Annotated in this window: 41 protein-coding genes, 2 tRNA genes and 1 riboswitch; of the genes, 23 read left to right on the top strand and 20 right to left on the bottom strand. The window is 64.1% G+C overall.

Features of this window, described 5'->3' with window-relative positions; genetic code table 11:
* The first annotated feature begins 56 nt into the window (after window positions 1-56).
* Window positions 57-1,466 (top strand): MATE family efflux transporter, encoded by a 1,410-nt coding sequence (locus FFS18_RS14115; protein WP_137871333.1) that lies wholly within the window; start codon window positions 57-59, stop codon window positions 1,464-1,466.
* Here the strand turns inward: FFS18_RS14115 and FFS18_RS14110 are convergent.
* Entirely contained in the window at window positions 1,429-1,911 is a 483-nt protein-coding gene (locus tag FFS18_RS14110) for a hypothetical protein (protein WP_137871332.1), read from the bottom strand. The genes FFS18_RS14115 and FFS18_RS14110 overlap by 38 nt on opposite strands.
* 139 nt (window positions 1,912-2,050) lie before the next feature.
* Here FFS18_RS14110 and groES point away from each other — a divergent pair, with 139 nt between their 5' ends.
* The 3 genes from groES (at window position 2,051) to FFS18_RS14095 (ending at window position 4,936) form a co-directional block, all read left to right on the top strand.
* A complete protein-coding gene (groES, locus tag FFS18_RS14105; RefSeq protein WP_011540765.1) occupies window positions 2,051-2,338 on the top strand; it encodes a co-chaperone GroES in 288 nt (95 codons plus the stop codon).
* Between the two features lie 63 nt (window positions 2,339-2,401).
* Window positions 2,402-4,045, top strand: a complete 1,644-nt coding sequence (gene groL / locus FFS18_RS14100) for a chaperonin GroEL (RefSeq protein WP_137871331.1) — start codon at window positions 2,402-2,404, stop codon at window positions 4,043-4,045.
* 144 nt (window positions 4,046-4,189) lie between these two features.
* Window positions 4,190-4,936, top strand: a complete 747-nt coding sequence (locus FFS18_RS14095; protein WP_137871330.1) for a glutaminyl-peptide cyclotransferase — start codon at window positions 4,190-4,192, stop codon at window positions 4,934-4,936.
* Window positions 4,937-5,077: 141 nt separating this feature from the next.
* Here FFS18_RS14095 and FFS18_RS14090 read toward each other — a convergent pair whose 3' ends face one another.
* The 4 genes from FFS18_RS14090 to FFS18_RS14075 all read right to left on the bottom strand — a co-directional run bounded on the left by FFS18_RS14090 (window position 5,078) and on the right by FFS18_RS14075 (window position 7,028).
* Window positions 5,078-5,773, bottom strand: coding sequence for a DJ-1/PfpI family protein (locus FFS18_RS14090; protein WP_171005323.1), 696 nt, complete (start codon window positions 5,771-5,773; stop codon window positions 5,078-5,080).
* A 21-nt stretch (window positions 5,774-5,794) separates the two neighbouring features.
* Window positions 5,795-5,887: riboswitch (ZMP/ZTP riboswitch) on the bottom strand.
* Between the two features lie 34 nt (window positions 5,888-5,921).
* Window positions 5,922-6,143: a hypothetical protein gene (locus FFS18_RS14085; RefSeq protein ID WP_249340413.1), complete on the bottom strand. Its 222-nt coding sequence runs from the start codon at window positions 6,141-6,143 to the stop codon at window positions 5,922-5,924.
* An 80-nt stretch (window positions 6,144-6,223) separates the two neighbouring features.
* Complete coding sequence (locus FFS18_RS14080) at window positions 6,224-6,520, bottom strand: entericidin EcnAB (protein ID WP_120215499.1); 297 nt, start codon at window positions 6,518-6,520, stop codon at window positions 6,224-6,226.
* A gap of 187 nt (window positions 6,521-6,707) precedes the next feature.
* Entirely contained in the window at window positions 6,708-7,028 is a 321-nt protein-coding gene (locus FFS18_RS14075) for a hypothetical protein (RefSeq protein ID WP_120215500.1), read from the bottom strand.
* A gap of 230 nt (window positions 7,029-7,258) precedes the next feature.
* Here FFS18_RS14075 and FFS18_RS14070 point away from each other — a divergent pair, with 230 nt between their 5' ends.
* From FFS18_RS14070 to FFS18_RS14050, 5 genes are all read left to right on the top strand, one after another.
* A complete protein-coding gene (locus FFS18_RS14070) occupies window positions 7,259-8,251 on the top strand; it encodes an ArsR/SmtB family transcription factor (RefSeq protein ID WP_137871329.1) in 993 nt (330 codons plus the stop codon).
* Entirely contained in the window at window positions 8,248-9,186 is a 939-nt protein-coding gene (gene metF / locus FFS18_RS14065) for a methylenetetrahydrofolate reductase (RefSeq protein WP_137871328.1), read from the top strand. Before FFS18_RS14070 ends, metF begins: the two co-directional genes overlap by 4 nt.
* Window positions 9,183-10,232, top strand: coding sequence for a homocysteine S-methyltransferase family protein (locus FFS18_RS14060; RefSeq protein ID WP_137871327.1), 1,050 nt, complete (start codon window positions 9,183-9,185; stop codon window positions 10,230-10,232). Before metF ends, FFS18_RS14060 begins: the two co-directional genes overlap by 4 nt.
* Window positions 10,233-10,350: 118 nt before the next feature.
* Window positions 10,351-12,975 carry a methionine synthase gene (gene metH, locus FFS18_RS14055; protein WP_137871326.1) on the top strand — a complete coding sequence of 875 codons (2,625 nt, stop codon included), beginning with the start codon at window positions 10,351-10,353 and terminating at the stop codon, window positions 12,973-12,975.
* Between the two features lie 219 nt (window positions 12,976-13,194).
* Window positions 13,195-14,148 (top strand): right-handed parallel beta-helix repeat-containing protein, encoded by a 954-nt coding sequence (locus FFS18_RS14050; RefSeq protein ID WP_137871325.1) that lies wholly within the window; start codon window positions 13,195-13,197, stop codon window positions 14,146-14,148.
* A 110-nt stretch (window positions 14,149-14,258) separates the two neighbouring features.
* Here FFS18_RS14050 and FFS18_RS14045 read toward each other — a convergent pair whose 3' ends face one another.
* The 5 genes from FFS18_RS14045 to FFS18_RS14025 all read right to left on the bottom strand — a co-directional run bounded on the left by FFS18_RS14045 (window position 14,259) and on the right by FFS18_RS14025 (window position 18,859).
* Entirely contained in the window at window positions 14,259-14,765 is a 507-nt protein-coding gene (locus FFS18_RS14045) for a type III secretion system chaperone family protein (protein WP_137871324.1), read from the bottom strand.
* A 161-nt stretch (window positions 14,766-14,926) separates the two neighbouring features.
* Entirely contained in the window at window positions 14,927-15,271 is a 345-nt protein-coding gene (locus tag FFS18_RS14040) for an accessory factor UbiK family protein (protein WP_137871323.1), read from the bottom strand.
* Window positions 15,272-15,308: 37 nt separating this feature from the next.
* Window positions 15,309-15,860, bottom strand: coding sequence for a TspO/MBR family protein (locus FFS18_RS14035; RefSeq protein ID WP_137871322.1), 552 nt, complete (start codon window positions 15,858-15,860; stop codon window positions 15,309-15,311).
* A 61-nt stretch (window positions 15,861-15,921) separates the two neighbouring features.
* Window positions 15,922-16,662: a TlyA family RNA methyltransferase gene (locus FFS18_RS14030; RefSeq protein ID WP_137871321.1), complete on the bottom strand. Its 741-nt coding sequence runs from the start codon at window positions 16,660-16,662 to the stop codon at window positions 15,922-15,924.
* A 115-nt stretch (window positions 16,663-16,777) separates the two neighbouring features.
* A complete protein-coding gene (locus tag FFS18_RS14025; RefSeq protein WP_137871320.1) occupies window positions 16,778-18,859 on the bottom strand; it encodes a thioredoxin family protein in 2,082 nt (693 codons plus the stop codon).
* 67 nt (window positions 18,860-18,926) lie between these two features.
* On the opposite strand from FFS18_RS14025, the gene FFS18_RS14020 reads away from it, so the two are divergent.
* Window positions 18,927-20,636 (top strand): alkaline phosphatase family protein, encoded by a 1,710-nt coding sequence (locus tag FFS18_RS14020; protein WP_249340411.1) that lies wholly within the window; start codon window positions 18,927-18,929, stop codon window positions 20,634-20,636.
* A 20-nt stretch (window positions 20,637-20,656) separates the two neighbouring features.
* A complete protein-coding gene (proC, locus tag FFS18_RS14015; protein WP_137871318.1) occupies window positions 20,657-21,487 on the top strand; it encodes a pyrroline-5-carboxylate reductase in 831 nt (276 codons plus the stop codon).
* A gap of 109 nt (window positions 21,488-21,596) precedes the next feature.
* On the opposite strand, the gene FFS18_RS14010 is transcribed toward proC, so the two are convergent.
* Window positions 21,597-22,109, bottom strand: a complete 513-nt coding sequence (locus tag FFS18_RS14010; RefSeq protein WP_137871317.1) for a MarR family winged helix-turn-helix transcriptional regulator — start codon at window positions 22,107-22,109, stop codon at window positions 21,597-21,599.
* A 78-nt stretch (window positions 22,110-22,187) separates the two neighbouring features.
* Here FFS18_RS14010 and FFS18_RS14005 point away from each other — a divergent pair, with 78 nt between their 5' ends.
* The 5 genes from FFS18_RS14005 (at window position 22,188) to FFS18_RS13985 (ending at window position 27,320) form a co-directional block, all read left to right on the top strand.
* Window positions 22,188-23,273 (top strand): branched-chain amino acid aminotransferase, encoded by a 1,086-nt coding sequence (locus tag FFS18_RS14005; RefSeq protein WP_137871316.1) that lies wholly within the window; start codon window positions 22,188-22,190, stop codon window positions 23,271-23,273.
* Window positions 23,274-23,329: 56 nt separating this feature from the next.
* Window positions 23,330-23,404 (top strand) — tRNA-Gln (locus FFS18_RS14000).
* A 454-nt stretch (window positions 23,405-23,858) separates the two neighbouring features.
* Entirely contained in the window at window positions 23,859-24,635 is a 777-nt protein-coding gene (locus FFS18_RS13995) for an SDR family NAD(P)-dependent oxidoreductase (protein WP_137871315.1), read from the top strand.
* Window positions 24,632-25,420, top strand: coding sequence for an enoyl-CoA hydratase/isomerase family protein (locus FFS18_RS13990; protein WP_137871314.1), 789 nt, complete (start codon window positions 24,632-24,634; stop codon window positions 25,418-25,420). Before FFS18_RS13995 ends, FFS18_RS13990 begins: the two co-directional genes overlap by 4 nt.
* 82 nt (window positions 25,421-25,502) lie before the next feature.
* The gene (locus tag FFS18_RS13985) at window positions 25,503-27,320 is read left to right on the top strand and encodes an arylsulfatase (protein ID WP_249340410.1); all 1,818 of its coding nucleotides are present in this window, start codon (window positions 25,503-25,505) and stop codon (window positions 27,318-27,320) included.
* Window positions 27,321-27,607: 287 nt separating this feature from the next.
* Here the strand turns inward: FFS18_RS13985 and FFS18_RS13980 are convergent, their stop codons facing one another.
* Window positions 27,608-28,525, bottom strand: coding sequence for a formylglycine-generating enzyme family protein (locus FFS18_RS13980; RefSeq protein ID WP_137871312.1), 918 nt, complete (start codon window positions 28,523-28,525; stop codon window positions 27,608-27,610).
* Window positions 28,522-29,148: a TetR/AcrR family transcriptional regulator gene (locus FFS18_RS13975; RefSeq protein WP_137871311.1), complete on the bottom strand. Its 627-nt coding sequence runs from the start codon at window positions 29,146-29,148 to the stop codon at window positions 28,522-28,524. Before FFS18_RS13975 ends, FFS18_RS13980 begins: the two co-directional genes overlap by 4 nt.
* Before the next feature lie 124 nt (window positions 29,149-29,272).
* Between FFS18_RS13975 and FFS18_RS13970 the strand changes: the two genes are divergently transcribed.
* Both FFS18_RS13970 and FFS18_RS13965 read left to right on the top strand, forming a co-directional pair.
* Complete coding sequence (locus FFS18_RS13970) at window positions 29,273-29,917, top strand: hypothetical protein (protein ID WP_137871310.1); 645 nt, start codon at window positions 29,273-29,275, stop codon at window positions 29,915-29,917.
* A gap of 13 nt (window positions 29,918-29,930) precedes the next feature.
* Entirely contained in the window at window positions 29,931-31,565 is a 1,635-nt protein-coding gene (locus tag FFS18_RS13965; RefSeq protein WP_137871309.1) for a sulfatase-like hydrolase/transferase, read from the top strand.
* 86 nt (window positions 31,566-31,651) lie between these two features.
* On the opposite strand, the gene FFS18_RS13960 is transcribed toward FFS18_RS13965, so the two are convergent.
* From FFS18_RS13960 to FFS18_RS13950, 3 genes are read right to left on the bottom strand one after another with little or no spacing between them, the layout of a single operon-like run.
* Entirely contained in the window at window positions 31,652-32,797 is a 1,146-nt protein-coding gene (locus FFS18_RS13960) for an oxidoreductase (protein WP_137871308.1), read from the bottom strand.
* Complete coding sequence (locus tag FFS18_RS13955; protein ID WP_137871307.1) at window positions 32,794-33,264, bottom strand: alpha/beta fold hydrolase; 471 nt, start codon at window positions 33,262-33,264, stop codon at window positions 32,794-32,796. The genes FFS18_RS13960 and FFS18_RS13955 overlap by 4 nt, the downstream gene beginning before the upstream one ends.
* A gap of 26 nt (window positions 33,265-33,290) precedes the next feature.
* Window positions 33,291-34,358, bottom strand: coding sequence for a citrate synthase/methylcitrate synthase (locus tag FFS18_RS13950; RefSeq protein WP_137871306.1), 1,068 nt, complete (start codon window positions 34,356-34,358; stop codon window positions 33,291-33,293).
* 78 nt (window positions 34,359-34,436) lie between these two features.
* Here FFS18_RS13950 and FFS18_RS13945 point away from each other — a divergent pair, with 78 nt between their 5' ends.
* Window positions 34,437-35,579: a citrate synthase gene (locus FFS18_RS13945; protein ID WP_137871305.1), complete on the top strand. Its 1,143-nt coding sequence runs from the start codon at window positions 34,437-34,439 to the stop codon at window positions 35,577-35,579.
* A 182-nt stretch (window positions 35,580-35,761) separates the two neighbouring features.
* On the opposite strand, the gene FFS18_RS13940 is transcribed toward FFS18_RS13945, so the two are convergent.
* Entirely contained in the window at window positions 35,762-38,080 is a 2,319-nt protein-coding gene (locus tag FFS18_RS13940; protein ID WP_171005321.1) for an EAL domain-containing protein, read from the bottom strand.
* 72 nt (window positions 38,081-38,152) lie between these two features.
* A complete protein-coding gene (locus FFS18_RS13935; RefSeq protein ID WP_137871303.1) occupies window positions 38,153-39,688 on the bottom strand; it encodes a FecR domain-containing protein in 1,536 nt (511 codons plus the stop codon).
* Window positions 39,689-39,861: 173 nt separating this feature from the next.
* Between FFS18_RS13935 and FFS18_RS13930 the strand changes: the two genes are divergently transcribed.
* Window positions 39,862-41,544 carry a ShlB/FhaC/HecB family hemolysin secretion/activation protein gene (locus FFS18_RS13930; RefSeq protein ID WP_137871302.1) on the top strand — a complete coding sequence of 561 codons (1,683 nt, stop codon included), beginning with the start codon at window positions 39,862-39,864 and terminating at the stop codon, window positions 41,542-41,544.
* A 251-nt stretch (window positions 41,545-41,795) separates the two neighbouring features.
* Here FFS18_RS13930 and FFS18_RS13925 read toward each other — a convergent pair whose 3' ends face one another.
* Window positions 41,796-42,005, bottom strand: coding sequence for a hypothetical protein (locus tag FFS18_RS13925; protein WP_137871301.1), 210 nt, complete (start codon window positions 42,003-42,005; stop codon window positions 41,796-41,798).
* Window positions 42,006-42,200: 195 nt separating this feature from the next.
* On the opposite strand from FFS18_RS13925, the gene FFS18_RS13920 reads away from it, so the two are divergent.
* From FFS18_RS13920 to FFS18_RS13910, 3 genes are read left to right on the top strand one after another with little or no spacing between them, the layout of a single operon-like run.
* Window positions 42,201-42,464, top strand: a complete 264-nt coding sequence (locus FFS18_RS13920; RefSeq protein WP_137871300.1) for a DUF3489 domain-containing protein — start codon at window positions 42,201-42,203, stop codon at window positions 42,462-42,464.
* Complete coding sequence (locus FFS18_RS13915) at window positions 42,464-42,901, top strand: DUF2924 domain-containing protein (protein ID WP_137871299.1); 438 nt, start codon at window positions 42,464-42,466, stop codon at window positions 42,899-42,901. The genes FFS18_RS13920 and FFS18_RS13915 overlap by 1 nt, the downstream gene beginning before the upstream one ends.
* The gene (locus tag FFS18_RS13910; RefSeq protein WP_137871298.1) at window positions 42,894-44,597 is read left to right on the top strand and encodes a recombinase family protein; all 1,704 of its coding nucleotides are present in this window, start codon (window positions 42,894-42,896) and stop codon (window positions 44,595-44,597) included. The genes FFS18_RS13915 and FFS18_RS13910 overlap by 8 nt, the downstream gene beginning before the upstream one ends.
* 189 nt (window positions 44,598-44,786) lie before the next feature.
* Here FFS18_RS13910 and FFS18_RS13905 read toward each other — a convergent pair.
* A tRNA-Leu gene (locus FFS18_RS13905) sits at window positions 44,787-44,873 on the bottom strand.
* Window positions 44,874-45,320: the final 447 nt, after the last annotated feature.

The following is a 45,320-nucleotide window of genomic DNA, read 5'->3' as shown; positions in this document are numbered from 1 at the left end:
CGCCAATCCCCACCCACGATTGCCCCGCCGCCCCGCCGCGCCTATCCGGGCCGGCTATGTTGCAGCAGGCCACGCCTTTGACCGCGCCGACGTCGCAGGGTCTTCGCGCCGAGTTTCGCGCGACGCTGGCGCTCGCGTTGCCGCTGGCGGCAGCGAACCTGCTTCAGATGCTGGTCCATGCGATCGACGTCATCTTTGTGGCGCGGCTCGGCGACGCCGCGCTCGCCGCCTCGTCGCTCGGCGTGTCGATCTTTGGCCTCTTGCTCTGGACCGGCAGTGGGCTTGTCGGCGCCGCGGCGCCGCTGATCGCTGCCGAGCTTGGCCGCCGCAAACATGCGGTGCGCGAAGTGCGGCGGACGGTGCGCATGGCGCTCTGGCTCAGCGCACTGGTGTCGCTCGTCTTCATGGGCATTTGCGCTGCGGGCGGGCCGATCATGATCGCGACCGGCCAGCCCGCCGAAACCTCGGCGCGCGCCGCCGGGTTCCTGCTCATCCTGATGTGGGGCATGTTCCCGATGATCGCCGCGACGGTGCTGCGCATCTTCGTTTCGGCGCTCGGGCGTCCGACGATCGCGACAGCGATCACCTTTGGCGCGCTGGGCGTCAACGCGCTGGGCAATTGGACGCTGGTGTTCGGCAACCTGGGCATGCCCGCGCTCGGGCTGCACGGGTCGGCGATTTCCAGCGTGCTGACGAGCGTGCTGATGCTCGCCGCCTATATCGTCGTCATCCAGTCCGACCGGCGGCTCCGCCGCTATCATCTGTTCGGCAATTGGTGGCGCACCGAATGGACGCGCTTTTTCGACATGCTGCGGATCGGCACCCCGATCAGCCTGACCATTTTGGCCGAAGCCGGGCTGTTCACCGGCGCGGCGTTCCTGATGGGCCGGATCGGCGAGGCTGAACTCGCCGGTCATACCATCGCGCTTCAGGTCGCGGCGCTGGCGTTTCAGATCCCGTTCGGGGTGGCGCAGGCGGCGACGATCCGTGTCGGCCTGGCCTATGGCGCGCGCGACCATCGCGGCATTGCGCTGGCGGGGCAGGCGTCGCTGGTCCTCGGCATCGGCTTCATGGCGTTCACCGCGCTCTTGATGTGGCTGTTCCCGACACTGGTGCTGTCGATCTATGTCGATGTCTACGCGGCGCGCAACGCGGCGCTGGTCGGCTTTGCGTTGCAGTTCCTGGTGGTCGCCGCGGCCTTCCAGTTGTTCGACGGGGCGCAGGCGGTCGCGGCGGGCGTCTTGCGCGGGCTACAGGACACCCGCACCCCGATGATCATAGCGATCTGCGGCTACTGGATCGCGGGCTATGGCACCGCCATCTACCTAGGTTTCTGGACCCCGCTTGCCGGAGTCGGCGTGTGGATCGGGCTGGCGGTCGGGCTGATCGTGGTGTCGGCGGTGCTGCTGGCGCGTTGGCGGATGCGGGCTAGGTTGGGTCTTTTGCCAGCAACCGTTGGTGGCTGAATTGCATCGCAAGACGAGTGAGCCTGCTGGTCATCGCCGTTAACTGATCGGTGGTAAGTGCTAATGGGCGACGCGCGGCGTCCGAGGCATTTTGAAATTGCATTTTGGTCTCTGCCACGCGGCCATCGAAGGTGATCGCCACCTCTAACGCAGAATGAACTACATCAGCTCTGACGGGCAGCAATTCTCGGATAGCCGCAATCCGGACGTCAAGACGCCGTGGGTTATTGAAGGTCTTTCGTTCTTTCTCCAGCGCGGTCAGTTTCTGGGATAAAGGCATCGCGGGCGTCACTTTGGCGCCGGTTAAGTGAGCGTAGAGCATTACCGCCATTTCAACTCTGGCGAAGGCGTCTAAGAAAGCTCCGCGCAGAAGTTGGGCTTCGGTCCAAATGCTCGTCAAATCTTCAGCGCCGACGCCCTTGATGATAAGGTTTTGGTATCCCATCTCGCCGCTCTACCGCGCTGCCGAAAATTTTCCCTTAATCGCCTTGACGCTGTCACACCCTCCACCCATATGCCCGTCTGTTAGCACTCGCACCTTGTGAGTGCTAAATGACATCCATTGCATTTTTGGAGGGATATCCATGCAATTTCGTCCGCTGCACGACCGCGTGCTGGTTCGCCGTATCGAAGCCGAAGAAAAGACGGCTGGCGGCATCATCATTCCCGACACCGCCAAGGAAAAGCCGCAGGAAGGCGAAGTCGTCTCGGTCGGCACCGGCGCCCGCGCCGACGACGGCAAGGTGACCCCGCTCGACGTCAAGGCGGGTGACCGCATCCTGTTCGGCAAATGGTCGGGCACCGAAGTCAAGGTCGACGGCGAAGAGCTGCTGATCATGAAGGAATCGGACATCCTCGGCGTCATCGCCTGAGCGATTTCATCGAATCGAGAGTGAAGTTGCGCAGTTTTCTGCGCCTTTGAAAGGAACAAGCACATGGCTGCTAAAGACGTCAAATTCTCGCGCGACGCGCGCGAACGCATCCTGAAGGGTGTCGACACCCTCGCCGACGCGGTGAAGGTCACCCTCGGTCCCAAGGGCCGCAACGTCGTCATCGACAAGAGCTTCGGCGCGCCCCGCATCACCAAGGACGGCGTTACCGTCGCCAAGGAAATCGAACTGAAGGACAAGTTCGAAAACATGGGCGCCCAGATGCTGCGCGAAGTCGCATCGAAGGCGAATGACAAGGCCGGCGACGGCACCACCACCGCGACCGTTCTCGCCCAGGCTATCGTCCGCGAAGGCATGAAGTCGGTTGCCGCCGGCATGAACCCGATGGACCTGAAGCGCGGCATCGACCTCGCGGTGAACAAGGTCGTCGAAACGATCAAGGCCCAGTCGAAGCCGGTCGCCGGGACCTCGGAAATCGCGCAGGTCGGCATCATTTCGGCCAACGGCGACAAGGAAGTCGGTGACAAGATCGCTGAAGCCATGGAAAAGGTCGGCAAGGAAGGCGTGATCACCGTCGAGGAAGCCAAGGGTCTCGATTTCGAGCTCGACGTCGTCGAAGGCATGCAGTTCGACCGCGGCTACCTGAGCCCCTACTTCATCACCAACCCCGAAAAGATGCTCGTCGAGCTGTCGGATCCGTACATCCTGATCTTTGAAAAGAAGCTGTCGAACCTCCAGTCGATGCTGCCCATCCTCGAAGCCGTGGTCCAGTCGGGCCGTCCGCTGCTGATCATCGCCGAGGACATCGAAGGCGAAGCGCTGGCGACGCTGGTCGTCAACCGCCTGCGCGGCGGCCTGAAGGTCGCTGCCGTCAAGGCACCGGGCTTCGGCGATCGCCGCAAGGCGATGCTGCAGGACATCGCGATCCTCACCAATGGTGAGATGATCAGCGAAGACCTGGGCATCAAGCTGGAATCGGTCACGCTGAACATGCTGGGTCAGGCGAAGCGCGTCACGATCGACAAGGACAACACCACCATCGTTGATGGCGCCGGTGCTGCCGATGCGATCAAGGGCCGCGTCGAACAGATCCGGGCGCAGATCGAAACCACGACGTCGGATTACGATCGTGAAAAGCTGCAGGAACGTCTGGCGAAGCTCGCTGGCGGCGTTGCAGTGATCAAGGTCGGCGGCGCTTCGGAAGTCGAAGTGAAGGAACGCAAGGACCGCGTCGACGACGCGCTGCACGCGACCCGCGCTGCGGTTGAAGAAGGCATCGTCCCCGGCGGCGGTACCGCGCTGCTGTATGCAACCAAGGCGCTCGACGGCATGTCGGGGGTCAACGAAGACCAGACCCGCGGCATCGACATCATCCGTCGCGCGCTGCAGGCTCCGGTCCGCCAGATCGCCGAAAACGCCGGTTTCGACGGCGGCGTCGTTGCGGGCAAGCTGTTCGACCAGAACGACACCAACTTCGGCTTCAACGCGTCGACCGACGTGTATGAAAACCTGGTTGCTGCTGGCGTCATCGACCCGACCAAGGTCGTCCGCACCGCGCTGCAGGACGCCGCCTCGGTTGCCGGTCTGCTGATCACCACCGAAGCCGGCATCGCCGAAACGCCCGAAGACAAGCCCGCCATGCCCATGGGCGGCGGCGGTATGGGCGGCATGGGCGGCATGGACTTTTAAGTCTAAACCGTTCGGCGCTCAGTCGACTGAAATTGGGCCGGAGGAGCAATCCTCCGGCCCTTTTCTATGCCTTGCCCCTGCGTAGGCGGGGGCGGCGTCGGTTCTGTCATTGCCAGTTCATTCGGCCCCGCATAGCAAGTCTGCATGATCCTGCTCGCTCTTCTTGCCGCTGCTACCGATCCGCCCCAGCCGATCGAACGCTGCGGCTATCGCATCGTCCAGACCTACCCCCACGAAGCGACCAGTTTTACCCAAGGGCTGTTCTGGGACGGCGACCATCTGTACGAAGCCACCGGCCAATATGGCCGCTCGCGCGTCGCGCGGCTCGATCTCAAGACCGGCAAGGCGGTCGCCCAGACAAAATTGCCGTCCGACCAGTTCGGCGAAGGCATCACCCGCTGGCGCGACCAGATCATCGGCGTCACCTGGCAGGGCGGGGTCGGCAACCGCTGGCGGATCAAGGATCTGAAACCCGTCGGCACCTTTTCCTATGCGGGCGAAGGATGGGGCGTCACCATGGTTGGCGACAGCCTGGTGCTGAGCGACGGCACGTCGCAGCTGCGCTTTTTTGATCCCGCGACGATGACCGAACAAAAACGCGTAACGGTGCGGTTCGGCAGCCGCCCGCTGGCGATGCTCAACGAGCTGGAGACGATCGACGGCGAGGTTTGGGCGAATGTCTGGATGACCGATATGATCGTGCGGATCGATCCTGCGAGCGGCCATATCCGGTCCTACATCGACCTGTCGGGGCTCAAGGAACAGGCGGGCGCGCTGGGGAGCGACAGCGTTCTCAACGGCATTGCGTGGGATGCGAAGCAGAAGCGGCTGTTCGTAACCGGAAAATATTGGTCGAAGCTGTACGAGATTACGCTGGCCGACTGTGGTTAGCGATCAATCCTCCCTGTCGCGCAGCGATGGGGAGGTGGCAGCGCGAAGCGCTGACGGAGGGGCGATGGCGCTACCGTCGTCGCCCCTCCACCATTCGCTTCGCGAACGGTCCCCCTCCCCATCGCTCTGCGACAGGGAGGATTAGAGCTTGCGCCCGAAGGCCTGCTCCATCCGCGCCGCCGCCGCATCATAAACCCGCGCCTTCAACCCGGCGGTGATCGCGGGCGGCGTCCGGTCGGGATGGCCGCCGACATAGGGCGGGGCGGGGTCATATTCGATCGCGAGCTGGATCGCCTGTGCCACCGCGTCGCCGTGCAGCCGCCCGATCAGGGTCAGCGCGAAATCGAGCCCCGACGTGACCCCGCCGCTGGTGACCAGATTCCTGTCCTCGACGATCCGCGCGCTCACCGGTTCGGCGCCGACCAGTGGCAGCAAATGGGCATAGGCCCAATGCGTCGTCGCGCGCTTGCCCGTCAGCAGCCCGGCGCGGCCGAGCAGGAAGGCGCCGGTGCACACGCTCGTCACCCACCGGGCGCTCGCGGCCTGGCGCGCGATGAAATCGATCGTCGCGCGATCGTTCAATGCCTCGGCAACGCCATGCCCGCCAGGGACGCAGAGAATGTCGGCTTGCGGACAGCTGGAAAAATCGTCGGTTGGCACAATCGAAAAGCCGCTGTCGGTGGCGATCGCATCGCGGCTGGCCGCGGCGCCGAACAGCCGCGCGCCGGGCATCCGGCAGAGCGCCTGCGCGGGGGCGGTGAAATCGAGCTGGGTGATCCCCGGAAACAGCAGAAAAACGACGGTGGTCGATGCAGGGGTAACGGGTGCCTCGGTCATGCGGATGTCCTTGCAGTGGCAGTGGATCACCCAGGCGCGCGGCTCGAATTGGCATATTCGCCAGCCCCGCTTCCCGATGGGTTTCCATCTTCAGCGCCAGTCGCGGGGCAGCGTCAGTTTAACCCCATGGCGCGCCGAGGGAAAGGCGCTATTCGTCCGCTGCCGCACCTGCGTCGCGTGTCGCCTCAGCATCGGCGGCGGGTGCGGGGTCGCGGCTTTCGAGCATTTCGGCGGCATCGTCGAGCGCCTTCGCCTCGCTGACCGTCACCCCGCCCGGACCGGGTTCATTGTCGGTGCGGCTGCACCCCGTGGTCAGCGCAAGGGTCGCCGCCGCGGTGATGATCATTGCCGGGCTGTTGCGACCCATCATCACATCTCCCACGAAAAAGGGCTCCATTCGCGAAGAATGGAGCCCCTCTATAGTAACACGCTCAGACGCGCGCCAACGACTTACTGCTTGTCGTTGGCTTCTGCCTTGGCGGTTTCGGCTTCGATCTTGTCGCCAGCGGCAGCGGCGGCGTCGCCAGCGGCGTTCACGGTGCCTTCGACGGCGTTGCCGGCATCGGCAGCCGCTTCGGCGGTCGCATCGGCGGCGTCAGCGGCGCCTTCGGCAACCGCGTCGCCAGCAGCAGCAGCATCGTCAGCAACGGCGGCGCCGGCTTCCGAGGTTTCTTCCTGGGCCTTTTCCGAGCAGGCGGTCAGGCTGAAGGCCGCAGCGGCCATCGAAGCGATGAGGATCTTGCGCATGGGTATTCCTTTCGAATGCAATGACCGGGTCACCGGTCATGGATGCAGAGGGTTAGCGAGGGTTCAGGGGCTTGGCAATCCATAGCTTTTGTCAGCTTTGGATGCGTCCGACCCCAAATAGACAAAGGGGCCGCCGGCGAACCGACGACCCCCGTTGTTCCACTGGCCAATCTGGCCCGCAAACAGCTTACTTCTTGGCTTCTTCCATCGCGCCCTTGGCAGCGTCGGTCGCTTCCTTGGCAGCGTCGGCAGCTTCAGCGGCCTTGTCGGTCGCGGCAGCAGCGTCGCCAGCGGCAGCGGCATCAGCAGCACCTTCGGCAGCGGCGCCGGCGGTGGCAGCAGCGTCAGCAGCGCCTTCGGCAGCTTCCATCGCGCCATCAGCGGCACCTTCGACGGTCGCTGCTGCATCTTCGGTGGCGGCGGCGGTGTCGTCGGCAGCCTTTTCACCGCAAGCGGCGAGGCCCAGCGAGGCGGCGAGAACGAGCGACATGGTGATCGATTTTTTCATTTGGGAAACCCCTCTCGGTTTGAACAGATCGACCGGCACAGGAACAGATTGATCCCGGAATATGCCAATCGCGGGCAGAATTACTCGCTCGTCAAATGGCGCGCAACGACCTTTTGCTTGCGGGTCGGGATGTTTCGACCGAACGCGGATCGGACAGGGCGCCGCGCGGCAGAAATCGAGGCCGAAGCCGCCGGTTGACCGGATATAAAGAAAGCTTTATATCTATTGCCGTGAGCGAGCTGATCGACATCTTTCGTGCCCTGGCCGATCCGACGCGCCTGCGAGTCGTGGCGCTGCTGCGCGAAATGGAGCTGGCGATCGGCGAGCTTGCGGTGGTGCTCGACCAGAGCCAGCCGCGCGTTTCCCGCCATGTCCGTATCCTGGTCGAAGCGGGGATTGTCGAGCGGCGGCGCGAAGGCAGTTGGGTGTTCCTGCGGATCGCCAAGGGCGGGCCAATCGCCGACATCATCGGACAAGCGGAAAAATGGCCGTTCTCGGCGCGCGAAGCCTTGGTCATCGCGCATGATGCGCGGCGGCTGGCGGCAGTGCGCGACGAACGCGCCGCGGTCGCCGAACGCTATTTCGCCGAACATGCCGCCGAATGGGACGCGATCCGCTCGCGCCATGTCGCCGAAAGCGAGGTCGAGGCGGCGATGCTGGCGATGATGCACAACCGCCGCTTGGGCCATCTGCTCGACATCGGCACCGGCACTGGCCGGATGGCGGAAATCTTTGCGCCCACCGCGCGGCGCATCACCGCGCTCGATCGCAGCCCCGAAATGCTCCGCATCGCGCGCGCCAAGCTGGCGGGGCAGGCGGTCCCGGTCGACCTGGTACAGGGCGATTTCCTGAACCTGCCGGTCGGCGACGCCAGCGTCGACAGCATCGTCATCCACCAGGCGCTGCATTTTGCGCACGAACCTGACCGTGTGATCGCCGAGGCTAGCCGGGTGCTGCGCGGCGGCGGCCATCTGCTGATCGTCGATTTCGCGCCGCACGAGGATGAGACGCTGCGCGACCTTGCCGCCCATGCGCGCCTCGGCTTTTCGGACGCGCAGATCCGGGGCTGGTTCGCGTCGGCGGGACTGCTCCTCGAAAACACCCAAACGCTCGAAGGCGGCGAACTGGCGGTCAAGCTCTGGCTTGGCCGCCGCCGCAGCGATGAAGATCAACCGCCGGTCGCCCATGACGGCGACGGCCAACCCAAAAGGCTCGCGGCATGACGTCGAACTTGAACTCGCTGGCCGAGGCCCGCCGCGCCGCGGCGTCGCCGCTGTTCGCCAATCTCGAGGGTGACATCGGCGTCAGCTTCGAATTTTTTCCGCCCAAAACGGAGAAGATGGAAGCGCAGCTTTGGGATACGTTCCGAACCCTCGAACCCTTGGACCCCAGCTTCGTATCGGTGACCTATGGCGCGGGCGGTTCGACGCGCGAGCGCACCCATGCCACCGTTGCGCGCATCGCCGCCGAAAGCGCGGTACCGCCCGCGGCGCACCTGACCTGCGTCGAGGCATCGCGCGCGGAAATCAACGAAGTGGCGGAAGCCTATTGGGAGGCCGGGGTACGCCATATCGTCGCGCTGCGCGGCGATGTGCCGGGCGGGGAACCGTATCGCGCACATCCCGACGGTTACGCCAATGCGGTTGAACTGGTCGCGGGGTTGAAGGCGATCGCACCGTTTGAGATCTCAGTCGCCGCCTACCCCGAAACGCACCCCGACGCCGACTGCCCGCAGGCCGACCTCGACAATCTGAAGCGCAAGCTCGACGCAGGGGCGAACCGTGCGATCACCCAGTTCTTTTTCGCGCCCGACAGCTTCCTGCGCTTCCGCGACGCGGCGGTAGCGGCGGGGATCGACGCGCCGATCATTCCCGGCATCTTGCCCGTATCGAATGTGTCGCAGACGCGGCGCATGGCCGACATGTGCGGCACCGCGATCCCGGCGTGGATGGTGTCGCTGTTCGACGGGCTCGACGACCATCCCGGTGCGCGCCAGCTGGTTGCGGCGACCGTCGCCGCCGAAATGTGCCGCCGCCTCTATGCGGGCGGGGTCCGCGATTTCCATTTCTACACCTTGAACCGCGCCGAGCTCAGCTATGCCATTTGTCATCTGCTGGGGCTGCGGCCGGTCTCGACCGCAAAGGATCAGGCAGCATGAACAGCGCTCGCGAAGCTCTCTTAGCCGCGGCGAAAGAGCGCATCCTGCTCACCGACGGGGGCTGGGGTACCCAGATCCAGACTCGCAAGCTGGTTGAGGCCGACTACGCTGGATCGCTCGGCCTTGGTCACGATCAAAAGGGCAATAACGACATATTGGCGCTGACCCGCCCCGACGTCGTGACCGCGATCGGCGAGGCCTATCTGGCGGCGGGGTCGGACATCGTGTCGACCAACACCTTCAGCGCCAACCGGATCAGCCAGGCCGATTATGGCGCCGAGCATCTTGTTGGCGACATCAACCGCGAAAGCGCACGACTGGGCCGCGAAACCGCGGTCAAATATGAAGGCATCGACGGGCGCCGCCGCTTTGTCGCGGGCGCGGTCGGGCCGACGAACAAGACGCTGTCGCTGTCGCCCGATGTGAACAATCCCGGCTTTCGCGAGATCGATTTCGACGAATTGAAGGACGTCTATCTGGAACAGGTCGTCGCGCTCGCCGAGGGCGGTGCGGATTTCATCCTGATCGAAACGATTTTCGACACGCTCAACGCCAAGGCAGGCATCGCCGCGACGCTGGAGGCCGAGGCCAAGGTCGGCCGCGAGCTGCCGCTGATGATCTCGATGACGCTGACCGACCTCAGTGGCCGCAACCTGTCGGGCCATACGGTCGAGGCCTTCTGGTATGCGGTGCGCCATGCCAAGCCGTTGACGATCGGCCTCAACTGCTCGTTCGGCGCATCGCAGCTGCGTCCGCACGTCAAGGTGCTCTCGGACATCGCCGACGCGCTGGTGATGGTTTACCCGAACGCGGGCCTGCCCAACGAGCTCGGCGAATATGACGAACTGCCCGAAACGACCGCAGAGCTGGTGCGCGAATGGGCCGATCATGGCCAGGTCAATATCCTCGGCGGCTGCTGCGGTTCGACCCCCGCGCATATCGCGGCGATGGCGAAAGCCGTCGCGGGATTGCCCGCTCGGCAGATTCCGCAAGTGCCGGTGCGGACGCGGCTGGCCGGGCTGGAGCCGTTCACGATGGCAGCATAGTCCCCCTCCCGCTTGCGGGAGGGGCTAGGGGAGGGCCTGATTGCTCCTCTACCGCCCGACAATTTGACAGACCCTCCCCCGACCCCTCCCGCAAGCGGGAGGGGAGAAGAAGACCGAAATGACCGAAACCACCGCCTCCGCCACCAATTTCGTCAACATCGGCGAACGCACCAACGTCACCGGCTCCGCGGCGTTCAAGAAGCTGATCCTCGCCGACGATTATGCCGCGGCGGTCGAAGTCGCGCGCCAGCAGGTTGAAAATGGTGCGCAGGTCATCGACGTCAACATGGACGAAGGCCTGCTCGACGCCGAATATGCGATGACGACTTTCCTGAAGCTCATCGCCGCCGAACCCGACATTGCGCGGGTGCCGGTGATGATCGACAGCTCGAAATGGAGCGTCATCGAGGCGGGCCTCAAATGCGTCCCCGGCAAGCCGATCGTCAATTCGATCAGCATGAAAGAGGGCGAGGAGCAGTTCCTCGACCATGCCCGCAAATGCATGGCCTATGGCGCCGCCGTCGTCGTCATGGCGTTCGACGAGGTCGGGCAGGCCGACACCAGAGAGCGCAAGATCGAGATTTGCGAGCGCGCCTACAAGCTGCTCATGACCATCGGCTTTCCGCCCGAGGACATCATCTTCGATCCCAATGTTTTCGCGGTCGCCACCGGGCTCGAAGAACATGACAATTATGCGGTCGATTTCATCGAGGCGGTGAAGGAAATCCGCGTCCGCTGCCCGCACGTCCATTTCTCGGGCGGCCTGTCGAACCTGTCGTTCGGCTTCCGCGGCAACGAGGTCGTGCGCCGCGCGATGCACAGCGTTTTCCTCTACTATGCGATCCCCGCCGGGCTCGACATGGCGATCGTCAATGCGGGCCAGCTCGACGTTTATGACACGATCGACCCCGAACTGCGCGAAGCCTGCGAAGATGTCGTGCTCAACCGCAAAAAGGACGGCGAGGCCGAAAGCCCGACCGAACGCCTGATCGCGCTTGCCGAACGCTACAAGGGCAGCAGCCCCGCACAGGAAAAGGCTGCCGAGGAATGGCGCGGCTGGGACGTTGCCAAGCGGCTCGAACATGCGCTGGTCAAGGGCATCGACGCCTATGTCGTCGAAGACACCGAGGAAATGCGCCTGCTGATGCCGCGCCCGATCGAGGTGATCGAAGGCCCGCTGATGGACGGGATGAACGTTGTCGGCGACCTGTTCGGGTCGGGCAAGATGTTCCTGCCGCAGGTCGTCAAATCGGCGCGTGTGATGAAAAAGGCGGTCGCGCATCTCTTGCCCTTCATCGAAGCGGCGAAGGAACCGGGCGCGAAGGGCAAGGGCAAGGTCGTGATGGCGACCGTCAAGGGCGACGTCCACGACATCGGCAAGAATATCGTCGGCGTCGTGCTCCAGTGCAACGGCTTCGAAATCATCGACCTTGGCGTGATGGTCCCTTGGTCGAAAATCCTGGAGGCGGCGAACGAGAATGACGCCGACATGATCGGCCTCAGCGGCCTGATCACCCCCTCGCTCGACGAGATGGTGACCGTGGCCGAAGAGATGCAGCGCGCCGGTATGACCATGCCGCTCCTGATCGGCGGCGCGACGACGTCGAAGGTTCACACCGCGCTGCGGATCGATCCCGCCTATCAGGGCCCGGTGCTGCACGTCCTCGACGCCAGCCGCGCGGTGGGGGTTGCGACCGCGCTGGTCAGCGACACCGGGCGCGACGCCTATGTGCAGGGGTATAAGGACGATTATGAGCATATCCGCGACGTGCGCGCGGGCAAGGGGCAGAGCGTCCTCCACACGCTCGAGGAAGCGCGCGCCAATTATTACGACGCCTATCTGAGCGACAAGCCCGCGCCGCCGCTTGAGCCTGGCCTCCACCGCTTCGACGACTGGTCGCTCGCCGATCTGCGCGAATGTATCGACTGGACGCCCTTTTTCCGCGCGTGGGAATTGCACGGCACCTATCCGTCGATCCTGACCGACGAGGTCGTCGGCGAGACCGCGGTGGCGCTCAAGGCCGACGCCGACGCGATGCTCGACCGGATCATCGCCGAAAAATGGCTGACCGCGCGCGGCGTCTGCGCCTTCTGGCCATGCGCGCGGCACGGCGATGACGTCGTCATCCACCTCGCCGAGGAAGAACGTCATGTGACGCTGCCGTTCCTGCGCCAGCAGATCAAGAAAAGCCGCGACCGCGCCAATATGTGCCTTGCCGATTTCATCGACCCCGCGGGCGACTGGATCGGCGGTTTTGCGGTCGGCATCCACGGCATCGATTCGCATTCGGAACGCTTCCGCGCCGATAAGGACGATTATTCGGACATTTTGCTCAAGGCGCTCGCCGACCGCTTTGCTGAAGCGTTCGCCGAGCGGCTGCACCAGCATGTCCGCACGACGCTGTGGGGCTATGCACCCGGCGAACAGCTGACCAATGAGGCGCTGATCAAGGAGGAATATCGCGGCATCCGTCCGGCGCCGGGCTATCCCGCCTGTCCCGACCATAGTTTGAAGCCGATCCTGTTCGACCTGCTCCAGGCGGGCGACAACGCCGGGCTGGTGTTGACCGAAAGCTTCGCGATGTTGCCGACCGCGGCGGTGAGCGGCTTTTATTTCGGCCACCCCGAAAGCCAGTATTTCGGCGTCGCGCGGATCGGCAGCGACCAGCTGGAGGATTATGCGCGCCGCCGCGGCGTCGATCTGGAAACCGCGACGCGTTGGCTGCGGCCAAATTTGGATTGAGTCCTTGCCTTATCGTCACCCTGAACTTGTTTCAGGGTCCATGGCCCGACCTGTCCCTAGCCGCCGCGTTTGTTGAGAGCGCAGGCCATGGATGCTGAAACAAGTTCAGCATGACGAAGGTCTTAATGTTCACGCGACCTTCTGTCCGACAACAGGACACGCCAAGGATTAACCAGCTTCGCCAACGACTGCCGCCGTAAAAACCGCTATGGCCCGCCCATGCTCGAGTCATTCCTCCGTCGGCCCCTGCTGCCGCTGCTCGCCTTGCCGCTCCTCCTCGCCCCGGCGCCGCTCCCCGCGCAGACCGGCGGCGCGCCCTACAGCGTCGATGGCCGCGGCTTCAATCGCCTCCAGGACGCCGTCGATGCGATTGGTGAAGGCGAGGGGACGATCCGCATCGCGCCCGGCTATCACCGCGACTGCGCGGTGCAGACCGCGGGGCGCATCGCCTTTGTCGCCGCCGAACCGGGCCGCGCGATTTTTGACGGCGTCACTTGCGAGGGCAAGGCGGCGCTGGTGCTGCGCGGCGCAGGCGCGCGGGTCGACGGGCTGGTGTTCCAGAACATGCGCGTCCCCGACGGCAATGGTGCGGGGATCCGGCTGGAGCAAAGCGATCTCGAGATCGTCAACAGCCTGTTCCGGGCCAGCGAACAGGGCATTTTGACCGCCGACGATCCCGAAGCGACATTGACGATCGACCGCTCGACCTTTTCGCGCCTCGGCCGCTGCGACCGCGGCCTCAGCTGCGCGCACAGCGTTTACACCGGCATTTACGGCAAGGTCGTCGTCACGCGGACGCGCTTCGAAAAGGGCAGCGGCGGCCATTATCTGAAAACCCGCGCGGTCACGGTCGACATCAACGACAATAGTTTCGACGACACGCAGGGGACGGCGACCAATTACATGATCGACCTGCCGTCGGGGTCGGTCGGCCGGATCGCGAACAACATGTTTGTTCAGGGCAAGGACAAGGAAAATTATTCGGCGCTGATCGCGGTCGCAGCCGAGGAGCGGAAGAACCCGTCGCGCGGGCTGTCGATTGCCGGCAACCGCGCCAGCCTGCCCGCCGGTATCGGGCGCAAGTCGGTGTTCGTTGCCGACTGGAGCGGCGAGGCGTTGGCGATCGGGGCGAATGAGCTGGGTGCGGGGCTGACGCGGTTCGAGAAACGCTGAGCCCAGACTTCCCAAACCCGTTCGTGTCGAGCGAAGTCGAGACACACGAAGGGTAGCGCGATCCCAACGTGTCTCGACTTCGCTCGACACGAACGGATCCGGGGTGAGCGTTAAGCCTCGCCCCGCGTTTCGATCAGCGAAGCCGCCAACGCCTCGGCGGGCGACTTGCCGCCCCACAGCACGAACTGGAACACCGGGTAAAAGCGCTCGCATTCGTCGATCGCGCTTTCGATCAGCGTCTCGGTCATGTCGAGCGCCAGCGAACCATCGCTGCCCAGCAACATCCCGTGCCGGAATAATATAGTCCCGCTGTTCGACCACAGCTCGAAATGCCCGAGCCACAATTGTTCGTTGATCAGCGCCAGCGCTTCGTGCGCCACGGCGCGTTTTTCCTCGACGACGCGGATGTCGGGGAAGGCGAGCAGCTGGATGACGCCATCGTCGGCGCGCCACACTGCACGCAGTTCATAGGCGGTCCAGCTGCCTTGCGCGGTCGCGACGATTTCATCCTCGCCGACCATTTCGTGCGGCCAGTCGTGCGCGGCGAAATAGGACGACAGCATATCCATCGGGGCTGCGTCCTGACCGTCGTCGTCGTCGTAAATATCTTCGCTCATCGGGGCGCTTTAGCGGGTGTTAGGGCGGGTGGCGAGTCTGGACCGCCCACCAATAAACTGTCACCCCGGCACAGGTGGACCGTCACCGCGGCAAAGGCCGGGGTCTCGCCGGTGCGTGAGGGCGCAAGGTTGAGATCCCGGCCCGCGCCGGGATGACGAAATCAGCTTTTGGGCTTTTGCGCCGGTTTCGCAGCGGCGGGCTTCGCCGCGGCCTTGGGCGCAGCAGCAGGCTTGGCCGCTGCTTTCGGCGCCGTCGCCGCAGGCTTCGCCGCGCCTTCCAGCTTGTCGAGCCGCGCCTTCAGCGCTTCGGTTTCGGCGCGCGCGGTGGCCGCCATCTGCTTCACCGCTTCAAATTCTTCGCGGCTGACGAAATCCATCCGGCCGACCCATTCCTTGGCGCGCTCGCGCATCGCGGCCTCGGCTTCGCGGCCGGCGCCCGCGACCGTACCGGCAATGCCGTTCACCATCTTGGCCAGATCGTCGAAAAAGCGGTTTTCGCTCTGCATCTTCAAATTCCTTTGTCGGACGTTCAGTCCCTTGCCGTTATCCTATCTGGGTGCTGGCGGCGGTGGGGACAAGGGTTTCGGCGTCGGGATTGCGCTGGTCGATCTGAAAATTCAGGATCGTCGCAAAGCTCAGCCACACCATGTAGGGCACGAGCAGCCACGCCGCGGCCTTGCGGATCGGGGCAAAGGCAAAAGCGGTCGCGATCGTCGTCAGCAGGATGAAGATGATCAGGTACAGCGCGCTCGTCACCTGATATTGCCCGAAAAACAGCGGCGACCAGGCGAAGTTGGCGATCAGCTGGACAAAGAACAACGTCAGCGCCAGCCCGCGTCCCTTCGCGCCGCGGGCGTGCAGGATCATCGCGAGCGCCAGCCCGAGCATGATGTAAAGAATCGGCCAGACGGTGGCAAACACCCATCCCGGCGGAGTGATCTCGGGCAGGTCGAGCGCGGCGAACCAGCGATTGCCATAACCGCTGTTCGACAGCACCCCCATCAGGCTGCCGATCAGGACGATCGCGGGGACGGTCACCATCGCCCAGCGAAGGTACGACATTCGAAGTTGTCCCGGGGTAGCGATCTCGGTCATGCACATGGTCCTTTGCGCGGGAATCGGCTGATCTAGGATGTCGCGGCGGGCGGGGCTGGCGTCAAGCGGCAGCTTTGACCGCGGCGATCAGAAATTCGACATTACCCTCCGGCCCGGTGATCGGGCTTTCGACCGTTTCAACGACCGTCCAGCCATTCTGTTCCAGCCAATCGCGCACCGCCGCACACACGCGCGCGTGGACCGCGGCATCGCGTATGACGCCCTTCTTGCCCACCTCGTGCCGTTCGGCCTCGAACTGCGGCTTGATCAAGGCGACGATGCGCGCGCCGGGCTTGGCGAACGACATCGGCACCGGCAGCACCTTGGACAGCGCGATAAAGCTCGCGTCGCAGACGATCAGGTCGACGGGTTCGGGGATGTGCGCGGCGGTCAGGATGCGCGCGCTCGTCTGTTCGTGAACGATGACGCGGTCGTCCTGTCGCAGTTTCCACGCCAGCTGGTTCGTCCCCGAATCGACCGCATAGACGCGCGCCGCACCGCGGCTCAGCAACACGTCGGTGAACCCCCCGGTCGACGACCCGACATCGATCGCCACCACGCCCGTCACATCCCAGCCGAGGTGCGTCAGCGCATGGTCAAGCTTGATCCCGCCGCGCGACACCCACGGATGGTCGCGCCCCTTGACGCTCACATCGGCGTCATCGGCGACCTGTTGCCCCGCCTTGTCGATCTTGCGGTCGCCGACGAATGCGAGCCCGGCAAGGATCAGCGCCTGCGCCCGCGTCCGGCTTTCGGCCAGCCCGCGATCGACGAGTAGTTGGTCGGCGCGGACCTTGGCCATCAGCCTAACCTCGTCATTGCGAGGAGCGAAGCGACGCGGCAATCCCCAGCTATCGTCGGCAGAGGCCGATAGCCGGAGATTGCCTCGCTTCGCTCGCAATGACGACCAGGGGCGATCACTTCGCCTTGACCTTGTCCGTAAGCATCCCCGGCGTCAAAATCTGCGGCAGGATCTCGGGCTGCGCCGTCCCCGGCGCGTACCACAGATACAGCGGCACGCTGTTGCGGCCATGTTCGGCCAGCGTCCGCGTGATGACCGGATCGCCATTGGTCCAGTCGCCGACCAGCGTGACGACGCCCGCCTTGTCGAACGCCGTCTGCACCGCCGCGCGGTTGATCGCGCCCGCCTCGTTCGCCTTGCACGACAGGCACCAGTCGGCGGTGAAATAGACGAACACCGGTTTGCCGGTGGCGCGCGCTTTGGCGAGAGCATTGGGGGAGAAGGTTGAGGCACTTGTCAGCTTACGCTGTGTCGAAGTCGAAATGGCGTTTGGCGCAGTCGCATAGATGACGAAGGACATAGACAAAGCCATCGCTCCGATAGCAACCCCCCAACCATTCCGCTTTCGCTTCTGCCAAGCGCCGTAATTGTAGAGCGTTACAACTGCCAGCAAGATGGTGCCTATCACGAGAAGCGAACCGGTATCTGTGCTCGCGCCGCCTTGCCGCCACAGCAACCAGCCAAGCGCCAGCGCGGTCAGTCCCATCGGCAGCGCCATCCATTTGCGGAACCGATCCATCCACGGCCCCGGCTTGGGCAGCCGGTTGCGCAGCGCCGGAATGAAACCGACGGCAAGAAAGGGCAGGGCAAGGCCGAGTCCAAGGCCACCGAAAATCGGGAGCGCTGCCCATGCGGGCAGCACCAATGTTGCACCCAGCGCCGCGCCGAGCAGCGGCCCGCTGCACGGCGTCGCGACAAAGGCGGCAAGCGCCCCGGTCCAGAAGCCGCCCGCTGCGCCCTCCTTGCCCGCCAGCGCCTGCCCGCCGCCGAACGACGGCAGCTCATAGGTGCCCAGCAGGTTGAGCGTGATCGCAATCGCGAGGATCAGCAGTGCCAGCACGCTGACCGGATGCTGCAACTGGAACGCCCAGCCGACCTGCTCGCCTGCCGCACGCAGCGCGACCAGCGCGGCGCCGAGCAGCAGCGCGGTGACGATCGCCCCTGCGGTATAGGCGAGCGCCTCGACCTGAGCCGACCGCGCATCGCCGCCCGAGCGTGCAAGGCTCAGCGCCTTCAGGCTGAGGATCGGAAAGACGCAGGGCATCAGGTTCAGGATCAGCCCGCCGAGGATCGCACCGCCGAGCGCGGTCCAGAACAGCCCCAAGTCGATCGCGTCCGTCGGGCCTGCAATCGCCTCGCCCGCGGCGGGGACCGCGCCCGGTTCGAACTGCACCGACAGTCCGCGCCCTTCGCCGAGCTTGAGCAGCGCCGCGACCGGCCCGCTCGCCTCTCCCTTTGCGCGCGTCTCGACGATGATGAAATCGCCGTTGCGGCTGAAAGTTTGCGGCGCGGCATAATCAACCAGATTTTGCGTCTGCGCGAACAGATAGGGCGCGTCGAGCGCTGACCCGGCGGGCAGGGGAATAGCAAAGCGCACCATATCGCCGCGCCGCTCCCACGTTCCGCTGCGATCGAGCGGCTGCGGCAACAACGCGCGCCAGCTGTCGAAGCGGCTGCGCGACGCGGCTGGCACCGCTCCATCGCCAGCTTTCAGCGCAACGGAAACAACGGACCGTTCCGGCACGCAAACCTTGTCGGTACACGCCAGCCAATTGGCGACCCCCGACAGGGTCAGGTCGCTCCCCTGCGCGACACTTTCGTCCACTTCCACATCGGCAAGCAGCGCATAGGGATGCTCGTACACATGGTTCATCATGCCGAACAGGATCAGCGGTTCGGGCACCGGATAGCGCAGCGGCGCGACCGTCACACCCTCGGGCAAATTCCATTCGACCGATAGCCCGAACCCGGCGTCGCCGCCGTTGATCCAATAACCGTGCCAGCCCTTGTCGGGGGTCATGGTGAGCGCCAGCGTCGTCGTTCCGCCCGGCGCGGGCGCGGCGGTTTCCGCAACCAGCTTTGGCTGGATATGCGTCGATTGCGCCTGCGCGGGACTGACGGCGAGCAGCGCGAGCGCCAGCAGCACCAGCACCGATTGCCACAGCCTTGTCACAAAAAGGTCGTTGCCGCGATCCATGCCCGTTCCGCTGTCGTCCATCTGTCGAGGCTTGCCATATAGGCGGCTTTCGCCGACAGGACAGCCCGTGCTGACACCCTGCCTGACGGAGACGCCGCTCGTGACGCTGAAACATCTCAAAATCGCTCTCGCCGCCACCCTCTGCGTCGGTAGCGCCACCACCGTTTTCGCGCAAAATTCAGCGCCGCCGGTTGCGAAGGTGACCGCCGCGACGCCGCCGCCAAAGCTGATCGTGGTGGTCGCGGTCGACCAGTTTTCGGCCGATCTGTTCGCCGAATATCGCGGCAAATTTACCGGCGGGCTGGCGCGGCTGGCATCGGGCGTCGTGTTCCCGTCGGGCTATCAGGCGCATGGTGCCACCGAAACCTGCCCGGGCCACGCGACCATCCTGACCGGCAGCCACCCCGGTCGCGCGGGCATTGTCGCCAATAATTATTTCGACCTGTCGGTCGCGCGCGACGACAAGCGTGTCTATTGCGCCGAGGACGAAAGTGTCGCCGGCACCGCTTCGGGCGGCGGCAAATATGCGCCGTCGGTGAACCATCTGCTCGTCCCGACGCTCGGCGATCTGATGAAGGCGCGCGATCCGAAGGCGCAGGTCGTGTCGGTCGCGGGCAAGGATCGCGCGGCGATCATGATGGGCGGGCGTCAGGCCGACGAACTGATGTGGCTCGCGCCCACCGGGCTCACCAGCTACCGCGGCACTGCCCTGTCGCCGACCGCGGCGCAGGCCGGTGCGGCGATCGCCGCCGCCATCGCGCAGCCGCGCCCGGGGCTCGCACTGCCCGCCGATTGCACGGCGCACGACATTGCCATCCCCGTCGGCGACAAGGGCGCGACCGTCGGCACGGGCCGGATGGCGCGCGACGCGGGCGACTTCCGCCGCTTCATGGCCTCGCCCGAAGCCGACGGCGCGGTGCTCGCGACCGCCGCGGCCTTGCGTCAGGTTCGCAAGATGGGCGAGGGCAGCGGCACCGACCTGCTGATCGTCGGCTTGTCGGCGACCGATTATGTCGGCCACGGAGCCGGGACCGAGGGCGCCGAAATGTGCCTTCAGATGATGGGCCTCGACCGTGAACTCGGCGATTTCTTTGCGCGGCTCGACGCGACCGGCATCGACTATGCCGTCGCGCTCACCGCCGATCATGGCGGGCACGACATGCCCGAACGCAACCGCCAGAATGGCTGGCCCGCCGCCGAGCGCGTCGATCGCGCACTCGACCCCGACGCGCTGGGCAAGGCGGTTGCCGAAAAGCTCGGCCTGCCGCAGCCCTTGCTCTATGGCGACGGTCCGTTCGGCGACATGTATCTGTCGAAAGCGCTGACCCCGGTGCAGCGCAAGGCCGCGCAGGACGAAATTTTGGCCCGGCTGCGCGCGCATCCGCAGATCGAGGCGGTAATAACCGCGGATGAACTCGCGAACCGGCCCATCTCGAAACGCGCGCCCGACACCTGGAGCCTGCACGACAAGCTGCGCGCATCGTTCCACCCCGACCGCTCGGGCGATTTTGTCGTTGTGCTGAAACCGCGCGTCACCCCGATTCCCGAATCGGGGCTTGGCTATGTCGCCACGCACGGGTCGGTGTGGGACTATGACCGGCGCGTCCCGATGCTGTTCTGGCGCAAGGGGCTGACCGGCTTTGAACAGCCCAATGCGGTGATGACCGTGGACATCCTGCCGACGCTGGCGTCGCTGATCGGTCTGCCGGTCGACGCGGGGAAAATCGACGGACGCTGCCTCGACCTGTTGTCAGGCACCGACAGCAGTTGCCGTTAGGAACAAGAAAAGAAACGAATATGACGATGGATTTGCGGAACTTCTCCGACCGGTTGCTGCTGGTCGGCTGCGGCAATATGGCGGGGGCGATGCTCGATCGCTGGCTCGCGGCGGGGCTTGACCGCGTGCAGGTGGCGATCGTCGATCCCATTGCGGCGCCGCGCGAGGGCATCGTCCAATATGCGGCGCTGGCCGACTGGCAGGCCGCGGGCGCCGCCGCCGACTGGATCATGCTGGGCATGAAGCCTCAGCAACTAAGCGACGTCGCCGATGTCCTCGCGCCGTTGGCAACCGGGGACACGCACCTGCTGTCGATCCTCGCGGGCGTGTCGCTCGCCGATCTTGCGGCGCGCTTTCCGGGCGCCCGCGCGCACGTCCGCATCCTGCCGAATCTGGCCGCGCGTATCGGCGCCGGGGTGACGGCGGTCGCGACGCTGGGCGAGGCCGATCATGCGGCGATTGCGGGCCTGCTCGATCCGCTGGGGCAGACGGTGACACTGGCCGACGATACAACGATGGATCTGATCACCGCCTTTACCGGCAGCGGCCCCGCCTTCGTCTTTCGGCTGATCGAATCCTACGCTGCGGCGGGTGAGCGGCTGGGTCTGTCGGCGGAGGATGCGCTGGCGCTGGCCACCGCAACCTTTGGCGGCGCCACCGCGCTGCTCGCCGACAGCGGCGAAAAGCCGGGAACGCTGATCGCGCAGGTCGCGAGCAAGGGTGGCACCACGCAGGCCGGGCTCGACGTGCTCGACAGCGACGGACAGCTCGCCGCATTGCTCACCAACGTCCTGCGCGCGGCGCGCGACCGCGGCCGCGAACTCGCCGATCTGGCGCGGGGGGAGGGCTGACCGCCGCCTACGATTGGATTGAACCGTAGCCCTGAGCTTGTCGAAGGGCGCTTCTCGGATAAGCGCCCTTCGACAGGCTCAGGGCTATGATGATAAATAGGGCAGGAGCCTACCCCGCCTCTTTCCCCAGCGCCGCAATGCGTTTGCGGTCGCGCGCCGGGACCAACGCCTCGCTGACGTGCCAGAACCCGGTCACCGCCTGTTGCCCGGCGTGCGTATAGGCGCGGCTCATCGTGTCGCGCAGCAGCACGAAGATAGAGGCTTCGATCGCGCGTCCGGCCTCGGTCAGCCGTAGCTCCTTTTGCCGCCGGTCGCGATTGCCCGGGCGCGTCGTCAACATCGCGCGCGCTTCCAGTTCCTTCACCACGCGCCCCAGCGACTGTTTGGTGATCCCGAGCAGCGCCAGCAGGTCCGAAATCGTCAGCCCCGGCTGGCGCGCAATGAAGTAAAGCGCGCGGTAATGCGCGCGCCCCAGATCCTGTTCGGCCAGCTGTGCGTCGATCGACCGCCACAGCGACGCATGCGCGAAAAACAGAAATTCGATCCCGCGACGCACTTCGTCTTCGCGCAAGAAAAGGGCAGACGCAGCGGGCGCTTGTGAAAGAAAATTTTCCTCAGCCATGGTCACTACCGTTGCGCGCCGCGCGGGTCTTTGGCAAGAGGCGCGCTCCATCGACCCCATGACCATAGGTGTTTTCGCATGTCCGCTCCCGCCTTTACCCATCTGCCGCACCCCAATCGCGTTGCGGACGATGTACGCGCGGCGGCGATCGCCGATCCGGCGTTCGGGCGGGTCTTTACCGATCATATGGTGTCGATCCGCTACACCGAGGGGCAGGGCTGGCACGATGCGCAGGTGATGCCGCGCGGGCCGCTGACGCTCGATCCCGCGACCGCGGTGCTGCATTATGCGCAGGAAATTTTTGAAGGGCTGAAGGCGTACCGGCTCGACGACGGATCGATGGCGCTGTTCCGCGTCGAGGCCAATGCCGCGCGCTTCAACGCCAGCGCCCGCCGGATGGCGATGGCTGAAATGCCCGAGGAGCTGTTCATCGCCGCGGTCAAGGAAGCCGTCGCCGCCGATGCTCACTGGTTCCCGCCGGTCGAAGGCGGCGCGCTCTATCTCCGCCCCTTCATGTTCGCCAGCGAGGTGTTCCTGGGGGTGAAGCCCGCCGCCGAATATCAGTTCCTCGTCATCACCTCGCCCGTCGGCAATTATTTCAAATCGGGCGCCCCGGCGATCTCGCTGTGGGTGTCGGAAGATTATACCCGCGCCGCGCCCGGCGGCACCGGCGCCGCCAAATGCGGCGGCAATTACGCCTCCAGCCTGATCGCGCAGCGCGAGGCGATCGCCAAGGGTCACGACCAGGTCGTCTTCCTCGACGCCGCCGAACATCGCTGGATCGAGGAACTGGGCGGCATGAACATGTTCTTCGTGATGGGCGACGGCAGCATCGTCACCCCGCCGCTGACCGGGACGATCCTGCCCGGCATCACCCGCGACGCGATCATCACGCTGGCGCGCGATGCTGGCCTTACGGTGCGCGAGGAACCCTATGCGATCGACCAGTGGCAGGCCGATGCGGAAAGCGGCAAGCTCACCGAAAGCTTTGCCTGCGGCACCGCCGCCGTGGTGACCCCGGTGGGCAAGGTGACGCGCGGGCAGACCAGCTTTACGATCGGCGCCGGTGGCCCCGGACAGGTGACCGGGATGCTGAAAGACAAATTGGTCGACATCCAGCGCGGCCGCGCCGCCGATCCGCACGGCTGGGTGACGCGGCTCTAAGCGGCGCCTTGCAATAGGCGGCGGCGCGTTATAGAGCGCGCCTCGCACCGGCCCGTTGGGGCGTCGCCAAGTGGTAAGGCAGCGGCTTTTGATGCCGCCATTCGCAGGTTCGAATCCTGCCGCCCCAGCCAGCCGGTGCGGTCTTGCCCCCGTGATTTGTCAATTGACCGAAGCGTCGGGGATCCCTTCCGACCAGGTTGGCGCACTGCGCAACGACGGCGGAAATCATGCCGCCGAAAATGCCAGCCGCGCTGTCGTCGCCGCTGCGCAATTTTACGATTTTGGCCGAATGTTGCGCTTCTCGCTACCGGGCTCGTCGCCGACTGCCGTTCAGGCGCCTCGGCACTGGCCCGGCGTCAACCACTGCCCGGAGCAAATCTGCCAACAAGGTGAAGCGCAGCCTTTATCCCCCGTCCGCCACGCTTGGCAGCTGCGACGGGGGAACAGGTTCGTTGTGCACATAGGAACATTAGTAGAACATAGGGCAGCCGTCAACCTCCTTTTGTTCTCCCGATCGGTTCGGCTCCGCAGGTTGACGTTAACGTCAATCAGCGCCAATGCTGTGGACAGCAACAGGAGTTGGTGATGACGGCACAACCGAAATTCGATCTGTCGGGCCGGGTGGCCCTCGTCACCGGCGCTTCGTCGGGATTGGGCGCCGGCTTTGCGAAAGCACTGGCGGCGGCGGGGGCCAGGGTTGTGCTCGCCGCGCGCCGCGCCGACAAATTGGCGGAGCAGGTCGCAGCGATCGAGGCCGCGGGCGGGCAGGCGATCGCAGTCAGCATGGACGTGACCGACGAAGCATCGACGATCGCCGCCTATGAAGCCGCCGAGGCTGCGTTCGGCACGGTTGATACGATCGTCGCCAACGCCGGGGTCGCGACCGAGAAAATGGCGATGGGGCTGTCGGTGGACGAGGTCGATTTCCTGCTCGCCGCCAATGTCCGCGGCGTGTTCCTGACCGCGAACGAAGGCGCCAAGCGGCTCGACAAGGCGGGCAGCCGCGACAATCAGCACGGTCGCATTGTGCTGATCGGGTCGATTACCGCCGAGAAGATCTTTCCCGCCACCTCGGTCTATGGTGCGACCAAGGCGGCGGTGCGCCATCTGGGCAAGGCGTTGGCGCGCGAATGGGCGCGGCGCGGGATTTGCGTCAACGTCATCCAGCCCGGCTATTTCGAATCCGAGATGACCGCCGAACTGCTGGAGAGCGACGTCGGTGCGGCGATGGTCAAAAGCTTCCCGCGCCAGCGGATGCGCCCACCGAGCGACTTGCACGCCCCCTTGCTGTTGCTCTGCTCCGACGCGGCGCAGGGGATTACCGGCAGCGTCTTTACCATCGACGACGGACAGACGCTGTGAGCGAGCTGCTCATCGAAGCGCGCGGCGCGGTAGAGATCGCGACGCTCAACCGCCCCGACCGGCTCAACGCGCTCAGCGAAGGGCTGGTCGACGAGCTCAACGCCTATTTCGGCGGACTGGCCGATCGCCGGGACGTGCGCGTCGTCATCCTGCGCGGCGCTGGGCGCGGCTTTTGCGCCGGGCTCGACATTCAGGAGGATCGGTCGTCGGACGAAACCCCGGTGCTGCGCACGCTGCGTGCCCAGACTGCGATCGGCAATATCTACCGCAAGATGCGCGCTTGTCCGCAGCCGATCATCGCGCTCGGCCATGGCGCGGCGTGCGGGGGCGGGCTGTCGCTGCTGCTCGCGTCCGACGTGCGCTACGCCACCCCCGATTTTCGCTGCAACGCCGCCTATATCCGTATCGGCCTCGGCGGCTGCGACATGGCGTCGAGCTATTTCCTGCCGCGGCTGGTCGGCGCCAGCCTTGCGGCGGAAATGATCCTGACCGGGCGCTTCATCGACGCCGAGCGGGCACTGCGCGCCGGGCTGGTCAGCGAGATCGTCGAACCGGACGAACTGCTGGGTCGCGGCCTCGCGCTCGCCGACGAGATGCTCGCAACCAGCCCCTATGGCCTGCGGCTGTCGAAACAGGCGCTCAATCTCAACATCGATGCGCAGAGCCTCGACGCCGCGATGGCGATCGAGGATCGCCAGCAGGTGATCCTGTCGGCGACCGAAGACCATCGCGAGGCGCTCGCTGCCTTCCTGGAAAAACGTGCGCCCGAATATCGCGAACGCTAGTCCGCTCGCCCCAACTTGACTCGCCGATATATTGGCATAGTAAGTGCCATTATCCCATGGGGAGGGGGCGATGGCAGTGCGCGTGAGGACCACCAACGTGCCGGGTCGCAAGGGCCGGTTCCGGCGTACTGCCATCATTTTTGGCGCCGCGCTGTTGCTGGCCGCGCCGGTACAGGCGCAGCGGGAAAAGACGCCGCCGCGCCAGCCCAATATTATCATCCTGCTCGCCGACGACTGGGGCTTTACCGATGTCGGCGCTTTCGGCGCCGAGTTTGCGACTCCCAACCTCGACGCGCTCGCCTATGCCGGGACGCGCTTTACCAATTTCCATGTCGCCGGTTCCTGCTCGCCGACGCGGGCGATGCTCCAGACCGGGGTGATGAACCACCGCAATGGCCTGGGCAATATGCCCGAGACGATCCCCGACGAACATCGCGGCCAGCCCGGGTACGACACGGTGATGAACCACCGCGTGGTGACGATTGCCCAGCTGCTGAAGGCGGCGGGCTATCGCACTTATTTTACCGGCAAATGGCATCTGGGGAGCGACGCGACCCGCCTGCCGCACGCGCGCGGCTATGACCGGGCGTACAGCCTCGCCGATGCGGGCGCCGACAATTTCGAACAGCGCCCGATCGAGGGCATGTACGATACCGCTGCGTGGACCGAAAACGGCAAACCCGCGACGCTGCCGAAGGATTATTATTCGTCGCGCTTCGTCGTCCAGAAGATGATCGATTATGTCGAGGCGGACCGGGCGAGCGGCAAACCCTTCCTCGCCTCGATCAACTTCCTCGCCAATCATATCCCGGTGCAGGCGCCCGACAGCGATATTGCCCGCTATGCCGCGCAGTACGAGGACGGCTGGACCGCGCTGCGGCAGGCGCGAGCGAAGCGCGCCGCCGCGCTCGGTATCGTCCCTGCGGGCGTACCGATCGTCACCATGCCGACGACCACCGATTGGCAAAAGCTGGACGCCGACGAACGCGCTGCCGCGGTGCGGGTAATGCAGGCCTATGCCGGCATGGCGACCGCGATGGACCGCGAGGTCGGGCGGCTGGTCGCGCATCTGAAGGCCACCGGCGACTATGACAACACGATCTTCGTGTTCCTGTCGGACAATGGCGCCGAGCCGACCAACCCGTTCGGCAGTCTGCGCAACCGGTTGTTCCTCGACATGCAATATGACCTGTCGACCGCCAACATCGGGCGCCGCGGCAGTTTCAGCGCGATCGGACCCGGCTGGGCGAGCGCCGCCGCCTCGCCTTTGTCCGGATACAAGTTCAGCGCGACCGAGGGCGGCCTGCGCGTTCCGCTGATCGTGACCTGGCCGGGGAACAAACAGGTGCAGGCGGGCGCGATCCGTCACGGGCTGGCGCATGTCACCGACATCCTGCCGACGCTGACCGAACTCGCCGGGGTCGCCGGCCATGGCGGCCGCTGGCAGGGCAAGGATGTCGAGCCGGTGACAGGCCGCAGCCTCGTCCCGATGCTGACCGGGCAAACGGACAGCGTGCATGGCGACACGCCGCTCGGCTACGAACTGTCGGGCAATGCGGCGCTGTTCCGCGGCGATTACAAACTGGTGCGGAATCTGCCCCCGACCGGCGACGGCCAATGGCGGCTGTTCGACCTCAAGAGCGATCCGGGCGAGACACGCGACCTGGCGGCGGCGCAGCCCGAACGCTTCGCCGCGATGCTCGCCGATTACCGCGCCTATGCCAAAGCCAATGGCGTGCTCGACATGCCCGCGGGCTACACCGCCAACGAACAGATCAACGCTTATGCGTGGGAGCAGCAGGGCCGCAAGCGCGCGATCGAGGCGGCGCTGTGGCTGGGCGGCGGGTTGCTGGCGCTGGCGTTGCTGGTCTGGGGCTGGCGGAGGCGTGCGCGGCGGTAGTTCCAGTGATCTAGACCGTTGTCGGCTTTGGGATGGAGAACGGACGTTGCCGATCCTCCCCGGAACGGGGAGGGGGACCAGCGAAGCTGGTGGAGGGGCACTATCGGTTTACCTTGTCGTCGATGTAGCGCTCCGCTGCGAGGTTCCCGGAAAGTTTGGTCGTCCAGTCTAGCGCTGCGTTAACCGCCTGTGCCCCTCCACCACCCTTCGGGTGGTCCCCCTCCCCCGTTGGGGGAGGATCGGCTATGTCCATGGGCGGTCGTTTCCCACCATCAGCACCGCCACATCTACCCCGTCGGCGCCGGGCGCACCGTATCGATCAGCCGAAAACCGATATGGTCGGTGCCCAAGCTGCGTTCCTGAAACTGCCGCGCCGCGGGGCGATAGCGGGCGCAATAATTGGCGGCGCAAAGGAAACTGCCGCCCTTGATGACGTTGCTCTCGCCGCCCGCCTTGCTCGTCGTCCACTCCCACACATTGCCGATCAGGTCGTGAACGCCATGGTCGTCGGCGGGGAAGCAGGCGACCGGCGCGCGGCCGGTAAAGCCGTCGGTGCCAAGGTCGCGCGCCGGAAAGGCGCCCTGATAATAATTCGCCTGCGGCTTGCCCGTCGAATCGACCGGCACATGACGGTCGGCACCACCCGTGGCGGCGGCCAGTTCCCATTGTTCCTCGCTGGGCAGCGCCTTGCCCGCCCAGCGCGCATAGGCGAGCGCGTCGTCATAACCGATCTGCACCACCGGCTCGCGGCCTTTCCCGTCGATCGCGGTGCCGGGCCCGGCGGGATGGCGCCACTCGGCGCCAACGACCCAGCGCCACCAATTGGGGTTGCCGTCGGTCGGCGCGGTGAACACCGCGCCGCCGGGGACCAGCATGTCGGGCGGCGCGCCCGGCAGCGACGGCGGGTCGCGCTCGGCAAGGGTCTCGTATCCGGTCGCCTTGACGAAGGCGGCGAACTCGGCGTTGGTCACCTCGTGCGTCGCCATCCAGAACCCCGCGACGCGAACCTCGCGCGGCGGTCCTTCTTCGGGCAGCCGCGCATCGGCACCCATCTTAAAGGTCGCGCCGGGGATCCACACATAATCCTCGGCGGGCATCGCTGGGCATTCGCGGGCCGCGGTGCGCGCGGGCGGATCGTCCGCTGCGGTACCGCACCCGGCCAGCGCGCCTAGCGCCGCGATCGCCGCCGCCGCGCGCCGCTTCAAGCCGTGTCCCCGATCGTCGCCATCAGCATTTCAACCATGTGCATCACAACCGTCCCGGCTTCCTCGGCCGACAAGCCCTGATCGTGGCGCAGCACGCGCCAGTTCTGGAACGACAGTGCCGCGCACAGCGCCTCGACGTTGATCCGGTCGGTCAGGACGTCGCCGGGCAGCAGGCGCAGCAGCAGCTCGCGCTCCAGCATCACGACCTTGCCATATTGCCCCATCAGGAACGGCGACTGGTACCGCTTGATATTGGCCGCAAGGCGAAAGGGCAGCGTCGTTTCGAACACCCGGACGCGGCGGCGCACCATGTCGCGGACATTGGCGCGCCAGTCCTGGTCGGGATAGGGTGCGCTGACGATCGGCATCACCTTTTCGGTGATCGTTGCGGTGATTTCGGCATAGAGCGCGTCCATGTCGTCGAAATGGCGAAACACGGTGCGCAGTCCGATGCCGGCCTCTTCGGCGACGCGCGCCGCACTCGGCGCCAGATCGCCGCCGACGATCAGCTCCATCATCGCCTCGACGATCCGCTTGTGGCTCGACCGGCCGCGTTCTCGGCGGCCGTCGACCCGCGCCGACTCCGCCTTTGTCGCCGTCGATTTGCTCGCCGCCTTGGTCATGGCTTCTCCGCTGGCCCAGCTTGACGCCGGGGTCAATGCCCGCGTCACGATCGGTCTTGCGCCGCAACGAATAAAATGACACATATAGTGTCATAAGTTTCGGCGCAATGGGGAGGCGGGATCGATGGCCGGGCAGGGGGCGACCATAGCGGGCATATGGGCTGCCGCGCTGCTGCTGTGGCTCGCCTTCCTGCTTTTCTACGATGGCTGGCGCCGCCCGCTTCGCCGGGAAGAGATTGACGCCTTCCTCGCCACGCTAGGACCGCGCATGGCCGAAACGGGCAATGACGCGGCGCGGCTGCGCGCCTTTCTGGAGGCCGATGACGGGCGCGAGTTCGTGATGGTCAATCTGGTCGGCACGCGCGCCGGGCCGGTCACCGACCCGGACAGCGGCGAAACGCGCGAGGGCAGCGAATGGCTGCGGCGCTATTCCGACCCCTTCGTCCGCGGGCTGATCGCGCGCGGCGGACATCCGTTGTTCGTGGGACGCAAGGTCGGCGGCTATATCGACGCGTGGAACACGCCGGACGATCCGGGCTGGTCGCTGGTCGGCACGATGCGATACCGCAGCCGCCGCGACCTGATCCGCATGGCCAACGACCCAGCGTTCCGCGCGGCGCATCCGGCCAAGCTGCTGGGAATCGCGACGACCTTTTCGTTCCCGACCCAGCGGCAGATCGCTTTTTACGCCAGCCCGCGGGTCACCATGGGGCTGTTGTTGGGGTTGCTCGCGGCATTGGCGCACATCGCCGTGCTGACGATAGGATAGGTTGGGGGTTGCCATGAAGAAAAGATGGATCGCATTGGGGGCCATCGCGGCGCTGGGCGTCGGCGGCTATTTCGCATTCGAGGCGAACAAATATCGCCTGCCCGGCATCCTGCAGGACTGGCGCGACCCGGTGCAGCCGAACCGGCCCGTCGCGTGGCAGCAGGGACCGGCGACGCCAGCCGCGGGCAAGCGCCCGCCCAACATCATCCTGATCGTCGCCGATGACCTTGGCTATAACGACATCAGCCTGAACGGCGGCGGCGTCGCGGACGGGATCGTCAAGACGCCGAACATCGACGCCTTGGCGCGCGAGGGGGTGAATTTCACCACCGCCTATGCCGCCAACGCCACCTGCTCGCCGTCGCGCGCCGCGATGATGACGGGGCGCTATCCGACGCGCTTCGGCTTCGAATTTACCGCGGTGCCCGTCCAGTTCGCCGAAAACATGGCGCATGGCGAAGGCGTCGGGCCGCTGCGGGCGATTTTTCATGGCGACCGGATCACCCCCGACATCCCCGACTATCCCGACATGGGGGTTCCCGCGAGCGAGGTGACGATTGCCGAGGCGGTGAAGGCGGCGGGTTACCACACGCTGCACATCGGCAAATGGCATCTGGGCGAGGCGCCCGCCTTGCGGCCGGAGGCGCAGGGTTTCGACGAAAGCCTTGCGGTGCTGGCGGGCGGCGCGATGTTCATGCGCGAGGATGATCCCGGGGTCGTCAATGCGAAGCTGCCATGGGATCCGATCGATCGCTTCCTGTGGGCCAATCTGCGTCACGCGGTGACCTTCAACAGCAGCAAGCGCTTTTACCCGCGCGGCCACATGACCGACTATTTCGCCGAAGAGGCGATGAAGGCGATCGAGGCGAACCGGGGCCGCCCCTTCTTCCTGTACCTCGCGTTCAATGCGCCGCACACGCCGCTGCAGGCGACCAAGGCGGATTATGACCGGTTGCCGCAGATCAAGGACCACAAGACGCGCGTCTATGGCGCGATGATCGCCCAGCTGGACCGGCGGATCGGCGACGTCATGGCGAAGCTGAAAGAACAGGGGATCGACGACGATACGCTCGTCATCTTCACCAGCGACAATGGCGGCGCGTGGTATAACGGGATCGAGCGGCTGAACGCGCCCTTCCGCGGCTGGAAGGCGACCTTTTTCGAAGGCGGTATCCGCACGCCCCTGTTCATGCGCTGGCCGGGCGGTATCGCACCCGGGACACAGCGCGCCGACGTGACGGGCCATCTCGACATCTTCTCGACGATCGCGGCCGCGGCGGGCGCCGCGGTGCCGCGCGACCGGACGATCGATAGCGAAAATATCCTTGCCGGTCCGGCCAGCCGGTCCGCGATGTTCTGGCGATCGGGCGACTATCGCGCGGTGCGCGCGGGCGACTGGAAATTGCAGGTGACGAAACGCCCCGAAAAGGCGCGGCTCTATAATCTCGCCGCTGATCCGACCGAACAAAAGGATCTCGCGGCGAGCGACCCGCAGCGCGTCGCGGCGCTGCGCGCGATGATCGAGGCACAGAACAAGGGCATGGCGAAACCGATCTGGCCCGGGTTGATCGAAGGCCCGGTGCGCATCGACGTGCCGCTGAACGCGCCGTGGCGCGACGGGCAGGACTATATCTACTGGGCGAACTGAGCGGGCTGGCGCGGGCCAAATCGTGAAGGCCCGCGCCCGGACTGCAATCCGTCCGTATGGGCTATGCCGACCTTATGCGGGTCGTTTCAACCATGCTCATACTGCTGAAGCGCCGTCGCGCGGTCATAGGGCGTCAGCTCATCGATGCGGCGCTGTTCGACCTTCTCCAACCAATTGGGGTCGGCAAGAAGAACGCGGCCGAGCGCGACGAGGTCGAATTCGCCGCGTTCGAACATCGCGACCAGATCCTCCAGGCGCCCCAGCATCGGCGACGAGATGCCCTCGACGAAGTCCTGCATCAGGTCGCGGTCCATGCCGATCGATCCAACGGTGATCACCGGCTTTCCGGTCACTTCCTTGATCCACCCACCCAGATTCTTGGGATCGCCCGCATATTCGGGCTCCCAGAAGCGGCGCTGCGAGGCGTGGAAGATGTCGACCCCGGCGCGCGCCAGCGGGTCGAGCCAGCGATGCATCTCGTCGGGGTCGCGTGCGAGCTTCACGTCATAATCATAGGTCTTCCACTGCGACACGCGGAAAATGATCGCGAAATCCTCGCCGACCGCGGCGCGGCAGGCGGCAACGACTTCGGCGGCGAAGGTGGCGCGGTCGGCAATGTCGGGTCCGCCGTAGCGGTCGCTGCGCAGGTTGGTCTTGTCCCAAAAGAACTGATCGAAAATATAGCCATGCGCGCCGTGAAGCTCGATCGCATCGCACCCAATCGCCTTGGCCGCCCGCGCCGATTCGGCGAAGGCGGCGATGGTGTCGGCGATATCGCGGTCGGTCATCGCGCGGCCACCGGGGACGTCGGGCCCGGCAAAACCCGACGGGCTGACCAGCTCGGCATGCGGTGCGTCGGGATAGTTGAAGTCGATGCAGCCGCCGACGTGCCACAATTGCGGGACAAACATGCCGCCTTCGGCATGGACGGCATCGACCGCAGCCTGCCAACCCGCAAGTGGTTCGTCGCCCGCGAAAAGCGGCACGGTGTCTGCGGCCACCGTATGGTCGATGGCGACGCCCGTCCCTTCGGTAATGATCGTGCCGATCCCTGCGGCAGCGCGGCGGCGGTAATATTCGGCACCGTCGTCGGTCAGCACCCCGCGGGGCGCGAAATAGCGCGACATGGGCGCCATGCAGAAACGGTTCGGTGCCTTCAGCGACTTGCACGTGAAGGGGGCGTGGAGCGGGGCGAGCAGGGCGGCGAGATCATCGATCGGTGCGGTGGTCATTGGGCAAGCGTCCTCACGAAGTCGAGCAGCGCCTCATTGTAGGCGGACGGGTTTTCCAGTTGCGGCGAGTGGCCGGTGTCCATGGTCAGCAGCGTGCCGTTCGCGGCGCAGTTTGCGGCAAAACCGGCGATCGCCGGATCGGCGATGCTATCCTTGGCGCCGCCGATCGACAGCACGGGAAAGGCGAAGGATGCGAGCAGGTCGCACTGGTCGAGCGTTGCGAGCCCGGCAAGCGTCTCGCTGGCGCGCGGGCCGGTGGCGAGGAAGCCGCGCTCGACCCAGCCGATCATCGCCTCGCTCGCGCCTTCGCCCGAGGCACCCTCGGCGAGGGCGCGGAAAAATCCGGGGCGGTCGGCGGTGATTGCGGCGCCGATGCCGAGCACGTCTTCGGACAGGCCGCCGTGTGGAAATCCGTCGCCCTGCACATAACGCGGCGATGCACCGCAGGTGAACGTCGCTACAGTCAATCTCGCGGGCGAGTGGCGAGATATCTTCAGGCTGCATCCTTCGTCACTGGCTCCACATAGCGAGACGCCGGCCGGATCAACCGGCCGGTCAGCGCCTGTTCGCGGGCATGCGCCAGCCAGCCCGCGATGCGCCCCATCGCAAAAACGCCGGTGAATACATGCTTCGGAAATCCGACAGCTTCCAACAGCAATGCCGTATAGAATTCGACATTGGTTTCGAGCACGCGATCGGGTTTGCGACGATGGAGCGCTTCGAGCGCAGCCTGCTCGACGCCTTCGGCAAAACGCAATCGCGCATCGGCATCTCCGAACGACCGGAGCGCGGCCTTGAGCGCGTCGGCACGAGGATCGCGCGTGCGATAGATGCGATGCCCGAATCCCATCAGCCGTTCGCCGTCATCCAGCGCACGCTCGATCCAGCCGGCGCTGTCGCCCTCCTCCGCAATCGCATCGAGCATGTCGATAACGGGACCAGGGGCGCCGCCATGAAGCGGGCCCTTTAGCGCGCCCAGTCCTGCCAGAACGGAGGACGTCAGCCCCGCATGCGTGGAGGCGACCACCCGCGCAGCGAAGGTCGAGGCGTTGAGACCGTGATCGCTCACGGTAACGAGATAGGTATCGAGTGCGCCCGCACCGTCCGATCGGCCCAACATGCGGATCACGTCCGCCGCGTGGCCTGTGCTGGTCGACGGCTCGATTGGCTCATCGCCCGCCTGCAAACGGATCAGCGCTGGAAGAAGCACCGCCGGAGCGGCAAGCAAGCGCAGCGCATCGGGCAGCGCCGTGCCGTCGGACAGCATCGCCATCGCGGCGCGCATGCCGTCGTAGGCGGGAAGTTTCGACATCGGCCCGAGCAACCCCCGCGTCTTTTCGAACACGTCTACGCGCGCGGTGCCGAGCTTTGCGGTAAATTCCGCCGCGTCGGGCAAATCGTCGAAGAAGCCGGTAAACAGCAGATGGGTGGTCTGTTCGAAGGTCCAGCGCCCGGCCAGCGCGACAAGCGGATATCCGCGAATGATCAACTGCCCTTCGGCGCCACGCACATCCGACAGGATCGTTTCGGCGGCCACGACATCTTCCAGACCATTGTTCATTTCATTCGCTCCTTGACTGGCGAAGAGCGAGATGATCCCTACAAGACTGAGAATCAATCTTGATCAAGTGAATCAATCATGCGCGAATGGATGACCCGTGAAGAGGCACTGGCGAAGCTCAACGTCCGGCCCCAGACGCTCTATGCCTATGTCAGCCGCGGGCAGATCGAACGACGAGGCGATCCCGCTGACCCGCGGCGCAGTCTTTATCGGGGCGACGATATTCTTGCGCTTTCCGACCGGCGCGCCCGCGGGCGCCGCCAGGCATCCGTCGCAGCGAGCACATTGGCATGGGGTGAACCCGTGATCCCCACGGCGATTGCGACGGTCAGTCACGGCGAATTGATCTATCGCGGCGAGGCCGCCACGGCCCTCGCCGCGCATATGGGGCTCGAGGAGGTTGCGGCACTCCTGTGGGAACAACCGGAGGCCATTGTCTTTCCAGAAGTCGCCGTTGCCGGCGATCCGTTTCAGGCGCTCGCCGCGTTGGCGGGAAGAGCGCGGTCGCTCATAGGCAGGCCCGCCGCGAAATTGGTGAACGAAGGCGCGATGTGTGTTGCAGCGATGGCCTCGGCTTTCGGCGCCGTCGGGGCGGGACCGATCCATCAGCGGCTTTCCGCAGCGTGGGCCCTCGACGCTGAGGGCGAGGAACTGGTTCGACAGGCGCTGGTCCTTCTCGCCGACCATGAACTCAACCCGTCGACGTTTGCGGTGCGCGTGGCTGCGTCCACCGGCGCCGGCGTGCCCGCCTGCATCCTTGCGGGTCTAGCGACCCTGTCGGGGCCGAAACATGGCGGCGCTGGCGCAGCACTGGAATCTCTCCTCACCGAGGCGATCAACACGAGCGCCGATGCGGCAATCGAGCGCTGGCTCGCGACCGGGCATGGGCTGCCGGGATTTGGCCACCCGCTCTATCCCTATGGCGACCCGCGTGGACGCGCCCTGCTCGCGCATATCCAGCCGGACGAAGAGCTTGCGATGCTGCAGGATGCCGTCATGGACATGCTGGGGCTACAGCCCAACATCGATTTTGCACTCCTCGCGATTGCGCGTAGACATGCCTTGCCGCCGCGATCGGGTTTAGGCCTATTCGCCATCGCCCGAACGGTGGGCTGGGTTGCGCATGCTCTGGAGCAGGCGTCGACGGGCGCGATCATCCGTCCCCGCGCGCACTACCATGGCCGAAGTCCATCAGCATCCTCGCCCGGATTTCCGACATAGTCTCCGACCATCTACGGCACGCCAAGCGGCGCGACTGGCTCGACCGCAAATGACGATCGAGATGACTGTTCAGTAAGCCGGACCTGGCCGGTTTCAGACTGACAGCTTGCGGGCACCAAACCGAAATAGCTGACGTTGACCATGATACCAGATTAACCAGACGCGGCCTTGTGTGATCGATATCATGCTCGTTGTCTGGCTTCGGCATCAAGGTACAACCAATTTGCCTCGAATACATCGGCAACCATCGGCTTAGAAATCTGCCAACCCTGTCCGACATCACAATTGAAAGCAGCCAGAAGCTCAAAGGTGCGGTCGTCCTCGATGCCTTCTGCCACAATTGTCATGTTAAGCGCGTGGGCGAGCTCGATTGTCGAGCTGACCATGAGCCGATTGACGTCATCGATGGCCATTGTCCGAATAAAGCTTTGATCGAGCTTAATTTCGTCGACGGGCAAGCGTTGCAGATAACTCAGCGTCGATTGGCCGGTACCATAGTCATCGATCGAGATCTTGATGCCAGCCGTGCGAATTTTGTTGAGCGCGTTTATCGACAATTCAATGTCGTTGAGAGCCGCCGTTTCAGTGACCTCAAACGTAATTTTGTCATTCGGTATTTCGGCCGACTCGATAACCGCGATTGCGCTTTCTATGAAAGGCGGGTTATTCAACAGTTTAGCAGACAAGTTGACGGCAACGCCGATCGTTATGCCTTGTCGGGCCCATCGCGAGAAATCGTCGACCGCAGTTTGTAAGACATGGAGGGTCAGCGTATCGATCCGGTCAGCCTTTTCCAATATTGGTACAAAAATTGCCGGCCCGACCGAACCGTGCACGGGGTGGGTCCAGCGAACCAAAGCTTCGGCGCCGACTATTTGTTTCGTCTTCAGGCTCATCTTGGCCTGGTACATTGTGAAGATGTCACCATCTGCAATCGCCTGTTCCATATCAACGAGGAGATGTTGCCGCAGCTTCACCGTTTTGGCAGCTTCGATACTATATGCCTGCCAGGGCGAGCCGGCGCTTTCGGCCAGGCGAGCTGCGATCTTGGCGTCGTCGAGGGAATTGTCGCTCACGCCAAAGGCCGCCGACACCTGAATGGACTTGCCGTCTGCGTCGAATGACGGGCGAAGCAGAGCAGCAGCAGTGCGGAAGTGGCCATCAAGATCGTCGCTGTGACCATCACGGATTATCCAGCCGAGCGTGTCGGAATCCAAGTGATAGATATGCTCATTGACTGCGAGAAATTTCAGGCGCGCGGCGATCCGATCGAACAGAGCAGTCCGCGTATGGCCGTCGGTGACGGCCACGAAGTCCCCGAAATCGGCTATTTTCGCAATCGCTATGGTGCAGCCAGGGCTTTCGGACATTTGTCGGACGAGCATCGCTTCATTCGGCAGGTTGCTCAAGAGGTTATAGAACCGGCTCGTATGCAGGTCCGCGGCGGCCTGAAAAAGCTTGTCGATCGCGAAATACAGGACAAGAAAGGCGAGCGCGCTCTCATTGTCCCAGGTCAGCAGCGACAGATGCTCGGCGAGCAGGAGCGCAGCGTAGAGCGTGACCATGCTGGCGCCACCCACCATCGCACACTGCCATGATGGCCTCGCGCGCCAAACCATGACTAATATGATCGCCACGACGACGAGCAGGCACGGCCACGCCCCAATGTTTGGCAGGTTTCCCGACTGGAGTAAGGTTTCTGCGGCTAGAGCCTGAACGACGACGCCTGGGACAATCCCATGGCGGCCGGTGGCGTAGCGATCACCTATTTCGATCGCCGTCGCCCCCACCAATATCTTCTTGCCTCTGAGCAGTGACGGAGCAACCTTCCCTTGTAGCACGTCGACAAAGCTGAACCGCGGAATGGTTGCAGGCGCTATTGACTGATCGATCCGAAACCGCTGGTTGATTGCACCCGCACTTCCCGCAATCATGCTGCCGAGCGACGGTCGGACAGTGCTGCCAGTAATTGTGCCAAAACTGTAGTCGTTGAGCTGCCCATGCTCGTCAGGATGCACATTGACCGAGGCCAGCAGTGCATTTTCGCGAAAATCCAGCAAGGGCAGATTTTCCGCATAGTCCGTCCCGGCCGATGTTCGTAACTGACGAAAAGTTGGCAAGATGACCGGTACGCCGCTGCCTGCCAGCGCGGCACTGAGCAAACGGTCTTCCGCTGCATCAGACGCCACAGAAAAGTCGACATCAAACGCAATCTGTTCGACCCCGGCACGTGACAAAATCGTGATCAGATCGGCATGGAAATGCCTCGGCCAAGGCCAGCGATCGAGTGCTTCGAGCGATTTTGCATCGATTTCGATGATAACGAGATCGCCGGTCGCCGGTTTCTCGAGCAAGCCCGCCCGGGCGAGCTGACTTTCGCGAGTGAACGGGTCAATCAGGCTCGTGAGCGTGAAGATCGACGCTACAACAAACGCAATGCCCCAAGCGGTCAGGCTCGACAGCTTGCCCGTACGCCGGCTATTGATAGGCAGGTTCCGCAAACATCCCTCCAGACACTGCAAAGTGTCTAGTCTGGAGGACTGTCATTCAGGTTAATGAACAGTCGATCGGGGCTAATTGGGCTTGCCGTCGCCTTTGCCATTCTCACGCCCTACACCATTTCCGCCATTGTTACCGGTATTACCGTTACCGTTGCTCCCTGCTCCGGTGTTGCCGTCGGCGCCGGAACCACCACCGTTCCCGTTCCCGTTCCCGTTCCCGTTGCCGTTGCCGTTTCCGTTTCCGTTGCCGTTTCCGTTGCCGTTTCCGTTTCCGTTGCCGTTTCCGTTGCCGTTACCCCCCGCTCCGCTATTTCCATCGGCGCCGGAACCACCACCGTTCCCGTTCCCGTTCCCGTTGCCGTTGCCGTTTCCATTGCCGTTACCCCCCGCTCCGCTATTTCCATCGGCGCCGGAACCACCACCGTTCCCGTTCCCGTTCCCGTTCCCGTAGCCGTTGCCGTTGCCGTTGCCGTTGCCGTTGCCGTTGCCGTTGCCCCCCGCTCCGCTATTTCCATCGGCGCCGGAACCACCACCGTTCCCGTTCCCGTTCCCGTTCCCGTTCCCGTAGCCGTTGCCGTTGCCGTTGCCGTTGCCGTTGCCGTTGCCGTTGCCCCCCGCTCCGCTATTACCATCGGCGCCGGAACCATCATCGTTCCCGCTCCCGTTACCGTTGCTCCCCGCACCGGTGTTACCATCGGCGCCGGAACCACCGGCGTTCCCGTTGTTCCTGCCGCCATTGTTACTGTTGCCGCCGCTGATGTTCATCCCGGTTGAAGCAGGGATATTATTGACAGCGATTGATACCGGCATTGGGCGTGCCTCGTTCGCTGCGCCGCTTGCCCGGCGCGCGGGATCCAAAACGACGGCATTGCCGATCAGCCCACCGGTCAGATCTGCCAGCGATACCTTGGTGTCGGCGACTGTCGCATCGATCACGCCGTCGAAACTGCCGCTTCCTATCTCAAAATCCTCGGCAGTCAGGCTGACGATTTCGGCACCTGCGTCGATCAAACTTGCATCGACCGGTGCATTCGGTGAGTCGATTATCTTGGACTGGGCGCCGCTGATCGTCAGGCGGAATGCTTGTTCCTTCGATACCATTCCGATCATGCCCGGGGTGATGAGCTGCGTAGCGCCGCCATCAAGCGTGGCCACCTGCACCGCGCCTTCGGTTACCTGCACCGCGCTTCCAGTTTCGGACACCGTTACGCTGAACGTCGTGCCTTTGACCACAGCCGCCATGGTGGGCGTTTGGACACCGAAATGCGGTGTTGCCTTTTTATCGATCCGAAACAACGCATTTCCGAGAGTCTGGATGAACTGGATAACGCCCTGGCTTGCCTGCGGCCGACTGATGCGTAAGCGGCTGTTGGCGGATACCACGACATATTCTTGACCGCGGACAAGCACCGCGCGGCTCTTCGCGCCTGTTACGATCACATCGTCGGCAACAAGCGCGCCGCCCGCTAAAGCAACCTTTGAGACCCCTGACCGAAGAATAGATACCGTACCGGTTTTCTCCGAAAGCTGCCAACTAGGCGGCTCGGCATGCGCAGCTGTCCCGATGGCGAGTGCAAAAACTGCGATGAGGTTGCGGATCTGCTTCACTGAATATCATCCCCGAATTGCAGCGCATGCTGCAGGCTCATTGCAGCACGTTAGGGGCGAGACACTGTGAACCGATTGAAAATTTCAGTTAGTAATTGCTTAATTTCGAGACAGCTAACGCTTTGCTAACTCGACCTGTTTACCAGAAGAGCCTCGTTAAAAGCCTGAGGCCCATGGTACGTCGCAAATATCATCTTTCTGTTTTCGTTGCGTTGATCTGCACGACGTATCCGGCATCGGCCCAGTCCTCTGGTGATCCATTTGCGACGGTCGCGGAACAACGACGTCATGACGCGACCGAATTGGCGGAACCGCAGCAGGCGAACGCCGGTTCCCAGAACCAGATCGCCCCAGTTATCATTGCCGATATTGATCGCATTCCAGCGACTCCCGATCCGTCAAGCGGCAATGCGGTAATTATAGGTGCGGTCGACGTGCAATCGTTCGCATTGCTTTCCCCTATCCTCCTGGCCGAGAGTTACGAACGGTTCCTCGGGGAGGCTGCAACCGGTGAGCGCTTGACCGCGCTTGCGTCGTCGGTTGCCGGAGCCGCACGCGCCGAGGGCTATATTTTTGCCAGTGTCGAAGTTCCGCGGCAGTCGGTGAAAGTCGGGGTCGTCACCGTGCGATTAGACCTCGGTGCGATCGACGAAGTACGGATAATCGGGTCAAGCAACCGGCGGCTCCGCCAAATTCTTGAGGCGCTGGTCGGCCCAGCAACCCAAGCAGCAATTCTGGAACAACAGTTGTTGCTCGCGGCCGATTTGCCGGGGATCTCGGTCACCAAGACCGACTATGGGCGCGATACTGGGAAGGGAGTATTGACCGTGACGGTTCGAGAAACCCGATCGCAAGGCTATGTCTCGATTGACAATTACGGACCCGATACGCTGGGGCCGACCCGGGTTCAGACGCAGCTGAGATATTCCTCGCTATTGCTCGACGATGACAGTGTGTCGATGACCATGATTAGTACCGCCGCCCAGCCCAGCGAGCTAGCCTTTGTCAATGTTCGATACGCAAGGACCTTGGGCGATGGCACTCATGTTCTGGGCATCGCCGGCTCGGCCGGTCGGACTCGTTCGGGAGGCCCGCAGCGGCCGTCCGACTATCGAGGACGTAATCGCTATGCTGCGATTTTCTACAGTAAGTCTTTACGTCGCAGTCGCGACTTTAATCTCTGGCTTAACGGAGAATTGGCCTATCTCGATGTCCAGCAGACGCAGGCCGGCACGATGTTCCAGAACGATGAGATTGCCGCGGCCACGGTCAACTTTGCGGCCAATCAGAGAGTCGGATCAGGCCGGATTTATGGCGGATTTGGCGTAACTCGCGGACTGGGCATCCTCGGAGCGAGCGAAGCAGGCGACCCGCACAGCTCGCGCGCCAATGCCGATGGAACCTTCACCACCGCTAATGTCTGGGTCAACGCGATTCTGGACTTCGGGGGCGGTTTCGGCGCGCGGGTGGCCGGAAACGGTCAAATCTCTTCCGAACCTCTGCTGTCGCCGTATGAATTGGCGGTCGGCGGTCCGTATTTCGGGCGAGGTTATGACTTCAGTGAAAAATTCGGCGATGAAGGCGTCACGGGCCTTGTTGAATTGCGAAAAGAATTTCGCCACCTGTCCCGCGCACTCGACTGGCTACAGTTTTATGGGTTTGCCGATGGAGGCATTGTGAATGAAATCGGCCTGGGATTGGGTGACGGGTCGCTATTGTCCGCCGGGGGCGGCGTGCGCGCCAGCGTCGGTTCGCTCAATCTGGACCTGCAAGCGGCGGCGCCGATCAACAAAATACGGTTTGAAAGCCAGAACCGCAGTCCCAAGGTAACATTTCAGATTGGTGCCAACTTCTAGGCTTTCGGGTAGTGCGAAACCCGGCTCACTTCACGGCATTGGCATACCTGAGCCGCCGCACCGTGGGCTCACTACCCGAATTTGCCAGGCAGTCGTCTCTGCGCGTCGAAGTTGCGGCGAAACAGTCCTAGATTGCGCTCTGCAACTTTTCACGCTCGTTCGGGATGCCGAGGCCGCCTCCCGACTGCCAGGTTTCGGGCGGCCGCGTCGCAGCCCTCTACGACTTAGATCGGGGCGCTAAGCTGCCGACCTCAAAGCGCAGTCCGGATGGACTCCGATATAGACACGATCTGGTCGAGCATCTCTCGTAGCTCGCCAACTGCGCTTAGATAATCCGTTCGTGCCAGCTTTGACTTCTGCCCTCGCACGGCGATCTCATGCGCGTCTTCAAGTAGCGCCGTGATCTCGGCGAACAGGGCAGGGATGTTCGCTGATTCCTCTATGTCGTCATTGTCGGCCATGTTTCGACCATGCTCGACGTACCGCGCAAGTCGATAACCATCTTTCTGGAATCCGATCATATTCGACTGGACTTGCGGTGCACTGCAAGCATTGCTGCTCATGCCAGCGCAGGGCTGGTCAGGCCAATGCGCTGAGCGCGCAGGTGGCCTCGGATCGGTGGGACCGGATCATCGGCCCCGCAATGGAGATCCGACATGACCAAAGAGACTGCAGCGAAGAAGATGCCGGCCAAGGCCGGCGCCGACATCAAGAAATCAGGAGCCTTCGAGCAGCTTCTGACCCGCGAGAACGGCGCCTCGCTCGACGAACTCGCCACCGCGACCGGTTGGCAGCCGCATAGCTGCCGCGCGTTCCTGACGGGCCTCCGGAAGAAAGGCTGGGCGATCGAGCGCAAAAAGCGGGAAGGCGGGACGACGATCTGGACCGGCAGTGCTCCCGCGGCAGCGGGCCAGGCCTGATGTCAAAGGTCGACGCCATTATCGCCGCGATGCCAGCGATGCAGCGCTCCGAGGTCGAAGCCCAATGGAACAAACTCGGGGCAGGGGAGGCGCCACGCCTCCCCGATCCGCTCTTCCGTCGCCTGACAGCGCAGATGTTGCAGGAACGCCGCTACGGCGATGTCCCTGCGATCATCCGCCGTGAGCTTGCGCGGCTCACCGAGGTGGCGCCGGAAACCGCCGAGAGCAGCCGGCCACCCGTCACGCCGATCAGGATCTCTGACGGCACCCGGCTCATCCGTGAATGGAACGGCCGCACCATTGAGGTACTGGTCCGCGATGACGCCTTCGAATGGGAAGGGCGAACCTACAAGTCGCTGAGCCATATCGCCCGCGAAGTGACCGGAGCCCATTGGTCGGGCCCACGCTTCTTCGGCATGAGAACGCGTCGTGGCTGATCGGATCGTCCGCTGCGCCATCTATACGCGCAAATCCACCGAAGATGGGCTCGAACAGGAGTTCAACAGCCTCGATGCTCAATATGAAGCCTGTGTTGCCTATGCGACGAGCCAACGCCACGAAGGTTGGAAGGTCATCCCTGAGCGATATGATGACGGGGGCTTCTCGGGCGGTAACATGGAGCGGCCGGGCCTGAAGCAGTTGCTCGCCGACGTCGCGGCGGGGAAGGTCGACGTCATCCTGCTCTACAAGATTGACCGTTTGACGCGCAGCCTCTCGGACTTTGCGCGCATCGTGGATGTTCTCGACCAGGCGGGAGCCAGCTTCGTATCGATCACCCAGTCATTCAATACGACGACAAGCATGGGCCGTCTGACATTGAACATGCTGCTGTCGTTCGCGCAGTTCGAGCGCGAAGTGACCGGCGAGCGCATCCGTGACAAGATCGCGGCGTCGAAGCGCAAGGGCATATGGATGGGCGGTCCGGTACCGCTCGGCTATATCGTCCGCGACCGCAAGCTCATCATCGAGCCGCGAGAGGCTGAGCAGGTCCGCCATATCATGCGGCGCTATCTCGTTCTCGGCTCGGTTCGGTCGCTTGTCGCTGAACTCAATGCTGACGGCTACCGGACCAAGGTTCAGAACCGGACAAGCGGGCCGCACAAGGGTGGGTGCCCCTATCGCCGCGGTACCATCTACCACATGCTAGCGAACCGGATGTATCGCGGCGACATCGTTCACAAGGGCGAGGCCTATCCCGGCGAGCATGAGCCTATCGTGTCGGAAGAACTATGGGATGAAGTGCAGCGTGCGCTCGCCAACCGGTCGCAGGGCGGATCAACAAGGCAAGCGGTACGCTGGCCGAGCCTGCTGATCAACCTTCTCCATGATGGGGAAGGGCGTCCGATGTCTCCAAGCCATTCGACGCGGAAGGCAGTCAACGCCGACGGGGCCGCCCAGCGGCGGCGTTATCGCTATTATCAAACTCGGCCCGATGCCGAGGGCGGCGTCGCGTGGCGCGTCACGGCGTCGGATATCGAACCTCTGATCCGCAGCCGTCTCGCAGCCTTCCTCGAAGATCAACAGGCGATCATCGCGATGGCCGAGGATCGCAGCGCTAAAGTCATCAACGCCACATTGTCGTCGGCTCTCGGCATGGCTGCAAAACTCCGCTCGCAAGCGACGGGCGAATGCCGGGACACCATTGAACAGATCGTTCGCCGTATCGACCTCGCTCAGGATAGCATAGCCATCACCGTCAACAACGTGGGGCTGAGGATCCAATTTGGGCTGACGGAGGTGCCGAGCGAAGAATGCGCCATCGAAGAGATCGTCCTGCATTGTCCAGTCGTCAAGGTAAGGCGTGGGCATGCGCTGCGACTGATCTTGCCAGCATCGACGCCCGCGGTTCCGCCACGGCAGCGTGATGAGAAATTGGTCCAGCTTGTCGCGGAAGCGCAAGCGGCGAGGAAGCTGGTCTTGGAGAATCCAGGACGAGCGGTAGCATCCATCGCAGCGGATCATGGTCGATGCCGCACACGTCTTGCCAAGCTGGTCGGCCTGTCGTGTCTCGCGCCCGATATTGTGACAGCGATCGTTGAAGGACGTCAGCCAGCGAAGCTGACGGCAAAGATGCTGACCAGCATTGACCTGCCGCTGTGCTGGCGGGAGCAACGTGCCGTTCTCGGGTTCTGAACCGAACTATCGACTGCAGTCACCAAAATGCCCGGCAGAGACCGGGCTTCCTTTTTGGCTTTCTGGCAGCGAGTTTTGCGGGTCTCTGACTGCAGTCTGGATCGAACGAGGCGCAAACCGCGCAGAAAGGCGCGCCCTTGCGGGGCGGTCCTACAATACTGCTGATTTTTGAAGTCCTGCAGGACTGTATGGTGCGGTCGAGAAGACTCGAACTTCCACGGCCTTTCGGCCACAACGACCTCAACGTTGCGCGTCTACCAGTTCCGCCACGACCGCACATCATGATGGGGCCGAACGGGTCCGGCTCCGGGTAGGAGCGGGCGCCTAGCAAAGCTTTTGGGGCGATGCAAGCGAGCTTCGCAGCATTTATTTTTGCAGGTGCGAAGGCGCCGCGCCGCTCGCGACCTGCTTTGCGCCGCGCTTGTCATCGACCGGACTCAAAAGAGTCACGCATCTGTCACGGCTCTGGCGTCAGACCGTCATCGAATCACCCTAGTGGCGGCGTCACCGGGGGCGAAGCATCGTTCACCGGTGATTTTTCATCAGGGGCGCGGCTCGACCATCTTCGGGGGCGCACACCGGGAACGGAGATTTTCATGGCGGCTTTCGCACGCGTTCGTTTGGTCATGCTCAGCGGCGTGGCTTGTTCAATTCTGGCCGCCTGCGGCGCCGACGGCGTCGCTTCGCCGGGTGAAGGCGTGATCGTCATTCCCGCCCCGGCAC

The organism is Sphingopyxis sp. 2PD (assembly GCF_005503695.1).
GTDB lineage: Bacteria > Pseudomonadota > Alphaproteobacteria > Sphingomonadales > Sphingomonadaceae > Sphingopyxis.
Note: the sequence above shows the minus strand (reverse complement) of the source record. Positions and strands in the feature narration are given on the sequence as shown.

What these genes read in the sequence shown, in the direction of transcription:
- FFS18_RS14115 (WP_137871333.1), top strand. Translation starts at nt 57, where the DNA reads ATGTTGCAGCAGGCCACGCCTTTGACCGCGCCGACGTCGCAGGGTCTT.
- FFS18_RS14110 (WP_137871332.1), bottom strand. Translation starts at nt 1,911, where the DNA reads ATGGGATACCAAAACCTTATCATCAAGGGCGTCGGCGCTGAAGATTTG.
- groES (WP_011540765.1), top strand. Translation starts at nt 2,051, where the DNA reads ATGCAATTTCGTCCGCTGCACGACCGCGTGCTGGTTCGCCGTATCGAA.
- groL (WP_137871331.1), top strand. Translation starts at nt 2,402, where the DNA reads ATGGCTGCTAAAGACGTCAAATTCTCGCGCGACGCGCGCGAACGCATC.
- FFS18_RS14095 (WP_137871330.1), top strand. Translation starts at nt 4,190, where the DNA reads ATGATCCTGCTCGCTCTTCTTGCCGCTGCTACCGATCCGCCCCAGCCG.
- FFS18_RS14090 (WP_171005323.1), bottom strand. Translation starts at nt 5,773, where the DNA reads ATGACCGAGGCACCCGTTACCCCTGCATCGACCACCGTCGTTTTTCTG.
- FFS18_RS14085 (WP_249340413.1), bottom strand. Translation starts at nt 6,143, where the DNA reads ATGATGGGTCGCAACAGCCCGGCAATGATCATCACCGCGGCGGCGACC.
- FFS18_RS14080 (WP_120215499.1), bottom strand. Translation starts at nt 6,520, where the DNA reads ATGCGCAAGATCCTCATCGCTTCGATGGCCGCTGCGGCCTTCAGCCTG.
- FFS18_RS14075 (WP_120215500.1), bottom strand. Translation starts at nt 7,028, where the DNA reads ATGAAAAAATCGATCACCATGTCGCTCGTTCTCGCCGCCTCGCTGGGC.
- metF (WP_137871328.1), top strand. Translation starts at nt 8,248, where the DNA reads ATGACGTCGAACTTGAACTCGCTGGCCGAGGCCCGCCGCGCCGCGGCG.
- FFS18_RS14060 (WP_137871327.1), top strand. Translation starts at nt 9,183, where the DNA reads ATGAACAGCGCTCGCGAAGCTCTCTTAGCCGCGGCGAAAGAGCGCATC.
- metH (WP_137871326.1), top strand. Translation starts at nt 10,351, where the DNA reads ATGACCGAAACCACCGCCTCCGCCACCAATTTCGTCAACATCGGCGAA.
- FFS18_RS14050 (WP_137871325.1), top strand. Translation starts at nt 13,195, where the DNA reads ATGCTCGAGTCATTCCTCCGTCGGCCCCTGCTGCCGCTGCTCGCCTTG.
- FFS18_RS14045 (WP_137871324.1), bottom strand. Translation starts at nt 14,765, where the DNA reads ATGAGCGAAGATATTTACGACGACGACGACGGTCAGGACGCAGCCCCG.
- FFS18_RS14040 (WP_137871323.1), bottom strand. Translation starts at nt 15,271, where the DNA reads ATGCAGAGCGAAAACCGCTTTTTCGACGATCTGGCCAAGATGGTGAAC.
- FFS18_RS14035 (WP_137871322.1), bottom strand. Translation starts at nt 15,860, where the DNA reads ATGACCGAGATCGCTACCCCGGGACAACTTCGAATGTCGTACCTTCGC.
- FFS18_RS14030 (WP_137871321.1), bottom strand. Translation starts at nt 16,662, where the DNA reads ATGGCCAAGGTCCGCGCCGACCAACTACTCGTCGATCGCGGGCTGGCC.
- FFS18_RS14025 (WP_137871320.1), bottom strand. Translation starts at nt 18,859, where the DNA reads ATGGATCGCGGCAACGACCTTTTTGTGACAAGGCTGTGGCAATCGGTG.
- proC (WP_137871318.1), top strand. Translation starts at nt 20,657, where the DNA reads ATGACGATGGATTTGCGGAACTTCTCCGACCGGTTGCTGCTGGTCGGC.
- FFS18_RS14010 (WP_137871317.1), bottom strand. Translation starts at nt 22,109, where the DNA reads ATGGCTGAGGAAAATTTTCTTTCACAAGCGCCCGCTGCGTCTGCCCTT.
- FFS18_RS14005 (WP_137871316.1), top strand. Translation starts at nt 22,188, where the DNA reads ATGTCCGCTCCCGCCTTTACCCATCTGCCGCACCCCAATCGCGTTGCG.
- FFS18_RS13995 (WP_137871315.1), top strand. Translation starts at nt 23,859, where the DNA reads ATGACGGCACAACCGAAATTCGATCTGTCGGGCCGGGTGGCCCTCGTC.
- FFS18_RS13975 (WP_137871311.1), bottom strand. Translation starts at nt 29,148, where the DNA reads ATGACCAAGGCGGCGAGCAAATCGACGGCGACAAAGGCGGAGTCGGCG.
- FFS18_RS13970 (WP_137871310.1), top strand. Translation starts at nt 29,273, where the DNA reads ATGGCCGGGCAGGGGGCGACCATAGCGGGCATATGGGCTGCCGCGCTG.
- FFS18_RS13965 (WP_137871309.1), top strand. Translation starts at nt 29,931, where the DNA reads ATGAAGAAAAGATGGATCGCATTGGGGGCCATCGCGGCGCTGGGCGTC.
- FFS18_RS13960 (WP_137871308.1), bottom strand. Translation starts at nt 32,797, where the DNA reads ATGACCACCGCACCGATCGATGATCTCGCCGCCCTGCTCGCCCCGCTC.
- FFS18_RS13950 (WP_137871306.1), bottom strand. Translation starts at nt 34,358, where the DNA reads ATGAACAATGGTCTGGAAGATGTCGTGGCCGCCGAAACGATCCTGTCG.
- FFS18_RS13945 (WP_137871305.1), top strand. Translation starts at nt 34,437, where the DNA reads ATGCGCGAATGGATGACCCGTGAAGAGGCACTGGCGAAGCTCAACGTC.
- FFS18_RS13930 (WP_137871302.1), top strand. Translation starts at nt 39,862, where the DNA reads ATGGTACGTCGCAAATATCATCTTTCTGTTTTCGTTGCGTTGATCTGC.
- FFS18_RS13925 (WP_137871301.1), bottom strand. Translation starts at nt 42,005, where the DNA reads ATGGCCGACAATGACGACATAGAGGAATCAGCGAACATCCCTGCCCTG.
- FFS18_RS13920 (WP_137871300.1), top strand. Translation starts at nt 42,201, where the DNA reads ATGACCAAAGAGACTGCAGCGAAGAAGATGCCGGCCAAGGCCGGCGCC.
- FFS18_RS13915 (WP_137871299.1), top strand. Translation starts at nt 42,464, where the DNA reads ATGTCAAAGGTCGACGCCATTATCGCCGCGATGCCAGCGATGCAGCGC.